Source organism: Pseudonocardia sp. WMMC193 (genome assembly GCF_021728735.1).
GTDB classification, from domain to species: Bacteria; Actinomycetota; Actinomycetes; order Mycobacteriales; family Pseudonocardiaceae; genus Pseudonocardia; species Pseudonocardia oroxyli.
Genome location: NZ_JAKKDO010000001.1, coordinates 57,672 through 115,342, shown reverse-complemented (window position 1 = coordinate 115,342; position 57,671 = coordinate 57,672). Strand labels below are relative to the sequence as shown.

51 protein-coding genes and 1 pseudogene (2 of these 52 cut by a window edge) are annotated in these 57,671 nt (G+C 68.7%); 18 read left to right on the top strand and 34 right to left on the bottom strand.

All coding sequences use genetic code 11. The annotated features are described in order from the left end of the window. Positions 1-325, bottom strand: partial view of a site-specific integrase gene (locus L3X23_RS00515; RefSeq protein ID WP_237189972.1) — the start only. The gene continues 1,754 nt to the left of window position 1, outside the view; only the first 325 of its 2,079 coding nucleotides appear in the window; it begins with the start codon at positions 323-325; its stop codon lies beyond the left edge, outside the window. Further along, positions 322-1,425, bottom strand: a complete 1,104-nt coding sequence (locus L3X23_RS00510; protein WP_237189971.1) for a tyrosine-type recombinase/integrase — start codon at positions 1,423-1,425, stop codon at positions 322-324. Before L3X23_RS00510 ends, L3X23_RS00515 begins: the two co-directional genes overlap by 4 nt. Before the next feature lie 123 nt (positions 1,426-1,548). Between L3X23_RS00510 and L3X23_RS35015 the strand changes: the two are divergent. Next, positions 1,549-1,722 (top strand): annotated as a pseudogene (locus tag L3X23_RS35015) (transglycosylase family protein); the annotation flags it as partial. Between the two features lie 592 nt (positions 1,723-2,314). On the opposite strand, the gene L3X23_RS00500 reads toward L3X23_RS35015, so the two are convergent. After that, positions 2,315-7,210, bottom strand: coding sequence for a DEAD/DEAH box helicase (locus L3X23_RS00500; RefSeq protein ID WP_237189970.1), 4,896 nt, complete (start codon positions 7,208-7,210; stop codon positions 2,315-2,317). Positions 7,211-7,462: 252 nt separating this feature from the next. On the opposite strand from L3X23_RS00500, the gene L3X23_RS00495 reads away from it, so the two are divergent. Both L3X23_RS00495 and L3X23_RS00490 read left to right on the top strand, forming a co-directional pair. After that, positions 7,463-7,903 (top strand): MmpS family transport accessory protein, encoded by a 441-nt coding sequence (locus L3X23_RS00495; protein WP_237189969.1) that lies wholly within the window; start codon positions 7,463-7,465, stop codon positions 7,901-7,903. Positions 7,904-7,950: 47 nt separating this feature from the next. Beyond that, positions 7,951-8,418 (top strand): helix-turn-helix domain-containing protein, encoded by a 468-nt coding sequence (locus tag L3X23_RS00490; RefSeq protein ID WP_237189968.1) that lies wholly within the window; start codon positions 7,951-7,953, stop codon positions 8,416-8,418. A gap of 29 nt (positions 8,419-8,447) precedes the next feature. Here L3X23_RS00490 and L3X23_RS00485 read toward each other — a convergent pair whose 3' ends face one another. The 4 genes from L3X23_RS00485 to L3X23_RS00470 form a co-directional block, all read right to left on the bottom strand. Next, positions 8,448-9,656 carry an MFS transporter gene (locus L3X23_RS00485; RefSeq protein ID WP_308116847.1) on the bottom strand — a complete coding sequence of 403 codons (1,209 nt, stop codon included), beginning with the start codon at positions 9,654-9,656 and terminating at the stop codon, positions 8,448-8,450. Positions 9,657-9,726: 70 nt separating this feature from the next. Beyond that, positions 9,727-11,073 carry a GGDEF domain-containing protein gene (locus L3X23_RS35925; protein WP_237190048.1) on the bottom strand — a complete coding sequence of 449 codons (1,347 nt, stop codon included), beginning with the start codon at positions 11,071-11,073 and terminating at the stop codon, positions 9,727-9,729. A 694-nt stretch (positions 11,074-11,767) separates the two neighbouring features. Next, positions 11,768-13,621: a prolyl oligopeptidase family serine peptidase gene (locus L3X23_RS00475; protein ID WP_237190047.1), complete on the bottom strand. Its 1,854-nt coding sequence runs from the start codon at positions 13,619-13,621 to the stop codon at positions 11,768-11,770. 214 nt (positions 13,622-13,835) lie between these two features. Further along, on the bottom strand, positions 13,836-15,482 hold the full coding sequence (locus L3X23_RS00470; protein WP_237190046.1) for a DUF6545 domain-containing protein: 1,647 nt from the start codon (positions 15,480-15,482) through the stop codon (positions 13,836-13,838). A gap of 112 nt (positions 15,483-15,594) precedes the next feature. On the opposite strand from L3X23_RS00470, the gene L3X23_RS35920 reads away from it, so the two are divergent. Beyond that, complete coding sequence (locus L3X23_RS35920; protein ID WP_237190045.1) at positions 15,595-16,956, top strand: GGDEF domain-containing protein; 1,362 nt, start codon at positions 15,595-15,597, stop codon at positions 16,954-16,956. On the opposite strand, the gene L3X23_RS00460 is transcribed toward L3X23_RS35920, so the two are convergent. Further along, complete coding sequence (locus L3X23_RS00460) at positions 16,947-17,483, bottom strand: hypothetical protein (protein ID WP_237190044.1); 537 nt, start codon at positions 17,481-17,483, stop codon at positions 16,947-16,949. The genes L3X23_RS35920 and L3X23_RS00460 overlap by 10 nt on opposite strands. Before the next feature lie 475 nt (positions 17,484-17,958). On the opposite strand from L3X23_RS00460, the gene L3X23_RS00455 reads away from it, so the two are divergent. Further along, on the top strand, positions 17,959-18,285 hold the full coding sequence (locus tag L3X23_RS00455) for a hypothetical protein (protein WP_237190043.1): 327 nt from the start codon (positions 17,959-17,961) through the stop codon (positions 18,283-18,285). Between the two features lie 49 nt (positions 18,286-18,334). Here L3X23_RS00455 and L3X23_RS00450 read toward each other — a convergent pair whose 3' ends face one another. Further along, the gene (locus tag L3X23_RS00450; RefSeq protein ID WP_237190042.1) at positions 18,335-18,928 is read right to left on the bottom strand and encodes a hypothetical protein; all 594 of its coding nucleotides are present in this window, start codon (positions 18,926-18,928) and stop codon (positions 18,335-18,337) included. A gap of 98 nt (positions 18,929-19,026) precedes the next feature. Between L3X23_RS00450 and L3X23_RS00445 the strand changes: the two genes are divergently transcribed. The 10 genes from L3X23_RS00445 (at position 19,027) to L3X23_RS00400 (ending at position 34,384) form a co-directional block, all read left to right on the top strand. Beyond that, the gene (locus L3X23_RS00445; protein ID WP_237190041.1) at positions 19,027-19,557 is read left to right on the top strand and encodes a hypothetical protein; all 531 of its coding nucleotides are present in this window, start codon (positions 19,027-19,029) and stop codon (positions 19,555-19,557) included. An 11-nt stretch (positions 19,558-19,568) separates the two neighbouring features. Next, positions 19,569-19,841 (top strand): hypothetical protein, encoded by a 273-nt coding sequence (locus L3X23_RS00440; RefSeq protein WP_237190040.1) that lies wholly within the window; start codon positions 19,569-19,571, stop codon positions 19,839-19,841. Between the two features lie 44 nt (positions 19,842-19,885). Next, the gene (locus L3X23_RS00435) at positions 19,886-20,569 is read left to right on the top strand and encodes a hypothetical protein (RefSeq protein ID WP_237190039.1); all 684 of its coding nucleotides are present in this window, start codon (positions 19,886-19,888) and stop codon (positions 20,567-20,569) included. Positions 20,570-20,666: 97 nt separating this feature from the next. Further along, positions 20,667-21,878, top strand: coding sequence for a hypothetical protein (locus L3X23_RS00430; protein WP_237190054.1), 1,212 nt, complete (start codon positions 20,667-20,669; stop codon positions 21,876-21,878). Then, entirely contained in the window at positions 21,875-23,350 is a 1,476-nt protein-coding gene (locus L3X23_RS00425; RefSeq protein WP_237190038.1) for an SCO6880 family protein, read from the top strand. Before L3X23_RS00430 ends, L3X23_RS00425 begins: the two co-directional genes overlap by 4 nt. A gap of 131 nt (positions 23,351-23,481) precedes the next feature. Next, the gene (locus L3X23_RS00420) at positions 23,482-24,882 is read left to right on the top strand and encodes a hypothetical protein (RefSeq protein WP_237190037.1); all 1,401 of its coding nucleotides are present in this window, start codon (positions 23,482-23,484) and stop codon (positions 24,880-24,882) included. Continuing rightward, a complete protein-coding gene (locus L3X23_RS00415; protein WP_237190036.1) occupies positions 24,879-26,756 on the top strand; it encodes a type IV secretory system conjugative DNA transfer family protein in 1,878 nt (625 codons plus the stop codon). The genes L3X23_RS00420 and L3X23_RS00415 overlap by 4 nt, the downstream gene beginning before the upstream one ends. Continuing rightward, positions 26,753-27,406, top strand: coding sequence for a DUF4913 domain-containing protein (locus tag L3X23_RS00410; protein ID WP_237190035.1), 654 nt, complete (start codon positions 26,753-26,755; stop codon positions 27,404-27,406). The genes L3X23_RS00415 and L3X23_RS00410 overlap by 4 nt, the downstream gene beginning before the upstream one ends. 190 nt (positions 27,407-27,596) lie before the next feature. Beyond that, complete coding sequence (locus L3X23_RS00405; RefSeq protein WP_237190034.1) at positions 27,597-27,944, top strand: hypothetical protein; 348 nt, start codon at positions 27,597-27,599, stop codon at positions 27,942-27,944. Between the two features lie 89 nt (positions 27,945-28,033). Next, entirely contained in the window at positions 28,034-34,384 is a 6,351-nt protein-coding gene (locus L3X23_RS00400) for an SNF2-related protein (RefSeq protein WP_237190033.1), read from the top strand. A gap of 69 nt (positions 34,385-34,453) precedes the next feature. Here L3X23_RS00400 and L3X23_RS00395 read toward each other — a convergent pair whose 3' ends face one another. From L3X23_RS00395 to L3X23_RS00360, 8 genes are all read right to left on the bottom strand, one after another. Beyond that, a complete protein-coding gene (locus L3X23_RS00395) occupies positions 34,454-34,978 on the bottom strand; it encodes a hypothetical protein (RefSeq protein ID WP_237190032.1) in 525 nt (174 codons plus the stop codon). A gap of 74 nt (positions 34,979-35,052) precedes the next feature. Continuing rightward, on the bottom strand, positions 35,053-35,277 hold the full coding sequence (locus L3X23_RS00390) for a hypothetical protein (protein WP_237190031.1): 225 nt from the start codon (positions 35,275-35,277) through the stop codon (positions 35,053-35,055). A 1,646-nt stretch (positions 35,278-36,923) separates the two neighbouring features. Next, positions 36,924-37,814 carry a pentapeptide repeat-containing protein gene (locus L3X23_RS00385; protein WP_237190030.1) on the bottom strand — a complete coding sequence of 297 codons (891 nt, stop codon included), beginning with the start codon at positions 37,812-37,814 and terminating at the stop codon, positions 36,924-36,926. 19 nt (positions 37,815-37,833) lie between these two features. Beyond that, the gene (locus L3X23_RS00380; RefSeq protein ID WP_237190029.1) at positions 37,834-39,102 is read right to left on the bottom strand and encodes a DnaB-like helicase N-terminal domain-containing protein; all 1,269 of its coding nucleotides are present in this window, start codon (positions 39,100-39,102) and stop codon (positions 37,834-37,836) included. Next, positions 39,099-39,344, bottom strand: a complete 246-nt coding sequence (locus L3X23_RS00375; protein WP_237190028.1) for a hypothetical protein — start codon at positions 39,342-39,344, stop codon at positions 39,099-39,101. The genes L3X23_RS00380 and L3X23_RS00375 overlap by 4 nt, the downstream gene beginning before the upstream one ends. Next, positions 39,341-41,344, bottom strand: a complete 2,004-nt coding sequence (locus L3X23_RS00370) for a hypothetical protein (RefSeq protein WP_237190027.1) — start codon at positions 41,342-41,344, stop codon at positions 39,341-39,343. Before L3X23_RS00370 ends, L3X23_RS00375 begins: the two co-directional genes overlap by 4 nt. Then, on the bottom strand, positions 41,341-42,873 hold the full coding sequence (locus tag L3X23_RS00365; RefSeq protein ID WP_237190026.1) for a relaxase/mobilization nuclease domain-containing protein: 1,533 nt from the start codon (positions 42,871-42,873) through the stop codon (positions 41,341-41,343). The genes L3X23_RS00370 and L3X23_RS00365 overlap by 4 nt, the downstream gene beginning before the upstream one ends. Then, entirely contained in the window at positions 42,870-43,307 is a 438-nt protein-coding gene (locus tag L3X23_RS00360; RefSeq protein WP_237190025.1) for a hypothetical protein, read from the bottom strand. The genes L3X23_RS00365 and L3X23_RS00360 overlap by 4 nt, the downstream gene beginning before the upstream one ends. Positions 43,308-43,559: 252 nt before the next feature. Between L3X23_RS00360 and L3X23_RS00355 the strand changes: the two genes are divergently transcribed. Beyond that, entirely contained in the window at positions 43,560-43,913 is a 354-nt protein-coding gene (locus L3X23_RS00355) for a hypothetical protein (protein ID WP_237190024.1), read from the top strand. Between the two features lie 404 nt (positions 43,914-44,317). On the opposite strand, the gene L3X23_RS00350 is transcribed toward L3X23_RS00355, so the two are convergent. The 11 genes from L3X23_RS00350 to L3X23_RS00300 all read right to left on the bottom strand — a co-directional run bounded on the left by L3X23_RS00350 (position 44,318) and on the right by L3X23_RS00300 (position 53,114). Then, positions 44,318-46,111 (bottom strand): DNA cytosine methyltransferase, encoded by a 1,794-nt coding sequence (locus L3X23_RS00350; protein WP_237190023.1) that lies wholly within the window; start codon positions 46,109-46,111, stop codon positions 44,318-44,320. Between the two features lie 175 nt (positions 46,112-46,286). Continuing rightward, positions 46,287-46,811 carry a hypothetical protein gene (locus L3X23_RS00345; protein WP_237190022.1) on the bottom strand — a complete coding sequence of 175 codons (525 nt, stop codon included), beginning with the start codon at positions 46,809-46,811 and terminating at the stop codon, positions 46,287-46,289. Between the two features lie 32 nt (positions 46,812-46,843). Next, positions 46,844-47,332, bottom strand: a complete 489-nt coding sequence (locus L3X23_RS00340; RefSeq protein ID WP_237190021.1) for a hypothetical protein — start codon at positions 47,330-47,332, stop codon at positions 46,844-46,846. 181 nt (positions 47,333-47,513) lie between these two features. Continuing rightward, positions 47,514-47,675, bottom strand: a complete 162-nt coding sequence (locus tag L3X23_RS00335; protein WP_237190020.1) for a hypothetical protein — start codon at positions 47,673-47,675, stop codon at positions 47,514-47,516. 161 nt (positions 47,676-47,836) lie between these two features. Further along, positions 47,837-48,073 (bottom strand): hypothetical protein, encoded by a 237-nt coding sequence (locus L3X23_RS00330; protein WP_237190019.1) that lies wholly within the window; start codon positions 48,071-48,073, stop codon positions 47,837-47,839. Between the two features lie 23 nt (positions 48,074-48,096). Continuing rightward, positions 48,097-48,354, bottom strand: a complete 258-nt coding sequence (locus tag L3X23_RS00325; protein ID WP_237190018.1) for a hypothetical protein — start codon at positions 48,352-48,354, stop codon at positions 48,097-48,099. Then, on the bottom strand, positions 48,351-48,809 hold the full coding sequence (locus tag L3X23_RS00320; protein ID WP_237190017.1) for an SsgA family sporulation/cell division regulator: 459 nt from the start codon (positions 48,807-48,809) through the stop codon (positions 48,351-48,353). Before L3X23_RS00320 ends, L3X23_RS00325 begins: the two co-directional genes overlap by 4 nt. Beyond that, positions 48,806-49,072: a WhiB family transcriptional regulator gene (locus L3X23_RS00315; protein WP_237190052.1), complete on the bottom strand. Its 267-nt coding sequence runs from the start codon at positions 49,070-49,072 to the stop codon at positions 48,806-48,808. Before L3X23_RS00315 ends, L3X23_RS00320 begins: the two co-directional genes overlap by 4 nt. Before the next feature lie 206 nt (positions 49,073-49,278). Then, positions 49,279-51,453: a hypothetical protein gene (locus tag L3X23_RS00310; protein WP_237190016.1), complete on the bottom strand. Its 2,175-nt coding sequence runs from the start codon at positions 51,451-51,453 to the stop codon at positions 49,279-49,281. A 127-nt stretch (positions 51,454-51,580) separates the two neighbouring features. Continuing rightward, positions 51,581-52,657, bottom strand: coding sequence for a hypothetical protein (locus tag L3X23_RS00305; protein WP_237190015.1), 1,077 nt, complete (start codon positions 52,655-52,657; stop codon positions 51,581-51,583). A 7-nt stretch (positions 52,658-52,664) separates the two neighbouring features. Further along, a complete protein-coding gene (locus tag L3X23_RS00300) occupies positions 52,665-53,114 on the bottom strand; it encodes a hypothetical protein (protein ID WP_237190014.1) in 450 nt (149 codons plus the stop codon). 334 nt (positions 53,115-53,448) lie between these two features. On the opposite strand from L3X23_RS00300, the gene L3X23_RS00295 reads away from it, so the two are divergent. Both L3X23_RS00295 and L3X23_RS00290 read left to right on the top strand, forming a co-directional pair. Continuing rightward, positions 53,449-53,760 carry a transposase gene (locus L3X23_RS00295; RefSeq protein ID WP_237190013.1) on the top strand — a complete coding sequence of 104 codons (312 nt, stop codon included), beginning with the start codon at positions 53,449-53,451 and terminating at the stop codon, positions 53,758-53,760. Then, entirely contained in the window at positions 53,757-54,692 is a 936-nt protein-coding gene (locus L3X23_RS00290; RefSeq protein ID WP_237190012.1) for an IS3 family transposase, read from the top strand. Before L3X23_RS00295 ends, L3X23_RS00290 begins: the two co-directional genes overlap by 4 nt. 27 nt (positions 54,693-54,719) lie before the next feature. On the opposite strand, the gene L3X23_RS00285 is transcribed toward L3X23_RS00290, so the two are convergent. The 6 genes from L3X23_RS00285 to L3X23_RS00260 all read right to left on the bottom strand — a co-directional run. Next, positions 54,720-54,923 (bottom strand): hypothetical protein, encoded by a 204-nt coding sequence (locus L3X23_RS00285; RefSeq protein ID WP_237190011.1) that lies wholly within the window; start codon positions 54,921-54,923, stop codon positions 54,720-54,722. Positions 54,924-54,933: 10 nt separating this feature from the next. Beyond that, positions 54,934-55,146 (bottom strand): hypothetical protein, encoded by a 213-nt coding sequence (locus L3X23_RS00280; protein WP_237190010.1) that lies wholly within the window; start codon positions 55,144-55,146, stop codon positions 54,934-54,936. 89 nt (positions 55,147-55,235) lie between these two features. Next, the gene (locus L3X23_RS00275; protein ID WP_237190009.1) at positions 55,236-55,439 is read right to left on the bottom strand and encodes a hypothetical protein; all 204 of its coding nucleotides are present in this window, start codon (positions 55,437-55,439) and stop codon (positions 55,236-55,238) included. Positions 55,440-55,573: 134 nt separating this feature from the next. Beyond that, a complete protein-coding gene (locus tag L3X23_RS00270) occupies positions 55,574-56,650 on the bottom strand; it encodes a hypothetical protein (RefSeq protein WP_237190008.1) in 1,077 nt (358 codons plus the stop codon). Further along, on the bottom strand, positions 56,647-56,946 hold the full coding sequence (locus tag L3X23_RS00265; RefSeq protein ID WP_374204803.1) for a WhiB family transcriptional regulator: 300 nt from the start codon (positions 56,944-56,946) through the stop codon (positions 56,647-56,649). Before L3X23_RS00265 ends, L3X23_RS00270 begins: the two co-directional genes overlap by 4 nt. A gap of 500 nt (positions 56,947-57,446) precedes the next feature. Continuing rightward, positions 57,447-57,671: the 3' portion of a hypothetical protein gene (locus L3X23_RS00260; RefSeq protein ID WP_237190007.1), read on the bottom strand. It continues 216 nt past the right edge of the window; only the last 225 of its 441 coding nucleotides appear in the window; its start codon lies beyond the right edge, outside the window; it ends in the stop codon at positions 57,447-57,449.

The following is a 57,671-nucleotide window of genomic DNA, read 5'->3' as shown; positions in this document are numbered from 1 at the left end:
GCCCGGTCAACGACAGATAGAACAGGTAGGGCCGCGCTCGGAAGCTCGCCGCCGCGCCTGCCGGGTCGACCAGCGTGCCCGCCGGGGCGGGGCGCGCGTGGATCGTGGGACCGACGCGTTCCGCCAGCGGGCGACGGGCCCATCGCGTCATCGACGGGTAGTGCTCGACGAACTCGGCCCTGGCCTGCAGCAGCATCGGTGTCCAGTTCTTCGACCCGCGCAGCCCGACGCGCAGGAACCGCTCGTACTCCTCGACCGAGGCGTGCGAGGGACCCGAGTAGCCGTCAGTGGTGCGCGGTGACCGCGAACGTCCTGGCGCGCTCATCGCGCCGTCTCCGGCTGCGGGCCCTGCTCCAAGGCGGTCCGGTAGTCGTCTCGGACCTGGTGGTCGGTGAGCCGGACGTAGACCTTGGTCGAGTCCGGGTGGGCGTGACCGAGGCGGCGCATCAAGGTCAGCTCCCGCATCCCGAGCTCGGTCATCCGGGTGGCGTGGGTGTGGCGCAGGCTGTGTGGGGTCAGCCAGGGCTCGCGCACTCCGGCGCGGGTCGCAGCCCGCTGGAACAGCCGGACCAGGCCGTCGTAGCTCAGTGCGTGGTCTCTGCGGGCGCCTCGGCCGCCGATCAGGAACAGCAGCGGTGTCTGGGCGTCCGGGGGGCGTTCGAGCAGCACGTAGCGGTTCAAGGCCGGGAGTGCCCGGTCCTCGAGCAGGTCCACCACCCGATCTCGGCGGGACTTCTGCCGTGCGCCCTGCGGGTGATCGTCGCGGTGGCGGACGGTGACCCGTTTCCGACCGTAGGAGATGTCCTCCAGATGCAAGCCCAGCACCTCACCCGGTCGCAGGCCGCCCTCGTGCATGAGCTCAAGCAGCGCCCGGTCGCGCAGCTTGTCCAGCTGCCCCAGCAGCGCCAGATAGGTCTCGTCCGGGATCGGGCGCGGCAGCGTGTCGACGGTGCGGACCCGCAAGATCCGGCGGACCGGGCGCTGATCGGCGCTGGTCAACAGCGGTGGCCGATGCCGGCCCAGCACGCGGGACGAGGCCTGGTCGGCCTCGCGCAGGATCGGGTTCTCCACCTGCGTGTAGCCGCCGCAGCTGATCAGGAACTCGTAGAACGACGACACCGCAGCCAGCACCCGGTTGCAGGTGCGCGCCGACAACCGACGCCCGTCCCCGCTGACCAAACCGAGCTGGCTGCGCTGCGCCCGCCCGGCCGAGGACTGAACCCGCAGCCAGCCCAGGAACTCCGTGGCCAGCATCGGGGAGAACCCACTGACCGGCTCGCCACGCTCGTCGAGGAACTGCAGCAGCTTCATCAGGTCGTAGGCGTAGGCCCGGACTGTGTTCGGCGAGTACTCCCGCACCGCCAACGACGACAGGAACGCCGACACCTCTGCCACCGGCACCTCGCAGTCGTCGACCACAGCCACCGTCGGCTCTCCTGGCCGCTCCGGTTCGCATTTCACCACTCGCATGACCGCGAACTAGATCATGAACCGTCGTCGTCTGACCTGCAGCTTCCTCGTCGTGGCGTAGGAGATGTCCAGATAAGTGGTGGCCTGCAATTTGATTCTTCGACGTGGAAAGCGTACGGAGGCGACGCCTACGCTCCTTCCGCCGCAGAAGCCTCGCGTGAGCAGCAGATCGCCATCGCCGAGAAGCTACGCGACGATCGCGGCGGCTACAGCGCTTGGCCCGCCTGCAGCAGGAAGCTCGGCCTGAGCTGATCCGCGGCCTTCGGTTGGGGCCGCTCAGGCGTACTCACGATCGGCGGCCCAGGCTCGGCAGACCTCCGCTCACGGGCCACACGCTGTTGCCCATACGACGCGCTGCTGGTAGCTGTGCCTGCGCCGGTTCGGGCTGCCGCAGCCGGGCGGCCGCCTTCGCCTCAGCCCGCTCGGCTCTAGCTCTGAGCCGAGCTGGCTCTTCTCCAGGGATCAGCTCGTGCTGAGCTGGCGTCGCGACCCGAGCGGCGCCGATGAGAGCCTCGACATCGATCTGCGCTTGCATGACTCGGCGTTCGATCCACACCCACTGAGACCTGTACCGCTCTGACTCGTCGAGGGACTCGAGACCTGCGAGAAGTGCCTGGACGTCGTGCCTCAGCTTCGCGATCTGGCGACGGCCGAGACGAGCCCTTGCCGGGTCGAGGGTAGTGATGCTGCCCTCGAGCTGGTCCAGCGTGGCCCACGCAGCCGCATGGTTGAAGGTCGGCCGTGCCGCACCCTGCCTTGCTCGCCGCTGAGGAGCGGCACGCTTCCGCCCACCCACACTGATCAATTCGCGGAGGTGAGTCATGACGTTACGTCGACGACCGACCTAGCCGTTCTGGTCGTCGAGCCCGTCCACGATCTTCATCGTTTCCACCGCTACGGTGGTGACCCGCTGGATGAGCGACACGATGGAGCGAGGGTCGTTGTGCTCGTCGCACCAATCGTTGGGATCGTTGACGATGCCCGAAGCCTTGTCGGGCTTACGCCGCTGATAGCGATCGATGATCCAGCCGAGGGCGCTTCGTGGGCCCAGATGATAACGCTCTGCCTCCGCTGGGATACCTGCAATAGTAACTACGGAGTTGTAGGTTATCGCCGAGAAGTCATCCTTCTTCTTCCACTTGAGCTTCGTCAGTCGCCACGTTTCTCTATCATTCGGATCGACGCCGGGCTTCAATTGGATGTCAAGAGGATAGGGATCGACTGACTCGTAGTTCACATGGAGATCGGCAAGTGCTCGACCCGCACGAGAGAGGGTATCGAACCGCTCGACGGACGAGGGAACAGGGATTCGTGGCAGGATTTTTCGTAGGTCTGCCCCATAGGTCAGGCGATAGCTGGGAGCGTGCAGCAGGCCGTAAATGTAGTAGAAGATGTCGTCCTTGTTGACCAGGCCGATCTCGCGCGTATACAAGCCTTGGATCTCATCAGTAATGTTGTCGACGCGGACATAGCCGTATTCGTCAACAGTCTGCGCGTCGAGGTCGAGGTCGAGCGCACCCTCATCGTGTTCTACCTTCTTGAAGGTCCAGCGGGGGAAGAACTGCGCAGTGTCCAGCATGTGCAGGTTCGGCAACAAGTCGGTCATGAATGGCGTGAAGGCGTAGTGGGATGCGGGCCCCGTCAGCACGATGCCGATATTCGCATGATGCCGGGTCGGGAACATTGAAGGCAACTGGTAGAGCATAGCATTCAAGTCACGATGGAAATACGTGACCTGTGGAGTGAACGGGCGATAGGATCCCAGAATGACTGCGTCAGGATCAAACTCATAACGTACTCCCCGAGCCAGATCCTGTCTAGCGTTCCGGTTCCAGTTGATTTTAGTGGAATCGGTGTGGACGAACTCGTCGACTGACCCCTTCCGGTCCGTAACGCCGTGCTCCTCACACCAGGTCGAGAAGTCCTCGGCTTGGCTGTTGTAGAAGTCGATGGTGCGCTGCACGTTGGATGTGAGCTCGGTCCGGGAGAAGTTGTAGCACCAAGCGTCTCTACCGGTAGCCAGTCCGAGGGAGTAGTTCGAGAACACGCGCAGGCCGCCAGTCTTGCTACCGAGCGCAGGCCAACGACCGAACTCGTCGTTTCGCTGGTTCGCCCAGTCTCCATTCGCGTTGGGAACGATGAGCTCGGGCTCCATCGACATGACGCTTAAGGCGGCCTTGAGTTCCTCAACCTTCTCTGCTGACGTAGTGAAATCACCGACTTGCTTGTAGTGAATGCGCGCTGGGCCTGGCCGGTCGGGGTCGCGGACGAGCACGACGATCGCGACAGTTGCGATCGATCCTCCTCGGTTTCTGGCGAAGGCCTCCCAGATCGGCCGTCCCTCGGCGCCGCCGGCGCGGCGATTTCCTCTCAGGTTGTAGACGTAGATGTCACTGAATTCGTCGGCGAGACTAAGCCGCATACCGTCGGCGGTGTTGGACTCCAGCCACCCCCCGTTGGTGACATAGGCAATGATGCCGCGTTCTTTTATTCGGAGACTGGCCCACTTGATGGCTCGAATATAGGAGTCGTAGAGTGTGCGCTGGCTACGTGCAGTGGATCGTTCGGCATAGGTCTCGCGAATTGCTGCATCGAGGCCAGGATACTTCTGATTCTGATTGTTGTCATTTGCCGACTCTTGACCGACCGACCACGGCGGGTTACCGACGATGACCTGAATATCCAGGGCCTTGAGGCGATCGAGGCGCTCGTTGTTCTCAGGGAAGACGTTCAGGTCCGTGCGGTCGTCTTCCTCCCAGGACTGGAATGTATCTGTGAGGACCAGGCCAGGGAACGGCTCATATGACCGCTTCTCGCCAGCAGCTCCGGCAACAGCCTCACTGAAAGTAGTTTCAATGTTGACGGCAGCAATATAGTAGGCCAGCAACATGATTTCGTTTGCGTGCAGCTCATGGCTGTACTTGCGAATCAGGTCTGCTGGCTGGATGAAGCCGGATTGCATGAGGCGCGTGAGAAACGTCCCGGTTCCCGTGAACCCGTCGAGGATGTGGACCCCTTCGTCTGTCAGCCCGTATCCAAAATGATGACGAAGAACATCTTCGGCTGAGCGGAGGATGAAGTCGACGATCTCGACGGGGGTGTAAACGATTCCCAGCGCAGCGGCCTGTCGGGCGAAACCGATGGTGAAGAACCTGTCGTACAGATCTGCGATGACCTGTTGTTTTCCTTCCAGGCTCGTGACCTCAGCTGCGCGGATCCGAACCGAGTTGTAGAAGCCTTCCAGGTGGGCGGTCTCCGCGCCGAGGCCTGCGTCCCCGAGCCGGGCGAGCATGGACTCCATGACCTGCGAGACGGGGTTGTGGGCCGCGAACTCGTGGCTGGCGAACAACGCGTCAAAGACTGGCTTGGTGATGAGGTGCTGGGCCAGCATGCTGATTGCGTCGGCCGGGGTGATGGAGTCGTTGAGGTTATCCCTCAGGCCCTGGAGGAACTGTTCGAAGCCGGTCGCGACGTTGTGATCGGCGCCGTCGAGCAAAGCGCTGATGCGGGTGATCAGGGCGGAGGCGATGTCGGCGACGTCTCGGGCCCAGTCTTCCCAATAGGTGCGGCTGCCGACTTTGTCGACGATCCGAGCGAAGATCGCCTCTTGCCATTCCGAGAGCGAGAACAGCGCCATCTGTGTAGCGAGTTGGGCCCCAGCGTCTACGGGATCTGTTGCCTGCGTGGCGTTGGTGGAATCCTGGCTTGCGAGGGTCTCGGTGGCATCGCTGGTGGCCCCGATGTGGCCTCCGAGGATGACGTCGCTTCCTTGCCCCTTCTCAGCGCCTGGCTGGGTGGCGTTCAGCGCGATGGAGTTGACCATGGCGTTGAAGCGGTCGTCATGGGCACGCAGCGCGTTGAGTACCTGCCAGACCACCTTGAACCGCCGATTGTCCGAGAGCGCCTGGGATGGAGAGACGCCCGCAGGGACTGCGACAGGAAGGATGATGTAGCCGTAGTCCTTGTCCTTGGACTTGCGCATGACCCGGCCGACGGACTGGACCACATCGACGACGCTGGAGCGCGGGTGCAGGAAGAGCACAGCGTCCAGGGCTGGGACATCGACGCCTTCTGACAGGCATCGTGCGTTGGTCAGGATCCGGCACTCGCCCTCGGGGACAGGCGCCTTGAGCCAGCGCAGCTTCTCGTTGCGTTTCAGGGCGTTGAAGGTGCCGTCGACGTGGTCGACCTCGCAGGAGAGGTCGACGTTGGTCGTGTTGACCTCGCTGCCGTCATTCTCGGACTCGGCGAGCAAGTCACGGTAGGCGTCGACGACACGGGGGAACAGCTCAGCGACCTTCTTCGAGGAAGCGATGTCCTGGGCGAAGGCAACCGCTCGACGCATCGGGAGAGCCCCGGTCGGGAAGCCGCTGCCGTCGGGGGCGCGCCCGGCCCGTTTCGCGAGCCCGTTCCAGCAACCGACGATCTTTGTAGCGTCGTCGAGACGCAGCTCCCCGCCGCTGCCGGCGAACTGAGCCTGCAGGGGCGCCGCGACCAGCTCCTCGTCGACGGTGAGGACGAGGACCTTGTAGTCGGTGAGCAGGCCTCGCTCGACCGCCTCGCCGAAGGACAGCCGGTGGAACTCCGGGCCGTAGACGGCCTCATCGTCCATTGAGGCAAGCTCCGCGGAGACCTCGTCTGCCTTGGCCTTCACGTTCTCGTCGAAGATCCGCGGAGTGGCGGTCATGTAGAGCCGGCGGGTGGCACGCAGGAAGTCGGCGTCGTGGACGCGGACGAAGTTGGACTCGTCCGCCCCGGCCACAGTGACCCCGGTCGTGCGGTGGGCCTCGTCGCAGATGACCAGGTCGAACGGGTCCACGCCCTGCTTCTGCGCGCCGGACACGACGGGCAGGGACTGGTAGGTCGTGAACACCACGGTGAGACCCTTGGCCCGCTTGCGGTGCGCCATCTCCTGGGTGAGTCGCTCCGGGCTGGTGGTGACCGGGATGGCGACGTCGTGGGTGTCGATGTCCTCGGCGGCGCGGGAGACCTTGGTGTCGGAGCAGACAGCGAAGGCGCGCAGGTCGAGCTGGGTTTGAGCAGTCCACTCGCGCAGGGTCTGCGAGAGCAGTGAGATGGATGGGACCGCGAACAGGATCCGCGCGGAGCCGCCGTTCTCGGCGGCGGCGCGTTCGGCGATCTTCAGCGCGGTGAAGGTCTTCCCGGTGCCGCACGCCATGATCAGCTTGCCGCGGTCGTGGCCGGCTGCGAAGCCGGCGAAGACCCTGTCGATGGCCTGCTTCTGGTGCTCGCGGGGCTCGTGCCGTCGGGCCTCGGACAGCTCGATCGTCAGGCCTTCCGCGGGCCAGGCGATGTCCCAGTCGACGGGGGAGTCGGCGATCTCGGCGAGTCCGATGCGCTGTACCGGCAGGGTCTGGTCCTCGAGGGCGTCCTCGGCGTTCTTCCCCCACTTGTCGGTGGTGGAGATGATGATGCGGTTGGTGAACGGCTTCTTCCCGGACGCGGTGAAGAACGAGTCGATGTCGCTCTTGGCCAGCGTTGTGGTCGGCTCGTAGAACTTGCACTGCACTGCCGTGTACTCGCCCGTGTCTCGGGCCCGGGCGACGAGGTCGATCCCGGTGTCTGCCTTGCCGTCGCGCCCAGGCCAGTCGATCCAGCGCGACACCTCGTCGTACTGCTGGGAGAGCAGCGGGTCGAGCTGGAAGTAGCGCACCATGAGCTGCTCGAACTTGGTGCCGCGCTCGGAGTTCGTCGGCTCCTGCCGCAGCGCCTCGATCACCTCGTGGATCGACCCCATACTCGTGCTCGCCCCCTTCTACCAGGCTCGCCCCGACGCGGGCCTGCCCCAGCGGGAGCCTACGGCGGGGACTGAGCGGGGATGATCTGGCTGCTGCATACAGAGATTGTTGCGTCGGGCGTCAGGGCTACAACGGCGCGCGGCGGCGAGCTCCCAGGCGAACTGGAGCCTCCCAAATGCCGGATCGGGTGGATTACCAGATCAGATGTCCCAAGCCGTCTGATAATCACCACCGTGAACCAGCGCCTCGTGAATGTGGCCGGGTGGACTGTCGGGGCGATCTGCGTGCTCGTGGTGTTGATTTGGCTGGTCATCCCGGCACTCACAGCACCGAAGATGACCTCCGGTGGCACGCCCATCGCCGAGACGTCAGCCAACTCGGTCACCTATGAAGTGACCGGGCCGAGCACCGCAGTCGAGGTCAGCACCCGCGAGCGCAGCGACGACCTGGGGGTGTTCGACTATCCCGATGTCTCGCTGCCATGGCGAAAGACGGTCATGCTGCCTGCCCCCACCGAGGACGGCACCTCTCTCGTCCAGGTGAACGCGACACGGCACTGGCTCGAGGACGAGATCAGATGTCGGGTCATCGCCGACGGCGAGGTCATCTCTGAGGACACAGCTGGCGGCTCCAACTACAGCGTCATGTGCCGCGTCGCGGTGAAACAGAGATGACGCCGGCATCCATCCAGGAGCAGAGGACTCGCAGGGTCGTTCCGGGGGTGGCGAAGCCGATCAGGAGGGCGCAGAAGATGTTGGACGGCAACGCTCCGCATCAGCGGACGTTGAGCGCGAAGATCAGCCATCTGTTCGAGATGGTCCGTGCGGAGGACGGGCGCAAGCTCACCGTCAAGCAGGCTGTCGCGCTGATCCGCGAGGCCGGCGCCGAGGTGTCTGAGAGCCACCTCTCGGAGCTGCGCCGCGGGGTCAAGGACAACCCGACGATCCGCGTTCTGGAAGCCCTGGCGGGCGTCTTCCAGGTCCCGGTCGCGTACCTCCTCCGGGACGAGCCCGACGTTGTCGCTCTGGTCGACTCAAGGCTGGAGCTGCGGGAAGCCATGCGGCAGGCCAAGGTCTCGCACATCTCCCACGCCCCGGACGCGGGCATGAGCCCGGACCAGCAGATCGAGCTCAACAGGTTCTTGACACGGCTCATCCGCGAGGAGGTGGTGAAGCAAGCACGCGAATGATCGGCGCCCGCGATAGTCCCTGACCTGCCTCATCGGGAGTCGTCCTCGGTCGCCTCGCGACGAAGTGCGCGGCCCCCGCGGCTCATCGCGACCACGAGCAGCCCGAGGACGGTTCCTGCCCCGACGACGGACACGGCGACCGTGGGCGAGAGCTCCTCGGCGACCAGGCCGCCGACGAGAACCCCGACGCCCTGTGCAGCGACCAGTCCTGATGCCGCGAGCCCGGTCGCGCGGCCGCGAACCGCGGCAGGAGCAGCGCGTACGAAGCTCGCCTGGGCCTGCACCAGACTCGCGGCGAAGAACCCTCCGGTCACCACCCACAGCGGGATCGCAACCCAGATGTTCGGGGCGAGGGCGGTGAAGATCAGAGGGATTCCTGCGACGACAGCACAGGGGACGATGGCACGCTCCCGGCGCTCAGGAGAGATCCAGCGGGTGGAGGCGAAGGCTCCGAGAACGCTGCCTGCAGGGATTGAGGCCATGAGCAGCCCGAGCGCGAGCGGCCCGGCGTCGTACATGCTGGCGATGGGGACTGCGAGCCCTTCGGGAGCGATGTAGCAAGCGCCCAGCCAGATGACAATGACTAGCGTCCGAAGTGCACGATCACCGAACACGACGTGCAGGCCTTCACGGATCTTCGTGGTCCAGCCCTCCCCCGCATCCTCCTGCTCGCTCACAGGCGCGGGCCGGGGCCTGACCAGTGCCCAGAGGAGTCCCGCGGACACCGCGAAGGTCAGGGCGTTGACCAACAGCGCGACGCGCGCATCGATGAGGGCAAGGAGCGCTCCGCCCCCGACGAAGCCGACGATCTGGGCGGTCTGATTGGTGATCTGCCGGACGGCGAACCCGCGCTCGAGGAGGTCTCCCGGCAGGACCTCGGGCAGCAGGGCGCCCTGCGCGGAGGTGTGCGGGGTGGCGAGCAGGACGGTGACGACGATCAGGGCGCCGAGCGCGACAAGGGGAATCCCCGGGATGGCCATCGGGACGATCAGAAGGACGCGCAGGAGGTCGCTGGCGATCATCACCCGCCGCCGGGGGTAGCGATCGGCGACCCAGCCCAGCAGGACTCCCCCGAGAAGAGCCGGGAAGAAGGTGAGTGCGTAGACGAGTGCTGACCACGCCGCGGAACCGGTGCGCTCGTAGACGATGACGGAGAACGCGATGCGGGCGAGCTGATCACCGACGATCGACACGAGCTCGGCAGACCACAACCCGGTGAACTCGCGGACTCTGAACACCGCCGTGAGCCGTCGGCCCTCTGTCGTCTGTCGTCGTGCCAAGGCGTCCCCCGATGTGCCTCGTTGCTGGTCAGATGGCCTCGTCGGTGAAGTGCTGGCTGCCCCTCCCCTTCTTCCGTGCTCGGTCCAGAGCGACCTCGGCCGCCTCGAGGACTGCGGTGGCCGTTCGTCCGTTTCGGGGGGCCTCGGCGACGCCGATGGTCACGGTGAGCGCCACAGTAAGAGGCCCGTCGGGCGTGTGCAGAAGTACTGGTCGGCGGGCGACGGCGCTCTGGATCCGCATCGCCAACGAACGGCCGTCCGTGTCGGGCACGACGAGAGCGAACATCGACTCTCCGAACCAGCCGACTGCGTCGCGCCTGGTTGTGACATCGAGGATCGCCTCGGCGACCACCCTGAGCGCGTCCGTGTTGAGCTCGCGCCCGTAGGTCTTCTCGATCTCAGTGCCCTGGTCCAGCTCGACGACCAGGGCAGCGGACACGCCGGTGTGCTGGTTGGTTCGCGACAGCAGGTGCTTGGCCTGCTTGTACCAGGCAGCGGCGTTGTGCAGGCCGACGCGTTCGTCGATGCCTGCCTGGGCGGCGAGCTGCCAGTCCAGGATGGCCCACTGCAGGAGCAGTGTGGCGGGTAGCGCCACAACGAGCCCCAGCAGGCCGAACAGCGTCACCACGACCGCGAAGAAGGTCCCGACGACGAGAGTCGCCAGCTCGACAGCCACTTCGCTGCCCCGCCCGACGACCGCCCGCACTGTCGCCTCCGGCGTCGCGAGCACGATCACGGCGACGATGAGCGAGGAGTTCACCAGCGTGTAGAGCACCGCGCTGGCGGGCAGGAGCATCAGCCCCCAGCCCGCAACAAGGCTCGGCGGGCTCGTCAGCCGAAGCAAGAGCCCGACCGCCTGGACGGAGAGCAGCACGGTCGAGGTGCTGTAGAGCTGGCGGTAGATCGGGGTGCGGCTTGGCCGCAGCACGCGAGCATGGACATAGGCGTAGGTGGCCAGGACGACACCGCAGGCGATCGCTGTGGGCAAGATGAGGGCGCTGGAGAACGTCCACACCGAGGTGAGGTCGATGTGCCTGACCGGCGTGACTTTGCGGCGGGTGCGCTCGCCCCAGCGCGCGATCTCCGTATGGACGATCCCTCCGACGACGAGCATGAGGGCGGTGAGCCCGTCCGCCCATGTCGGCGGCGGGCCGACCATCGCGTTGGCGATCAGGCCGAGGACCGCGACGAGCTCCGCGGTGACGATGAGGGCGAGCGCCCGGGGGGGCATCCTCCAGAGCGCCCAGGCGGACGGGGAGCCCGTTCGGTCTCGCCTGGCAGCGGCTGCCACCCCTTCACCCTCCAGCTTCCCGTGAAGCCTTCGGCAGCTTCCGCACGCCAACGGTAGCGGCACAGGTTCGAAACGCTGTGCCACAGGAACGTCACACGTTCGAGGTCATCGGCCGTCTCCTTGGGTGAATCCCTGTCGTTTACCGAGCGACACGGGGCCGATGCGCTGGCGCCCCGTCCGCGATCGGGGAGGCTGAATGCTCGACGAACGCATCGCAGAAACCGACCGAATCAACGCGCCCGAGTCACCCGTTCGTGCGTGTCACTCCATTTGTCACGAGTAACTCATTGCAGAACGTGACCGTTCATCTGGCGCTCGACGTTAGGCCGTTCGGCCCAAGATTCTTCCCGAGTTGGTCTATGTGCCAGGACGGGGTCGAGGCGTGAAGCTATGTGCAGCATCCAGCAACGAGCCGCCGGAGACGCGCCTACACACCCGCTGACTAGGGCAGATGCTGCGACAGCCCGGGTCGCGGCGGCAGCCGCCGACACGATGGCGATCGCTCAGCAACGAAGGGAGTAAACGATGCGCAACTGGACCTGGCCGTAGGTAATCGACATCCATCGCCCGAATCCCCCGCTGCTCTCCGGCGGACGATCTGAGTTTGGAGGCCATCGTGCGCAACTGGACCTGGTAATCCCCGCTCCTGTCATTTCCTGACAAACCCGAACAGGAGATCCGCGATGCGCAACTGGACCTGGTGACCACCCCCCACGCCCAGCCACACCCCGACCACCCCGAGCAGGAGACCCGCGATGCGCAACTGGACCTGGTGAGCTCAGCCCCCGGAGAGCACGTGCGACTGCGCGAACGCGATGCCCGCCGCGGTGAACTTCTCGACGGTCTCGTTGACGGTCGGGCCGTGCCCGGCGTCGTCCCTGCAGACGTGGGGCCGCTGGCCCCTCGCCTCGAGCACCCGCAGGTAGTTGTCGATCTGTCTGATCGGGCACCGCGGGTCGTTAGCACCCGCGAGGACGAGGACGGGAGCCTCGACCTGCTGGCTGTAGGTGATCGGAGACGAGTCCGCGTAGCGCTGCGGTAGGTCCTCCGGGGACCCCCCGAACAGCGCGCGGTCCATGGCCTTGAACGGCGGGGCCTCGTCCTCGTAGGCCGTGACGTAGTCGGCGATCGGAACACCGGCGATACCGGCGGCCCAGCGCTCAGGCTGTGTCCCGACGGCGAGCAGCGAGAGGTAGCCGCCCCAGGAGAAGCCGACGACGAGTGAACGCGGCCGGTCTGAGATCCCCTGCGCGTCACACCAGTCCTGCACCGCGGCGAGGTCCTCGAGTTCAGTGAGCCCAGGCCTGCCGATGATGGCGTCCCGCCAAGCCTGGCCGTAGCCGCTAGACCCGCGGTAGTTGAGGTTCACGACGACGAATCCCGCGTCGATCCAGGCCGCGCGCATCGCGTCGTACCTGTCCTCGTCGGCCATGTGCGGGCCACCGTGGAGATAGAAGACGGTCGGCTGTGGGCCGTCGGCGAGGTTCTCGGGCCGCGAGATGAAGGTGTGGATCCTCCCGCCCGGGCCGTCGATCCAGACATCCTCGACCGGCACGGACGACGGGCCGACCGCGTCGCCGGCGTCGAGCAGGCGCTCGTCGTCCTGGCCGTCGCAACGTCGGATGGCGGAAGGGTGGGCGGCGGAGGACCAGCCGTACTCCACGCTGCCGTCGGGACGGGCCTGGGCTGCGGAGATGCACCCGGGTGTTGTCGGCAGCTTCTCGAGGTCGCCCGAGGCGAGCTCGTACCGGTGCAGCTGCCCTCGACCGGCGTGGTTCTGGACGATCAGCAGCGCCCGACCGTCCGGATACCAGCTTCCGCTGAGCTCACCAGGGAGTTCGATCTCCAGCGGTGTCTGGGTTCCCGTGCCGACGTCCCAGAGGAGAAGCTCAGGCCTGCCGTTGCGCTCGTGCTGCACGAGCAGTCGCTGGTCGCCCGCGGTGGGTGCCCAGCCGAGTGGGTTCAGCGGCTTGCCCTCATCGCGCTGCTCGGCGACAGAGGTTCCGTCCGGGCTCAGCACCCGGATTCCGGGATTGCGGGAGTCGCCGTGCTCGGCGTGCCGGAAGGCGACGAGGGTCTCGTCACGGGACAGGCAGTCGAGCATGCCGTCCTCGTGCGCGTAGATCCGTCGAGCGTCCTCGCCCGGCTTGCCAGCCCAGATGCCGAAGCCGTCGTCGTCGTTGATGATGCCGACCACCGCGGTCGTCAGACCGACGCAGATGCCGGAGGGATACCCGTCGGGGATCCCTGCGAGCGCGGGCTCCGCGGCGCCCTCGCCAGCGCTGAAGGACTCCCGCATCCAGTGACCGAACTCGTCGCCGTCGGTGTCTGCGAACCACCACACGTGCTCGCCGTCGGCGCTGATCGCAGCCTCGACGGTGCCTTTGGGCCGGTCGGTCACCTGGCGGTGCTCTGCGCGGCTGCGGTCCCACACGTAGACCTCGTAGGTCCCGCTGCCGTTGCTGGCATAGACGCTGCGGCTCGGGTCATCGAGCGCTGACGCGGGCAGGGTCATACGCGCCGACCGGATCCGGGCCCGCCAGCCGCGTTCCAGGGCCGGGTCATCGAACAGGGCGGCGGGGACCGCGAGGTCGATGCCGGGCTTGTGCTCCTCGGGGGCGCGGTCGCTCATGCTGCTCTCTTCAGGTCGCTGGCGGTCCGTGGGCTCGCGGAGTGGGGTCGGCCGGGTCTGTTGGGGTGTGGCCGCATCTCCCGAGGTGTGCACCGCGCGGCGGCACGGCCACTGCTCGCTCCAGAATGCGAGTCGAGATCAATGATCGCTGGGCTGGTCACCGTGAAGCGCTCCTCTGAAGGTGTGAGTCGCTGTGAGATGCAGACGGGTCGGGTCATGCCGGGGCCTTCTCGGGTTCGGGCGGACGAGCGGCGTGCTCGTCGAGGAAGCTGCGGATCAGCCTGCGACGTCGCAGTGCTCTCGCCACTGACTCCAGGAACTTCGCTTCTTCGGCGAGGTCGCCGAGGGTCGTGTCGCGGGCGTCTTCGACGATGACGAGCTGCTCGGTGGCTGCCCCTGGCCGCGCTGCTCGCTCGAACGCGCAGGCGAGCCAGCATGCCTCTGCCGTTGCTTCCACCTGGTGCTTCCTGCCGGGCCGGCTGTGGCACCGGGTCGCGAAGTCGACGGCGTGATCGACTACGTGATCGTCGATCACGCCGAGCAGGGTCCAGGAGGCGTCTCTGAGCATGATCACACGCTGGTAGAGGCGCGCTTGGAGCTGTGCCGGCCGGAGTCGCCGCGCGTCCTGCCAGCGGTTCTGTTCGACTCCTTGCCGCCACTGAGGTGCGGCCTCCCCGAGGAACGCTGCCAGTGGGCGTAGCCGCCGGTAGCTCACGTAGGACCTGGCCAGCCGCCGCAGCGGGCGCGAGACATCGACCGCTGCCCTCGCTGCGACGCCCGTCGCGGCGATGACCGGACCGCTGACGATGATGAGCGACACCGCGGTGAGGTTCGCCCTCTGTGTCGAGTCCGTCAGCCCACCGCCCAAAAGGAGGGCTGCCTGAAGGAGTCCACCGACGCCTGCGGTCAAGAGGCCGAAGGCGATGAGGATCGCAGCGAGGCGATCCGTTCGGCGCCTGATGTAGCCGAGGAACGGCATCGTGTTCGCGGCCAGCATCGCAGCGCTGAGGCCGACCGCAACCGTCGTGACCACGACGAGGGCTGCCACCTCGGTCTGCGCCAGAGTCTCTGGGCGGGGCTCCTCGACGGACGGCGCCTCGCCGATCACGATCTGGCACAGAGCGATCAGCAGTCCTGCAGCGGTAGGGGGCACTCCCACGATCCATGACATCGGGGCGGCACGCCTCGCGAGTGCGAACAGCAAGGTGCCGGCGAGGCCGGCGAACAGGAACGGCAGCAACGTCGCGGCGTACGGGAGCCCGTGCGTGCTTCGGCCGATCAGGTCTGCCATCGCGGGGAGCGAGCAGAGTCCCGCGAGGACGATCGATGCAAGGAGCGGGAGAACGACGGGGCGAGCCCCGCGTTTGAGCAGCACGTCGATGGTTCGGTCGGCGTTGAGCTGGACGTCCGAGGTCGTCGCCCACCGCGGCGGCGGAGGCTCCCGCCAGGAGCCCAGGAGCACGGCCGCCATGGCGTCCGCCTCCTGCTCCTGCGCGTCCGTCCCGCCGGCGTTGCCGGGCCGGTTGTGGCCGAGGATCTGGTGGGCGAGCTCGTGCAGTTTGTTGTGGCTCTGGTGAAGCGAGGAGTGCGAGTCGATGTAGTAGACGGCGTACTTGTCCGGCCGCAGGACCGAGAGCCCACAGATGCTGCTCCGTGCGCCCGCAGGTTGCTGGATGGGCGTCATGTGGATGCGGCGCCCCTCGTGGCGCTCGAGTCGGGCGATGAACGTGTCGAGGTCGAAGGGTCCCGATGTGAGGAGGTCCTTCTCGGTCAGGACCTGGACGCAGTGCTGCAGCGCCTCGGACCACGCCGGCAGTGCCTCCCCCTGTTCACCCGCTGCATGTGCCACCGTTCGGCCCATCTCAGGATCCCCCGAACTTCCGAATACGCGGAAAGCTACAGTGGATCTTCCGGTGATCTTGAGCACCTGCCGTCGGGGGAGTGTGTCGCGAGTTGTGCGAGCTGAGGCCGCGGTGAGCGGCGAACAGGATCGATCGCCTCGTGAGCGGGGTTCCTGGCGCAGGCCGACGACCTGGCCGCTGTGGCAGCAGAGCGCGCCGGTCCTGTGTCTGGTTTTGCTGATCATCAGCGCGGCGTTCACCCTGACCGCCCTGCTGTGGACCGACCTGCACGTGTCGAGCCGGGAGCTGCTCCTCGCCGGTCTGCTCGTCGCGCTCGGGGTGGTTCACACCGAGGTGGTCGCGGACATCGAGGCCAACCGGCGTGAGGCGACCAACACCCTGCGTCCTGCAGGTGACATCGGGTACTTCGACATCACCTCGGCCTGGACGGTCTCCGCTGCGCTGTTGCTTCCAGGCGCTCTGAGCTCCACCGCCACCTTCGTCATGCTCACTCATCACTGGACGAGGGCGCTGCGCCCGGCGGGGAACCTCGCCTACCGCGGCCTCTACTCGCGGGCCACCTCGATGCTGGCCTGCCTCGGAACGGCCGCCGTGCTGCAAACGGGCGGAGTTCAACTCGCCGAGGGGGTGTCCGATCTCCCGAGACTGGGTGTCGTCCTTGGGGCGCTGGCCGTGTACTGGCTGATCAATACGGGGCTGGTGGTCCTGGTGATCCCGTTGTCCCGACCGGAACTCACACTCAGGGATGCGATCGGGACGGGAGCGGAGAACGTTCTGGAACTCGGCACCATCGGACTGGGCGGGATCCTCGCGACGACCCTGGCCGGGTCCTCTCCCTGGATGGCGGTGATGCTCCTGCCCCTGGTCCTGCTGCTTCACCGCTTCTACGCGGTCCAGCAGATCGAGCAGAGCACCGACGGCGACCGCGGGCTCCTCAACAGCGCAGCATGGCACCGGCGTGCCCGCCGGGAGCTCCGCGAGTGTGCACGCCGCCGACAGCCTGCTGCCCTGCTCCTCATCGACCTCGTGGGATTCCGCGCGTTCGCGACCTCTCGTGGTCGCCGTGCGGCCGACGAGGCGCTGAGCAGCATCAGCCTGGGCTTGCTCGAAGTCGCAGGGCCTGATGACCTGCTGGGACGGTTCGGTCGTCACGACTTCGCCGTGTTGGTCCCCTCGGCGGCCGAGCAGGATCTCGAGCAACTCGCCCGGAAGTTCATCGGAGCGGTGGAGGCGGTTGAGGTCGAGCATGCTGACGGTGGCCCCTCCCCCGACTCGTTCTCCGCTGCTGTGGGGTGCGCCGAGTTCCCCGTCAGCGGCCTGACGACGAAGGATCTGGTGTCCTCGGCTAACCAGGCGCTGACTCGTGCGCGTACCGGCGGCGCCGGCGGCTTCGAGGTACACGCCCCTCGGGGGTCCGACGCCGAGGTCTCCTTGCATGACTTCCTGGCCTCTCGAAAGAAGCGCTACGGCTGACCCTTGTCGAGGTGGTTCCGGTCGTCGTCGAGGCCCTCCAGCGTCCTGGAGTGCTCGATGATGCCGAGGACCGCCTTGAGCGACTCGGGCGAGAGCCCGCGGGCCCGGAAGGCGATGCTCTCGACGCCGCTGGCCCGCATCGCCTCCTGGATCACGGACTCCATGTCGGGCCGGCTCAGCCGCTCCCGGAGATCCGCGATGTTCGCGCTGTCCTCCGCTGACACCTCGTCCTGATCCAGCGTCAGGTAGGACGCGATCGCGCTCGCATCGCCGGGATGTGCCTCATCTCGGGAGAGGAGCTCGAAGGCCCGGGCGATGGCGGAGGCGGTCTCGATGGACGGCCTCGGTCGCTCTCCGGACCTCAACAGACGAAGGTGCTGCCGCTTGATCAAGGAACGCCCGTAGACCTCCTCCGCGGCTCGCGAGACCTGCTCGTTGCTCCACTCGCGGGTCTCCAGGTGCGCCCCGCCGTGTGTCTGTGGGAAGGCACGGAAGACCCGGTTCAGCCGATCTGCGAAAGCTGCCACCACTCGTGTCTCCCCTTCATCACCCCATCGGGGCTACAAGTGTTTCCCTCGTGGGCAACGCCGGTCGCGCCCTGAAGTTGCGATCAGAGTACGACACGAACCACCGAGAGCAACAGTTGATTCCCTAGCATTCACCCCGCTCGACCAGTCGATGGCCACGCTCTCCCGTGTCGACCATCCCGATACATGGCTTTTCATAGTGCTGGAGCGGTAACCGCGAGGCTCGCTCGGGCAGCGTGTGAGCCACAAGACGAACCCTGATCTTGCAACAGTTGGTTCCACTCGCTAGCGTCCTGACGCATACAGTTGATTCCCACAGCGTCAGTCGACGAGACGAGGTCGCCACATGACGGAGCTGGCGACAGTCGCGGCTCAGCCGCCCGAGCGGGCCGGCGCAGTCATGGCAGCACGCCGTGTCGGCTCGACGAGCCGACTCTCCACACTCGGTCGCACATCGCCACCCCCCGGAGGAGACGTGACCTCGATCCCCGTTCAGGCCACCTCGCCAGACGAACTGCTGGGCGCCCTGCGTGGTACTCCGTTCCACGAGTGGGCCACCCTGCGCCGGCTGGCATCGGATGCCGCGACAGCACAGTTCGACACCGCGGCATCCCGAGTGCGCCAGGAGTGGAGTGCCGACGAGCTGCGCTCGCAGCTACGGCAGGCACTGACCGCTGCCGCGGCCGCGTGCGTGCAGGCGATGGCGGATCTTGACGCACCCCCCGCCGTCGGCCACCTACTGGGAGCCGAGGAGGCCCTGCGGGCCGCAGCTCAGCTTCGCACCGATCCTCTGACGCTCTGACTCATCGGCGTGGAATGGCAGCCAATCGTATAGATGGAGAACGCTCCAATCAGTACAATCGCTTACTGACTCGCCACAGCCCATCGTCTCCCCTCTCCAAGGAGAGCGTCGCCCCGAGGGTCTCGTCCGGCGTCGGTGGCGCCTGACGATCCGCGCAGATCGTGGTGACGCGACCGCTCACCTGAACGTTGACCACCGTCTCGGTTCGGGGGGCCTCGTCAGGGATCACACCGCCCGCGTCCTCGACCGTGGTGACGCATCCGCGCTCCTGGAACTCCGTCCAGCGCGCCCCGCTCGACCCTTCTCGAGCCTGCTCGTATGAGTCAGCGAGTTGACCGGTGACGACTGGCATCACACGGTCGATCCAGGCACTGGCTGCAGCATCCTGCGCAGTCACTGTGCGGTAAGCGTGCAGCCAAGAGGTCGCGCTGAGGATCGGATCCGGACTTGCGACCGCGGGCCAGGCCACAGCGACCTGGGGGCCGCCAGGTGATGCCGCCGGTTCGACGACGGGCGCCGTGCGCGACTCCTGGCCGATGAAGTACGCACCGACCACCACGGCCGCGCCGATCGCCACCGCGGCGATACCGCCGACCCAGCGGCGTCCGCGTGCCCTCTCGCGGTAGTTCTCGCTGTAGTTCACGCGACGCAACTCCATGTCGACTCAGAGGTAGTCTCGACGGCCACAACTGTATAGTCTCATGGCGACCTGATCTGTACTAGAGCGGTGGGTGAGACTCGATGGCTGCAGAGACTGATCGGCCACGCATCGCCGGGGCGGCGGGAGGCGTGGGCACGACGACGATCGCGTCGGCGCTGCACGGCGAGGACTCGCGGATCTACCGCGGCGGCGCTCCCGTCGAGATTCTGGTGTGTCGCTCCACGATGCACTCCATCGGAAACGCCCAGCGTGCCTTGGCCGCGGTGTCACACGACCAACCGCCCCCGGTTCTAGCCGTTGTCGAGGACATCCCCGGGTCATTGTCATCGCACGTCAAGACGCGGCTGCGGATGACTGAGGGCGTGGTGACAGCGATCGTCACCGTTCCGTTCGTGGCCGACTGGCGAAGCCTCGACGACCCACTGACCGTTGCCACAGAACTCCTCCGGCCCGGCACGGACATCCCCCGCTCTTGGCGGGGGTTCGTAGGCGCGATGCGCCACCTTGTCGACGAAGTTGCGCCTCTGCTGTCGGCGATGCGACCGCCCGCCCCGGGCCGCGTCCCGATCCACCCCACACCTGTCCCGGCCGGCCGGCCGGACCGCTACTAGGAGATCTCGTCATGCTGCACGCGTTCCTCGCCGCCGCCATCCCGAACCCGGGGCCGGAGGCGCCACCAGGACTCGGCGACCTCACCAACACCATCCTGGCGTGGATTAAGTGGGGATGTCTGGTCTCGGGTGTCGCAGGGCTGATGATCTGCGGCGGCATGATGATCTTGGGCCGGCGAAACCGCAACCAGCTGGCGATCGAAGGTGTGTCGAGCACGGTCTGGGTGTTCGGCGGTCTGGCGTTGGTCGCCACCGCCGCCGGGCTGGTCTCCGTCGTCGTCTGACATGCCGCCCGGCCCAACCCCCTCTCCCCGGGAGCCTCCAGCCGATGAGCTTCATCATGAACGAGGGCGCGGACACGCGCCGCCGCCCGTCCCGCCGACGTCGCGGCCTGATTCTCTCGCTCGCAGTCGTCGTCGTACTCGTCATCGCATCGATCGCCTTTCTCCTCGGGCGGAGCGACGACCTCGGCGAACACGCTCCCCCGACCGGGCAGGCCCCCACGACGGATAGCGACATCACCTGGCAGCGGGTCAGCGGCCAGCCGGTGCCTGTCTCGGCCCTGCACGGCCCGTCTCGCCAAGAGTCGTCCGGTGCCGCGATGGGTTTCACCCACGACGCCCTCGGCGCCGCCCTCGCCGCGATCAACATCAGCACGCGGCTGTCGTCCTCGGCGGGACCTGCCGTATACGAAGCGACGGCACGCATGCAGACGCTCGGGGACGTCGAGGGGACGATCGCCGCCGCACGGGCGGAGGTCAGCTCCGAGAACGCCGCCAACACCGCAGCGACCCGGTTCGCCTACCGGCTGTCCGGAGATCCCACCGGGGACGTCGTGGTCGTCTCGATCGCTGCGGAGACTCCCCAGACCAGCGCGATGCGGGGCTACGCGCAGATGGAGCGAACGATGCAGTGGGTTGATGGCGACTGGCGGATGCAGGTTCCGCTGAGTCGTCCCCAGTTCGTGACCGTGATCGACGGCTTCGCACCCCTGGGAGGCCCCGATGCCTGACTGCGGAACCTTTGACATCACCTGCAAGGCCCAGGCCGCGGCCGCCTCCGCGTTCGACGACATCGCGAACAGCGCAGCCGAGGCCGCGGGGCGGCTCGTGGGCGACGCGATGACCTGGTGGGTGCAGACCGCATCGGTCGACCCGGACAACAGCACCGTCCGCAACCTGCAGCAGTACCTCACCCCCGTCATCATCGCCATGCTGACCGGCTCCATCTTCGTCCAGGCCATCCGGATGATGTTGTCGCGCAGGAAGGATCCGGCAATCAACGTCGGTCTAGGCCTGTTCCGCTACGCGGTGGTCAGCCTGCTCGGGTTGGCGGTGATGTCGGCTGCGATCAAGGCCGGCGACGAGTTCTCACAGTGGTTGGTCGAGAGCTCGATGGGCGGGTTCGCCGAGCGGATCGGCGGCGCGTTGACCCCCGGGGCAGTCCAGAACTCCTTCCTGCTGCTGATCACCGCAGGCCTGTTGGCCTTTCTCGCACTGATCCAGTGGGTCCTGGGCTTCATCCGACAGGCCGGGCTGATGGTGCTCGCCGTGCTGCTCCCGGTCGCTGCTTCCGGCTCGATCAACGACTCGACGAAGGTGTGGCTCAACCGCATGCTGCCGTGGGCCATCTCGCTCGTCCTCTACAAGCCCATGGCCGCCGTCATCTACGCCATCGGGTTCCAACTGCTTGGCAACGGCCAGGACTTCACAACGATCATGACCGGGATCATGGTCATCGTCCTGGCCATTGTGGCCATGCCCGCGATGATGCGCTTCTTCTCCTGGACCCAGGTCAGCGCGTCCGGAGGTGGTGGGGTCGGGTCCGCCCTGGCCGCCGGCGCCAGTGGGGCTGCGTCGATGGCCGCGCTCCGTTCGGCGCGAGGGATGGAGATGACCGGGCCGGGTTCGGCACCGTCTGGCGCCGGTCAACCAGGAGGGTCCTCGCGGGCGCTGACCGCAGGTCCCGGAAGCGCGGATTCAGCGTCGGGGAGCGGATCCGCAGGCGGGGGCGGCGGGGGCGGGAGCTCCGCCGGAGCCGGGGCCGCGGGCAGCGGGGCGGCAGGTGCCTCCCCCGGTGGAGCAACCGCTTCAGCCGCGGGGGCCACAGGCGGCGGGGCCGCCGGAGGAGGAGCCGCGGCAAGCGGCGGTGGCGGCGGGGGCGCCGGAGGAGGAGCCGCGGCAAGCGGCGGTGGCGGCGTAGCCGCCGCGGCGGGACCCGCTGGAGCAGCGGCCGCCGCCGGTGCCGCCGTCGCCCGAGGAGCCCAGCAGGCCGGGCAGACCGCTGCCGACGGCTTCACACAGGGTGGTGAGCAGCGATGAGCCTTGAGGCGGCGCCACGCACGTACGGCAACTGGCGTCGCGCCCGAGGGTTCGGGATCGGGCGTCTGGGGCCGGGCCAGAGCCTGACCCTGTTCGTCGCGGTCATGGTGCCGATCATGCTCGCCTACGTCTCGGCCCAGGTCGCGCTCATCGCAGCGCTGATCTCGGCGTTGATCCTGGTCGCCGTACTGGTGAAGGTGGGCGGCCAGTCGTTGTCGGACGTCGTGATCCGACGTATCCGGTTCAGCAGATCCCGCTCCGCGGGGTGGCACGAGCTCTCCGGAGGGATGCTGACCGACCACCCTCGCCGACATGACCTCCCCGGGCCCATGGCCCCGCTCGTGCCGCTCTCGACCGACGACGGTCGAGGCGGGAAGCAGGGCCTGCTGTGGGATCGACGCACCGGATGGCTGACCGCAGTCGTCCGTGTCAGTCCGGTCGGGTTGGACCTGGCCGACCGCGCGCAGGCAGACGCCTGGGTCGCGTCCTGGGGCGCGTTCCTGGCCGACCTCGGGTACCAGCGCATGGTCCGCCATATCGCGGTCACCGTCGACACCGCGCCGTCGGGCGGCACCACCCTGCGCGACTACGTCTCGTCACGACTCGATCCCTCTGCACCGCAGGCAGCGCATGACGTGATGGCGGAGCTGGTCGACGCGACGCCCGCGACCAGCGCCGATGTCGACACCCGAGTCGCGATCACCTTCGACCCCTCTCGCGCGACGCCGCGGCCACAGGACTTGATGGAGGCCGTCGCCGAGGTCACTCGCTGGCTCCCCGGGCTCGAGGCGAGCCTCAGCATGGCGGGAGTCGCCGTCCTCGGCCGCGCAACCGCGGCGTGGCTGACCGGACGCTTGCGGATCGCCTACGACCCGGCCAGCCGGGGCGACGTCACGCGACTTCCTTCGGGCGACTCCGAGCTGCTGATCTGGGGAGAGGCCGGCCCGATCCGGGCGAACGAGGCATGGGATCACTGGCGCCACGACTCCGGGATCTCGGTCGCCTGGGCGCTGAGCGAGGCGCCCCGACAGGCAGTCGTCGACCGCGTACTGACCCCGCTACTCGCCCCTGGCCCCTTCCCTCGCCGCGTCACGATGCTTTACGAGCCCTACTCGGCCGGCGCGGCCGCCGACGAGGTCGAGCGCGAGATCACCAACACCCAGGTCCGCCGGGCCTGGGCGAAGCGCACCAAACGGGACGAGACCCAACGGGAGCGCGACGACTTCGCTCGGGCGCTACAGAGCGCCCGTGAGGAGGCCGAGGGCGCCGGGGTGGGCCGCTTCTGCCTCTACGTGTCGACGACGGTCGCTCGAGAAGAGTTGGTCCCGGCGGCGACCGCCGACGTCGAACAGCGCGCGGGTCAGTCGAAGCTGCGGCTCCGTCGTCTGCGCGGCGCGCAGATGGCCGGCTTCGCCGCCGCGCTCGGGTTCGGCCTCGATCCCGTCGAACTGGCACGAAGGGCACGCCGATGACCGCCACGGTCGATCCGACTTCGGCCTCGCCCAACGGTGTGGCTCCGCCAGGGTCGGTGGCCGGTGCGCGCCTGCGCCCGGCCGCCGCCCCGAGTGCTGATGACCCCGGCACCCACTACCGCTCTCGCCCCGTGCCGCGCAGCTGGGGCTGGACGACCCCGGGCGGCGGGCGCGCGGCGAACGTCGAAGGCGGCGTCCTCTATCAGGGAACCACCCAGCAGGTGTGCGGGCTGTTCCCGTTCGCGGTCAGCTCGGGCGCGGCCACACCGGGCGTGCCGATCGGGCGCCACATGCACACCGCCGAGCCGATCGGGCTCGATCCGTCCGAGTGGCTGCGTGAGGGGCTGGTCTCCAACACCGGCATGTGGATCCAGGGGCAGCCCGGCATCGGGAAGTCCACAATCGTCAAGAGGCTCATGGTGGGGCTGGTGAGCTTCGGCTTCAGCGCGGTCGTCCCTGGAGATGTCAAGGGCGAGTACACCGCACTGGTCGATCACCTCGGCGGGCGCGTCTGGCGGATCGGGCGCGGCCTCCACTCTCTGAATCCCCTCGATGCGGGCCCGCTACGGAGCGCCCTCGCGCAGAGCTCCGGCCAAGAACGGGCCCGGCTGGAGGAGACCATCCGGGCCCGACGGTTGTCCCTGCTGGAGGCCCTCGTCGTCATCGTCCGTCGCTCCGAGATCGCGGTGACCGAGCGGAGACTGCTCGACGTCGCTCTTGACCTGGCCGTCTCGGCGGACCCCACCGGCGAGCCCACGATCCCCGACGTCGTACGTGTGCTCACCAATCCGCCCGCAGAGCTGCTGAGCATCGCCGCGTGCGAGACGGAGACCATGTTCCGTCGCGACGCCCGCGACCTGCTCAACACCCTCGGTCTGCTCTGTGCGGGGGCGATCCGCGGCATCTTCGACCGCCGGTCCTCCGTCGAGGCCGACATCGACACTCCGGCCCTGTCCCTCGACATCTCCGCGCTCGACGATGACGACGACGAGGTCGTCGCGGCCGCGATGCTGTCCTCCTGGGCCTGGGCCGCCGCGGTGATCGACGGCTCGGCAGCGCTCGGGCGCCGGCGGAACATCTTCCGCGTTCAGGACGAGCTGTGGCGGGCGCTGCGAGTCGCTCCGGGGCTGGTGGAACGCTCCGACCGGGTCACTCGCCTCGGCCGGCACCGCGGAGAGATCTCCGCGCAGGTCACCCACTCGCTCGACGACCTCGAGGCTCTCCCGACGGAGGCCGACCGGGCCAAGGCGAGAGGCATGGCCTCCCGAAACGGCGTCATGGTTCTCGGTGGGATGGCCGACAAGGAGCTCGACGGGATCCGACGCATCGCACCGTTGACCGCTCAGGAGAGCGGCATGGTGCGCTCGTGGGCGGCGCCGCCGACGTGGGTCTCGGGCACCGCCCATCCCGGCCGCGGCAAGTACCTGATCAAGTCGGGTGAGCGGATGGGGCTGCCGGTGGCGATGAGCCTGGTACCGACCGAACGGCAGCTCTACGACACCGACCAGGCCTGGCGCCGGGCCACGCCGTGAACGCCCGCTCCCCGTTCCTGCTCCGCGAGATCGCCGCCCCGCTCGTGCTGCTCGCCGTGCTCGGGACCGGCCTGCTGGTCAGCGTCGTCCTCTGGCTGGCCGGCCAGGCCGCCGCAGGCTACGGGTTCGTCCCTCCCGCCTTCGGCTCGGCGACCGTGACCGCGCTCCTACAGGCGTCTGGGGGCGGCACCCTGGACCCGCTGATCGGCGCTGACGGCTCGCGGTGGATCTTCTGGGGCGCTCTCGGTCTGTTGTGTCTGCCGGTGCTGTCCGTCGTAGTACTGCTCGGGCTCTGGGCCGCCCGCCGCGCCGCCACGGACGGAAGCCCCAGCAGGTCGTTGGCTCGCCGCCGCGACTACCGCGACATGTACGGCGGTGGAGCGCGTCGACGTGCTGTCCAGTTGCGCCCGTCCCTGTCCGACACCTCGGTGACGGAGAGGGATCTGGGCCTGCGCCTGGGCAGGCTCGGTTCCGAGCAGCTCTATGCCTCGGAGGAGGACGTGCTCCTCGAGATCGCGGGCCCACGGTCGAACAAGACCTCGGCCGTCGTCGTCCCGGCAGTGCTGTCGGCGCCCGGCCCGGTCATCACGACGAGCAACAAGGTCGACGTCTACACCCTGACGATCGGGCTGCGCGCGGAGCTGGGACGGGTGTTCGTCCTCGACCCGCAGCGCATCGCGGGCGTGGCCCAGACCTGGTGGTGGAACCCGCTCGCCGGGATCCGTGACATGGCAGACGCACAGTTCCTGGTCACGCACTTCTCCCAGACCGTGGGAGCCGGGCATGAACGCGCCGATCCGTACTTCACCAAGGGCGCTGAGCGGCTGCTCGGCCAGCTGATCGTGGCGGCGGCCGCGAGCGGGCCCGCCTACAGCCTGCGCGACGTCAGGCAGTGGCTCGCCACGCGTAGCGAGGAACCCGTCGCCCTGCTCCGGGCCGCCGGGATGACCGACATAGCCACGGGTCTGCAGGGAACCATCGAGGCACCCTCCGACCAGCGCGGCGGCCTGTACGAAACGGCCCTGACCGCGATCAGCTGCCTGGAGTCCGAGGCGGTCGCCCGCTACGTCACGCCCCCCGCGACCTGGATCGAGGCGCCTCACGTCAACCGGGTCGAGGAGCTCGACCCGTGGCGCTTCGTCGTCGGTTACGAGCAGGACGACTACGGACACCCGATTCCTCGCGACACGCTCTACCTCCTCACCCGGGAGGGCGCGGGCACCGGTGCCCCGGTCGTCGCAGCGCTGGTGGATCACCTTCTGCGAACGACCGCGGCCGCGGCCACCGCGCGGGGCGGGCGGGTGGACCCGCCGGTACGCGCAGTGCTCGACGAGGCGGCGAACATCTGCCCGATCCGCAACCTGCCTGACCTCTACAGCTACTTCGGCAGCATGTCCATCCAGGTCACCAGCTTCCTGCAGTCCTACCAGCAAGGGGTGGCGATCTGGGGACGCTCCGGGATGGACAAGCTGTGGTCGGCGGCCACCATCAAGCTCATTGGGGCCGGCGTACACGACCCGGAGTTCTGCGAGCACGTGTCTCGGCTCATCGGAGACCACGACGTCCCCACCTACTCCGATCAGCGAGGCAAGGGCGGGTCCTCCTCGACCCTGTCCACCCGGCGCGACCGCATCCTGTCCGCCGCCGACGTCGCCGCCCTGCCCAAGACGAAGGCCGTCCTGATCTCCTCCGGCCGCAAGCCGGGCTTGATCGACCTCATGCCCTGGTACGCCGAGCGAGACGCCGACACGATCTCCGGGTTCGCCGCCGAGGCCAGCGCGCAGGTCCGGGAGGCGGCGATCGCCTCCCTGGGGCGCGACAACCCTCTCTCCCGGATCCTGGCTCAGCAGGACGCCCTTCGAGCGCCGCGATGAGCGCGCACCCCGACGAGGAGCCGACGGGACGACGTGACCCGGAGCTGGTCGCGTTGGTCGCGCGCCAACGTGGTGACCACGCTGCGCTGGCTGAACGGGTCAGCGACCTCGAGGACCGCGTCGAGGAGTTCGCCAGCGCCCTCGACGACGTCGAGGAGCACTTCAGCCTCGTCCCCGGCCCGATCCCCGACGACCGCACCGACGGGGCAGGGGATGGCGACCTGCCCGCGCCGCCGGACGCTGCGGCCCCGGACAGTGACGTCGAGATCGGCCTGGACATGCGTCGTCTGGTCACCTGGGTCCGCGACAACGTCGCGTTGTTGTTGGAGCGCAAGGTCCCTCAGACCGGGGGCTACCCGTACTGGTGTCGCAAGTGGTGGCTGCATCCCGAGGCGATCGCGCGGTTCGAGGCGGCACGACGGTCCTGGGCGGAAGCGGTGATCGCCGGAGACGGCAACGCGATGGTCGTCTACTTCGAACACCTCGACCACCAGCTCGGCGTGCTGTGCAGCGAGAACGGTCCCTTCTGCGGTTGCAAGGGCGGCATGCACAGCACGGGCAGTGGGGCGACCCCGCTCGGACACGACGAGCCCCACGAGTCGTACTTCCTCGACTACGAGGCGATCGAGGCCGGGCACAGCCCGGCGTAATCCCACGACACAGACACGCGGCGGCCTACGCTGCGGGATGAGGGGCAGCAGGTGCCTGGACGACGGCGGCGACCAGCTCCGGCGGAGGACCAGCTCGCGTTGGACTTCCTCTTCGGAGGCACCGCGTCCGAGACTGCGGATCCGGCTCCGACCGCGTCGGGCTCCGATGGCACCGAACCACGAGACCGGAGTGACCAGGATGAACGAGTACGGCGCGCAGGCGATGACGCATTGGCGGCGGTGGCTGCCGAGCCGGTACGCCCAGATCGCGAGCCCGGAGACCTTCTTCGCGGAGCTGGGCCTGGAGGTGGCCGACCAGATCACCGACTTGAGCACGGAGCTGGCGGGGGACGACCCGGCGCGGGAGACGTACCTGGAGAAGGTCGGTCGTCTGAACGCGGCTCGGCAACGGGCTCGGGAGATGGTCCTCGCCGAGCAGGTCCTGCTCCCGCCGGAGCCGGAGGCGGCCGAGGTGCTCGCGGAGAGCTCCCCGGTGGACCCGTGGACGCCCCTGATCGAGGACTCCGCCCCCCGGTAGCCGTCCCACTCCACACGACGGAGTCCTCGTGGTCGCCGCGGCTCTCGTCCGATGACCCGCGTCTGGTCAGCACGGGTGAGTTCGGCGCGTTGTCCCAGCGCGAGCTGAACGACCTGATCCAGCAGCGGGTCAAGGTCGTCTACGCACGGTGGGAACGGGGTGAGGGCGACCCGGAGCTCCAGGCGGCCAAGGCCGAGGTCGAGCGGCTCAACGTCGTCAGCGGCAACCGCCGAGATCCCGGTGCGACCGGTGACCGCGGCGTCGACCTGGCGAACTTGGCGTTGGCCGCGCAGTACCGAGCCCACGACGACTTCCGTGGTGTCCTGGCTCCGCATCTGGCCGAGGTGGCGCTGCAAGGCATTGAGGACGGACTCGCAGGTTGGCAGCGCGATCCCGTCCTCCCCGGCCCTTGGACCGCCGCCATGCAGGCCAGCCAGCTGCTCAGGGACTCGGCGACTCGCGAGCAACGCTTCGACAGCCACGTCGAGCAGGTCGTGGCCCGGCTGACTCCCGACGAACGACGTCACCGGGCAGCCGAGCTGGAGGCCCTCGCGGACGCGCTCGACGTCCTCGGGCTGAGCTCGGTGAAGTGCGGACACACCTATTCCAGACCGGACGGGCGGGTCGGGCGCAGCGGCGGGCATCCACTGGGCAGGAACCTCCGCGACCTGGCCGCCACACTCACCCTGAGCGCGCCGCAGCCCGCGGCGCCGGCGGGCAGCGTGGGAACCGCTTCGGCTCTAGCCGCCGAGAACGCTCGCGGCCCGGAGGAACCGCGGGTTCCCGCCGATCAGCCGGCTCGGGCTCGGACCCTGGTGCGCGCGTTGGAGGACTACGCGGCGCGTTACGGACATCCCGGAGCGCCTGGGGGCGGCGGTCCTGAGGCCGCCGCCCGCTACGTCATCGAAGGTCACGTCCGGGACGCCACCCGCGAGGAGTGGGACTGGGCCTACCGCTACCTGCGGGAGCACCCGCAGCTGCTCGACGGCACGGTCAAGACGGACGAGCAGCTCGCTGACGAACGTGCTCAGGAAGCCGAGGTCGCCGCCGAGCTCGCCGCCGAGGCGCGAGTCGCGTTCGACGGCGGTGACCGACAGCGGGCCCTCGACCTCATCGCTCAGGCCGAGGAGCTGGATCCGCAGAACTCGCCACGCTGGGACCGGATCAGAGGCGTCATCAGTGCTCAGGCACCGACGGAGCCTCGTACCGGCCCGAGAGTCTCCGACCCTGACCGTCGGTCTCCCAGCGAGCCTTCGGAGCGCCAGGCTGCTGAGCTGCCTGAGGCAGAGGTCCACCGGCCGTCGGCCGTGACGCCACCAGCTCGGTTCCGGCCTGTCGGCACTGAGCCGCTGGTGCCTTCCGGCTCCGTCGCTCGCACCCGGGCGAACATCGCTGCGCTGCGGACCCTCCGCACGCTGCGCACGGACGAGCGACCGGCCACCGAGGCAGAACAGCGGATCATCGCCGCCTGGTCGGGCTGGGGTGCGGTGCCCGAGGTGTTCGACTCCGCGCGCTCTGAGTTCGCCTGGGCCCGCGAGGAGTTGGCCTCGCTGCTCAGCGAAGCCGAGTGGAAGTCGGCGGCCCGCAGCACGCTCAACGCGCACTACACCGATCCCGGTCTGGTGGCGCCGATCTGGCGTGCCCTCCAGGAGCTCGGGTTCACCGAGGGCCGGGTACTGGAGCCCGGCTGTGGCTCGGGCAACTTCATCGCCGCTGCGCCGGACGGGGCCCGGATGGTCGGGGTCGAGGTGGAGGCCGCGACTGCGCAGGTCGCCGCGGCCCTCTACCCGGACGCGCAGATCCTCAGCGAGTCCTTCGCCGACACCACGGCCCCCGAGGGCGCCTTCGACCTCACCGTCGGCAACGTGCCGTTCGCAAAGTCCGTCCTGACCGACCGGCAGTACAACCGTGGCGGACACTCCATCCACAACCACTTCTTGATCAAGAGCTTGCATCTGACCGCCCCGGGTGGGCTCGTCGCCGTCATCACCTCGCGCTACACCCTCGACGCGGCCAACCCTGCAGCTCGTCGTGAGATGGCCGAGCTCGCCGACCTGGTCGGCGCAATCCGACTCCCGCGAGCAGCGCACCAACGTGCCGCGGGGACCCCGGTCGTGACCGACCTCCTCGTTCTCCGGCGACGCGAGCCCGACGCCGAGCCGGTCCCTGACGACTGGGAGCTGACGCAGCTCGTCGACGTCGACGGGCAGGAAATCCGGATCAGCTCCTACTTCGCCGAGCACCCCGAGATGATCTGCGGGACCTTGGCGGTCGGGCGTGGCCAGTTCAGCGATGCCGAACCTACGGTGATCAGCGAGCGTCCGGCCGCCGAGCTGCTCCGCGAGAAGCTGGAGCTGCTGGTCGCCCGCGCCCACGTCGCAGGACTGGCCCACTCCCCCACCGTGGCCGTCTCGGCGTCATCTCGTGCCGCCCTCGTGGCGCGGTCCGCCGAACTTCCCGCAGGCCACCTGATGATCGAGGGCGACGAATTCGTCCAGATCAACCAGGGGGCAGCCGAGCCGTTCGCGGTGCCACGCACCCAACGCCCCGAGCTCCGCGAGCTGCTCGGCCTGCGCGACACCGTCGTCGCGCTCCTCGAGGCCGAGGCCGCCTCCCTGGAGCCCACCGCGGAGATCGACCAGCTCCGCGCGCAGCTCAAGGACCGCTACGACGGCTACAGCGAGCGGTTCGGCCCCCTCAACCGTTTCACCTGGCGCCGCACCGGGCGGACCCACCCGGAGACAGGCGAGGAGATCCTGGCGCGGATCCAGGCCAAGCAGGGCGGCTTCCGCAGCGACCCGGACTCCGTGCTGGTCTACGCGCTCGAGAACTTCGACTCCACATCCCAGCAGGCCACCAAGGCCGACATCTTCACGCAGCGCGTCGTCGCCCCGCGGACACCGCGCCTCGGTGCGGATTCCCCCGAGGACGCGCTGGCGATCTGCATGGATACCCACGGACGCGCCGACCTCGACGAGATCGCGCGACTCCTGGGGGTAGGACCGGACGAGGCACGCGCACGTCTCGCCCGCCTCGTCTTCGACGACCCGGCCGCACCGGGCACGCTCATCCCGGCCGCCGAGTACCTCTCCGGTCAGGTCAGGGACAAGCTGGCGCTCGCCCGCGCGGCCGCCACCGAAGCCACCGAAGCCACCGACGACCGGTTCGCGGCCAACATCGCCGCCCTCGAGGAGGTCGTGCCCCCGGACATCGCGCCGGAGGACATCGTCGCTCGGTTCGGCGCGTCCTGGATCGACGGCCGCTACGTCGAGCAGTTCCTCCGCGAGACGCTGGAGGACCCGAGTCTGACCGTCGAACACCCCTACGGCTCCCAGTGGCTGGTCAAGGGGCGCGACTTCGGGATCAACGCCACCAGCACCTGGGGCACGGAGGACCTCTCCGCCCCACAGATCGCGTCCGCGTTGCTCAAGCAGCAGCCGATCACGGTGCACGACGAGTTCGAGTACACCTCCCCCGAGGGCTCAACGAGCATCCGCCGCAAGCTCAACGTCTCCAAAACCGTCGCAGCGCAGGCCAAGGCCGACCAGCTCACCGAGCGCTTCAGCGACTGGGTATGGGAGGACCCACAGCGGGCCGTCACCCTCGCGCGGGTCTACAACGACCGCTTCAACTCCCTAGTGCTGCGCAGCTACGACGAGGTCGAGCTCTCGCTGCCCGGTCTGGCACTGACCTTCGAGCCCAACCCCCACCAGGTCGCCGCCGTCGCGCGCATGATCTCCGAGCCCGCGGTGGGGCTCTACCACGAGGTCGGCGCAGGCAAGACCGCCGAGATGGCCATGGGGGTCATGGAGCTCCGGCGCCTGAAGATGATCCGCAAGCCGGCCATCGTCATCCCCAACCACATGTTGGAGCAGTGGGCGCGGGAGTTCCAACAGCTCTACCCCCAGGCCAAGGTCCTGGCCGCATCCAGCGCCGATCTGACCCGCGACCGGCGGCGCGCGTTCGTCGCCCGCATCGCCACCGGCGACTGGGACGCGGTCATCCTGACCCGCTCGGCGTTCGAGCGGATCCCGATGACGGCCGAGGCCCAAGGCGCCTACCTCGACAACGAGCTGGCCGAGCTGCGGGCCGCCCTGGAACGGGAGAAGGCCGAGGGGATCCGCAGCCTGTCGACCAAGCGCATGGAGGCCCGGCTGCTCAGCGCCGAGGAGCGGATCAAGGAGAAACTCGCCCGGGACTACGACCCCGCGGTCACCTTCGAGCGCTCCGGAATCGACTACGTCGTCGTCGACGAGGCCCACGACTACAAGAACCTGCGGACGGTCTCCAACATCCCGGGCGCCGCCATCGAGGGCTCGAACCGGGCGACCGACCTGGACATGAAGCTGCACTACCTGAGAAACCGCCACGGACTCCGCGTCGGGACACTCGCCACGGCCACGCCGATCGCCAACAGCATCACCGAGGCCCACGTGATGCAGCGCTACCTGCGGCCGGACCTTCTCGACGCCGCCGGCGTGCGCGACTTCGACACCTGGGCGGCCACGTTCGGCCAGTCGACCACCGACGTCGAGCTGTCCCCAGACGGTGGGAGCTTCCGACTCAAGCAACGCTTCGCCCGGTTCCACAACGTCCCCGAGCTGCTCCGCATGTGGTGGGTCAGCGGCGATGTGAAGACCGCCGAGGACCTCAAGCTGCCCCGGCCCGAGCTGTTGCCTCGCCCGGAGGACGGCCAGCGGGCGCCGAGAACGTTCGTCATCCCGCCCTCACCGCAGCTGCAGGACTACATCGTCGAGCTCGCCGCCCGGGCCGAAAAGGTCCAGCAGCGTGCCGTCGAGCCGGACCAGGACAACATGCTGCTGATCTCCAGCAACGGCCGCGCGGCCGCGCTGGACATGCGGCTCGTCGGCCAACAGGCCCCTCCCGGCGAGTCGAAGATCGACGTCGCCGCCGACGAGATCGCCAGGATCTGGCAGGAGAACCGCGACAACGTCTACTACGAGAAGAAGTCGACGCGCGAGCAACCCGTCCGCGGTGCGCTCCAGCTCGTGTTCTGCGATCTGTCCACGCCGCACCCCGAGCGCTGGAACGTCTACGAGGCGCTGAGAGAGCTGCTGGTCGAGCGAGGCCTCCCCGCACAGCAGATCCGGTTCATCCACGAGGCCCGCAACGACCGTGAGAAGGGCGAGCTGTTCGAGGCCTGCCGGTCAGGGAGGGTCTCGGTGCTTGTCGGCAGCACCGCCAAGATGGGCGTGGGCACCAACGTGCAGGACCGGGCGATCGCCTTGCACCACCTCGACTGTCCCTGGCGACCGGCCGACCTCGCGCAGCGAGACGGCCGGGCCCTGCGCCGCGGCAACCAGCACTCGGAGATCGGTCTGTACCGCTACGTCGTCGAGGGCTCGTTCGACGCCTACTCCTGGCAGACCGTGGGCAGGAAGGCGACCTTCATCGCCCAGGTCATGCGGGGGCGGCTCGACCAGCGCGAGATCGAGGACATCGGCGACTCGGCCCTGTCCTACAACGAGGTCAAGGCGCTCGCGGCGGGCAACCCGCTGCTGCTCGACAAGGCCAAGGCCGACGCCGACCTGGCGCGCCTGGAGCGTCTGGAGCGCTCCCACGTGCAGGCCCGCAGCAGGCTGCGCTACTCCATCGAGCAGAACCAGCGCGCGATCGGCCGCCTCGAGGGGAACATCTCCAGCATCGAGGCCGCCATCGCTCGTCGGCGCGAGACCCGCGGCGACAGGTTCGTCATGACGGTGGACGGCCGCACGTACGACTCCCGCTCCGACGCAGGTCAGGCCGTGATGAACCGGCTGCTCCTCAGCCTGAACCGGCCGGGCGGGAACATCACCATCAACGGCGTCGCGGAGCTCGGAGGCCTGACCTTCGACGCGACGATCCTGCGGTCGGAGCTGAAGAAGGGCTACGAGCTGAGCATCGCCGGGGTGATCCGCGCGCGCACCGAGGGCTCGCTCCGGGAGCTGCAAGACGCCAAGCCCGCCTCCCTCGCGGTGCGGATGGAGAACCGACTTCACGACCTCGACCGCGTGCTGGACGACGAGAAGAGCGGCCTGACCGACGCCCGGCACGAGATCGAGCGGGCCACCGCGCAGCTGGAGCAGCCGTTCCCGCAGGCCGAGGACCTCGCCGCGGCCCGCCGGAGGGTCACCGAGATCGAGGCCCAGCTCAACGCCTTGGCAGCCCCCGCCCCGGTTGAACCCGATCCGGCCGTCCCGGGTTCCGGGGCGGCTCCCTCCCCGGAACCCGTGGAGGTCGGGGCGCCCGCGAGCTCCGACGGGCTCGTTGTCCATCCCGCGGCGACCGCGGCGGCCGCCCTGACCCCGCCGTGCCCGCACCCCCGTCAGGATGGCGGTGACCACGGCACTGGCAGCGCTCCTCCGAGCCCCCGTGGAGAACCGACCCTGCGCAGGGGTACGCGGCCGGTCGCCACGGAGCCTCCTCGCTCAGGTCGGTGAGGCGAGAACGCCATGTGGCCACCGCACAGCCCGGGAGGACTGCACGGTGGCCACCTGGCGATCAGGTTCCTACACCGCCTCCGCCTCGAGCGGGTGCAGCTCACCGCGGGGGCCGTGCCAGCGCCGGTGCAGACTCCAGTCCAGCACGAGCGCGCCGCAGACACCGCACGCACGCGGTACCGCTGCATTCTCCCGACGCACCGGCGGCGAGGCGGACGTCGTGGATGAAGTGGGGCATCCTGCCACCGCCGACCACGCCTCCTTCACCGGTCCGACCACCCCGTTGCCGGGCACCTCGAAGGCACCGATGAGCACGGCCTCCACGAGCTTCCAGCGTGGGAGCCCCGCCCTGTTCACATCGAAGGCGCGCTCCACGGTCGCCTCCGAGTCGCCGAAGGACTCCGGCGCGCGCCCCACGCGGTACTGCTTGATCTTGAGCGCGACGCTCTTGACCGTCGGGGCGCCCGCGGCGACCCGGAAGTCGCGCAGGAGGAGCCGGAACTGCCTCTCCGCGTCGCGACGGGTGACGTCTCCTCGGTGCACCACCTCGACGAGGACCTTCGCCTCGCTCAACAGCCGGGTGAACTCGGACATCCTGCCTCCCCAGGTCTGCCCGGTCCAGGGGCTCCCAGGTGATGCGGAGCCCCTGGACCGGGGCAGGGTGTCGGTCAGGCCGTGACCGGCGACGGGGACAGGAACTGGGGCGACGTCCCGCCGCCGCGGCCACCGCGGCCGAAGAGCCGCAGGGCGACCTCGCAGGTCACGACCGCGACGGCGGTCGCGATGGCGATCGTCGAGTGGGTGTCGATCCCCACCTGCGGGAGCACGGTCGCGATGACCGTCTCCTCGACCAGGATGCCGCCGAAGACGGCGGTCTTCCACGGGTTCGTCATGGCTCTTTCTCCTTTGCTGTCGACGCTTCCGACCAGACGCGCGAAACGCGCCTTCGACGAGTTGTCGCGGGCCTGGCAGCCCACTCGTCGCAGCAAAGAAGTACACCGGGAACTCGCACCGGAACAAGAAGGAGATGCTGAAGGAAAACGAGGGGAAAGTGCGGCCTCTGCGCGGGAACTTTTCGCCTGCACTGGACGTTAGAAATGTCCGGACCGATAGTCGATCACCGCACACAATTTAGGGCAGCGCTCCGGATTCGGACCACTGCCCTGCGGTGACGCTTACTGCAAGACGATTGCGAGAGGGAGGGGTGGTCAATTTGCGACCACGCCCTCCCCCGCGATGCCTTCGTGCCAGCGAAGGCATCTCCCCTGTCGATTGGCCGGAAGCGTCGGACAACAAACTTGGGGAAGCTCAGATAGATGGACACATGTCAATGCGTTGGTGTTGGTGACGAGTCAGCAAGGACCGGGTCGACCCAGCCCGTCCAGCAGCTCTCGCGGTTGGTGGACGTCCAGCTACAGGTCGAGACCCCCTCGGCGCCACCCCGGAACGGCTGATTGCCGCCAAGCCTCGTCTTCGGCCCCTCGCCCTGTGGAGTGAGTTCGCCGATGCTCTGGCGGCCTCACCAGAGTCGCCTACCGCGGTCAACTTCTCAGAGCTGGCCGCCACCACGTTCCTAGGCACCAGCCTGCAAGAGGCTGCACGGTCGCTCTGGGACGGAGAAGTCGTCAAATCCTGGCCACGGCGGCCGGCCCTCGTCTCGCGAGCACGTCTTTGCCCTGGTTGCCTGCCGGCATGACTTGGCATGGACCATCCACCAACGACGCCGCGACGCACTGCCGCTGGTTCATCAAGCGCCTTCACCTCTGCGGCTACTGGCTCTAGCAGGACCATCTTCCAGACCGCTAGTAGCGATCGGTGGCTCGAAGCAGGAGGTCGTGGCTGCGGCCCGACCGTGCGCCCGAGCCCGGCGACCATCACGGCCCGACCGGTCAAGTCCGGTAGCTCCCCGCTCTGGGCCAGATCGATGATAGCCCCGGGAGAAGGCTCCAACAGAGCCCCGAGGTGGCTGAAGTCGAACGGACGGGTAGCCGCGAGACCCGAAGTCACGATCGAGGTAGCGCGAGTGAGCTCCGAGCATCGAGCTGTGGGGATCGAGCAAGTGCAGTCCACACATGCCACCTCCACTCTCTCTAGGCACGGCGCCTCGCAGGGGTCTATAGATGACGCTCTAACGACACGACCTGCGAACACCGACACTACGACGCAATCCGAAAGAGCCAGACTAATAAGGCCAGCCAGCGTGCAACGACCCAGGTAACGGAGGTAGAGACAACTGAGGTGCCGAGCCAGAGCAGGTGGGGCCGAATCAGTGACCATGATTGACACACGGGCCTGCCGCCTCGATCGCCTTCTTGACCATCGAAACCGACTCATGCTCACCTCCTCACAGTCTCTGCCACTTCGCTCATCGCTGGTAGCAAAGATACGGCTCTAGGACGGCTGGCCGCAATGCCGCTCTGCAACTTGCACCGGCAGCCAGTTTGAGCTGGGCCGTGACCAGAAGCAAGAAGATGAGGGCCAGATGCCCCCGCCTTGAGGGACCATCTGACCTCAAGCTTCCAACGTCATGACCGGATCGTCATCGTTGACAGCCAAGGGCGTGAAGGACTGCAACTGCTGTGGTGGGGGTCGCTGGTGTGCGGATGAACCGTGTGTCCTCGAGGTCGACCCCTGCAGGAAACCCCACGTGGTCCAGCCGCGCGGCCGTGAACCTGGCGCGGGCGAAGCTGGTTTTTCCCCGGAAGGCAGCAGGACCAGATCTTGGGTCGCTCAGTGCGACGGAGTCGAAAAAGATCGTGTCAGCGAAGCTGGCTGGGCCGCAGAAGGTTGCACCAGAGAGCACCGTCCCACCGTGCAGAGCACAGCCATCCGCGGAGAAGGCTCCCTTGAAGGTCGCGAGGGCCATGTCCGTCCGGTGCTCGACGATCATGTCGTCACAGTGCATGTCGCCATAGAGAGTCGCGCCGCTGAGCAGGACGGAGTCTCGCGCCCGGAGTGCGGTCATCCGGGTGTCTCCCCGGAGTTGGGCGCGGCGGGCGGAGATCCGGCGAACCACGGCGCCGCTGAGGTCCAGGTCGGTGAGCTCGGCGCCGTCGAGATCGAGGTCGAGCTCTCCCCAGTACGCATCGCCGTGTGCCGGGGAGGCGTGCGCGGACAGGGTTCTCTGCACAGCTCGTCGGACAGTCTCGTCGCCGGACGGTGCGCAGCGCAGGTAGCCGGTGAGGGTCTCGACGACGGCGGCCCGGTGCCAGGGAGTCGCCTGCGCGTGCTGCTCCAGCGCGGTTAGCGCAGGAAGGCGCGAGGAGATCTCGGCTGCATGCAGTTGCCGGGCCTGCATGATGAGGACGTCATCAGCGGTCGTGGCCGGTTGGCCCGCCGCCATCCCGCGGCGGCCGTGCTGGCGGCCGGCTGCCCATGCCAGCCCGATCACCACGAGAGCGACGGCCAGGCAGATGACTGCGATGGTCATGGCAGCAAGCTCCCTTCTGTCAGCGCCGGCGTTGATGCTCGGAACGGGTTGTCTGTTGCTGCTTGCCTCGGGGCGGGTCTTGCTCACGCCTGGCCGCCTTGTGCTCCGTTCCGGTGGCCGCGCGGGGCGCCGGAGGGTGGAACGCTGAGGCGGCGGTGGTGGCTGAGTGTCCACCGAGTCGTCGGGCAGCGACCTCGGCACCGGCGACCGCTGCGCGAGCGCCTCGGAGCAGCTCCGGCCCCGTCCTGCGGCGGTCCCCGGCGAGGTCGACGAGTTCGCGCCCAGCACGTTTCGAGACCGCGGCCAACGCAGCGCGCAGGACGACGTCAGCAGCTCGATAGCCGGAGGCCACATCCGTTCGGCGTGTGATACGGGCCAGCTCAGAAGGCTGGTAGGTGGCCCGTCCCTCCGGTCCTAGACGCTCGCTCTCCAACGCGACCAGGACGTAGTCCACCGGCTCACCCCGCTGTGCGAGGTCGGCCACGACCTGCCAGGTCCCAGCTGCCTCCTTGGAGGTGAAGTCCTCGGGGAGGAGCCTGCCGGCGACATGGTCGCGCAGCTCCGCCGAGACCAGACAGGAACCGATCAGGTTCTGCTCGGCCTGCGCGATCACGCGTGGGGTGAGGCGCTCCCGGGCGATGCCAGCATCGGCCCCTTGATAGCTTCCCTTCCCGGTTACCGAAGTCGGGCTGAGATCCTCGAGGATGCGTGATCCGCTTGCTGAGCTGATCCTGGTGGCCAGCTCGTCGAGCCTGGCCAAGGAGGCGCGAAGCAGGGGGGCGACCGTGTCCGCCGCGGCATCCGCGTCCCGCTCGACCGCATGCCGGGTCTGCTGCTGGATCCTGCTCCCGGCGGCGATGACGCGGCGGCGAACCGAAGCCTCGAGGACCGCGCGCCCGTAGCGGACATGCTCGCTACGTTCTCGCGGCGTTCCGTGCTCGCTCATCACCGAGGCCTCCGGTGTTGACGGCGTCGAGGAGAGCAGGGTGTGCAGGGCTGGGGCAGCGAGAGCCCCGTTCCTCGCCTCGCCGACCGGGACGTCGTGATAGGTCCCGAGCGCGAGCTCCGCGTGCACGGCGAGTACGTCGGTGGGACGGCCATCGCGCCGGAGCCCGGTGAGGGTCTCGTAGATCGCTCGGTGGGCCCAATGCGCGAAGTCGTCGGGTTGCAGCCACGCCGACACGTCGTCGGTGCGATTGGGGTCCCAAAGCAGAGCACCGATGAGCGCGCCCGCGGCGAGGTCGCTAGCGCTCGGTGCGTCCGGGTCCTCCGCGTGCGTGACGCTCATCGGCCACGTAGGTCGGCTGCCAGGTCGGCGGCTCGACGACGTCGGTGCATCACCTCGAACTCGCTCGCCACCTTCTCGACCGCAGGTCTGAACGGGGCATCGGGGTCTGCTTCCGAAGGCACGTGCCACCAGATTTCGCGGTAGCGGGCCGGGACGGGGAAGTGGTCGTCGAGCAGAGCCGCGGCGGCACCGTCGTCGATCAGCTGGCGCATCGTCGGTTGTGCGATCTCGTGCTCGCTCATCGCGTCCGCCCCCGCTCCTGAGCCTTGCCCGGCTGTTGCTGACGCACGGGACGGTGAGCGGCCGATGCCGGGCGCTTCACTGCGGGCTGCCCGGCTTGGGACAGATCGCTTGCCGGCGGGGTGTAGGTGACCTCGGCTCGGGTTGCGGCTGCGGCTTCTGCACCCCGTTCGGAAGCCGCGATGGCTCGTTCTCCGGCTGCGAGGTTGTCCTCGATGAGCGCGGCGCCGTCGTGCTCGCGCTCCTCGGGTTGGCCGGGTTGTCCGGCAGACGGTTCCCGGTGAGCAGCGGCTAGACGCTCATGTTCCTCGGCGCGCCCTGTCGCTGCCTCGGCCGCGGCCCGGTGTCCAGCCGCCTCGGTGCTCCTCGCGCGTTGCTCGGGTGACGGGTGCCTTCCTACTGCGACGACGTCCAGGCCCACCCGGTCGACGGGGCTGCGCGGGTCGAGCTCCTCGGCCGGCGGAAGCTCGCTGCTCTGCTGGGGCGTTGCCTGCTCGACGACATCAGTCGGCGACGCGGTCGCCGGGTCCCCGGTCCGCTGCTCTCCCCTGGGTCCGTCCGTGCGAGACGTACTCGTGTCCTTCTCTCGCGCTGCGGATGCCCGATGCGATCGGACCTTCGTAGTGAGCAGCGTCGTGGCGTACGCCGCGGGGTTGCGCGCCGCGGCCACCCGTCCCTCCGGGAGCTGCTCGATCAAGGAGCCGACGGGGATCTGGTCGCCTCGCCACGCCTCGAGCCGCTTCGCCAGGCCAGGCCAGGCGGATCCAGAGATGATCCGGTCCGCAGCAGCGTGCCCGAGATGTGCACGCAGGAACTCGGCCTGTGCGTTGCGATCCGACCCGGTGCGCGGTGGCTTGCCGTCCCCGATACGTCGATCCAGGACGGCCTTGAGGTACTGAGCCGGTTTGTCCGCCGCGCTGATGCGGTCGATCGGAAGCCCCGCGAGCAGCTCCGCTACCGGTCGTCCCTTCTCGTGCTGTTCGAACAGGCGTTGCCGGAGTCCGTCATAGCCCTGACCACGGCGCAGCCGCTCGAGTAGCTCGCCTGGCAAGGCCTCGGCGAGGAACGGGCCGACAGTCTGCTCTTGCTCGACGATGTCCGCCGAGGGCGATGCGCTGTCTCGGGAGACACCGGGGGAGCGTGGTCGAGCGGCGAACTGTTCGCTGTCCAGGTTGATCACCTGGAGCCCCGGCATCATCTCCTCGATGAAGAACTCTGCGAGCGCCGCAGGGTTACGCACCTCGTTCTCCATCAGACGCGTGTGGTCGACCCTGCGGAGTACGTCGGCCATGGCGAAACCGCGTTCCTCCATCTCGTGCAGTCGCCACGCCAGTGCCCCGAACGCGGGATTCCAGCGCTCGCCCCGGTTTCGTTGGTCAGTCGTCGGTCCGATCACGCGCTCGGCGAGCTCGCGGGGCCACAGCTGTCGCACTGTCGCGGCGGTGCGGGCGAGTCGTTGAGGTTCGGTCTCCCGGACCTCGGTGCTCGCGGCGCGGGCACGTGCCGCCGTGTGCTCGGCGAAGCCGTTCAGCCGCTCGATCTTCTGCGGGCCCTCCTGCAACAGCTGCTCGCCCAGCTTGGTCGCAGTCGACTCGTCAGCGCATCGCACCTGTGTGCTGCAGGTGTCGGTCCCGCCGTTCGAGCGACCGTGCGCGACCAGGCCCCATCCATTCTCGTCGGGGAGCCGGCCGAGGGTCACGGTCACCGACCAGTCGTCGGCGTCGACGACCCTGGTGACCACGTCGTCCGCCGCTTCATCGCTGCGGCGGGTGTCGAAGAGTTCGCGCTCGTGAGGGGTCATCGAACGCACGGGGGGCTCGGCGGCGCGGAGTACTCGTTCGTGCTGTCGAGCAGAGTCCTCGGCGTCGGACCATGCCATGCGACCGGTCGCTTCTCGGCGCTGCCGCAGGAGAGACCCCAGCGACAAGACGGCCTGGGTCCATGCCTGGGTCTGCTCGCGTCCCCAGGTCAGGGTCGGAGCCTCGTGTGCCAGTTCCGTCATCGCCTTCTCCCCCTGGAGCCGTTGACGTCCTCGACCGGTGTCTTGTCCTGCGTGCGGGGACCGACCGACTCGACGCTTCCCGGCCGGCGTCCGGCGCCCCGTGGGCCCTGCTGAGGATGGGTCCCTGCCGCGCCACCAGGTCGCGCTGCCCGCGGCTGACGTAGGAGATGCGCGCTGCGGCGGGCCGCCCCAGCCTGCGCGACACATCGCTCCTGTTCGCGGAAGGCGGCAATCTCCGCGGCGAGCGAGGCGAGGGCAAGAACAAGCTGCCCGACTCCGCTGTCACCGCTCCTTCCTGTCACCGCGCGGACTGCGACCAGGCGCCACGCGGCCGAGCGCAGCTGCGATGCAACCGGGGCCCACCGGTTGGGCTGTCCCTGACCCGGTGTACGCGCAGCACGGTCGAAGACGTCGGCTGCCGACCACGGGACCGGAGCCACTCCGCGGCCGCGTTCGGCGACCGCGCAGACCGCGGAGAGCATGTCTCCTGCTGCGTGGGCGACCGACGGGACCGCATCCCTGCCTCCGGCAGCGATGGTTGCCGTGGCGTGCTCGACGGCGCTGATCGCCTCGGTGACGGCGGCATCGCGCTCCGCTCGACCGACCTGGGAGCGTTCCCCCGCTGCCGGCGCGATCGTGGCCTGCGGCGTCGCGGACGCCCATCGCCTCAGCAGCTGGGGAAGCGCGAGATCCCGCGCCAGGCGGCGCCCCGAGTACCACACGGGCAGTCCCTCGAGGGTCTCGTCACCGGGGGCCGCAACGGCGTAACCGACCAGCTGTCCCGGAGGCAGTTCCTTCGGACGGACCACGGCGCCCAGATCGGCGAGTCGCCGAAAGAAGTCCTCCGGGTCCTGTGCCTGCACCGCAGCCACACGCGCCGCGCGGCGGAGCCACTCCCGACTCGTCTCCGAATCGCCGCGGCGGGCGGCCTTCTCCATCTCCGCCCGGGTAGCCGGCGCCGCCGTCGTGCGGTCGATCGCCGCGGTTCGGGTGAGTCCCAGGCGCTCCTCGGCGTCCCGGCACACCTCGCGGGCCCGCAGGAAGTCGTTACGCGGATGAACTTTCCGTCCGTTGTCCTGGCGTACCAGCATCGCGGCGATGTGGACGTGATCGTCCGCGTGCCGGATCGCCACCCATCGACAGGCGCCAAGATCACCGGCGGTGGCGATACCGGTGCGTTCCATCAGTTCTTCGACGACCTCGACCCACTCCTCGTCGGTGAGCGGACGGTCGTCGGCGCTGTTGCGCAGGGAGCAGTGCCAGACGGGCCCGCGCGGGACCCGACGTCCTTCCTCGCGCACGGGCTCGGTCTGCGGAATGCCTGCGGCGAGAGCGGGATCCGCGAGCTCGTCGGAGAGGTCGGAGACATCGAACTCCCCGGACGGGAGCAGCGACGGTTGATGCATCGCCGGGGCGCCGTCCCAGGAGGCGATCACGTGCTGGTTGGTGTGCTCGTTGAACCGACCGGGGCCCATCAGGTAGCGGACGAGGCCGCCGACGCGCCAGCCGCGTGAGATCTTGGCGATCACGAGCGCGTCCGCAACCGCTCGCGCCGGGCGTCCTTCGCCAGCTCGTCGACTTCGCCGACTGTCCGCTCGATCCGCTCGACGACTCGCCCGACGAGGTCCTGCACTCGGCCGGTCGCCTCGTGTAGCTCTCCGTCCGCGTTCGCATGTCGCGCGACGTCGTTGAGGTTCCCGCCAACGTTGCGCAGGACCCGTCGGTGCTCCATGAGCTCGGCCCGGAGCTGCATGAGCGACTGCATGGTCGGCCCCCATTGCGACGCAGGGCCCGGGACCGTCTCGGCCGCGCGAACTCCCACCTCACCCAGCCAGGCGCCGGGAGCCATGTCCGACCGGACGGAGGCGGTCGTGACCAGAGCCATCTCCAGATCGCTGAACTGGACGGAGACCTTGTGCGGTCGGCCGCCCTCGGCGCGTGCACGGCGACTCGGCCCGGTCATCGCGTCCCTCCCAGCTGATGGTCAGCGGCCGCCCTCGGCGGCCGATGATCGTCAGCGTCGCACGCCGCAGGCGGGCCTGTCGCGTTTTCCCCGGGAAAACGCATATCTTGCTCAGCCACCCACGGCAGCCGCCCGTGGATGCGGCTCCGTGACTGGTCGGGCCTAAAATGCGGCCGCGGGGCTCATCGTCTGACTCGCCGGCGCGCCTCTCACCCTGTTCCGCTTCATGATCAGCGCGCTACCGTGCCGGTCATGACGAGATCGGGAACGCGCCGAAAAGAAGCCGCTGATGTGGCTCGGCGCCTGCTACAGGACAAGGTCGATCAGGTCGCGCAGCTCGCCGAGCTGGGGACGAAGGTCGACGATGCGGAGGCCGCTGTAGAGGCGGCAACCGCCGCGCTCGCGCTGGCTCGCCAGGACTATGCGGTCCAGTATCGGGCGGCGATTGCGGCTGGATGGACCGACGACCAGCTCGCTGAGGCGGGCTGTTCGGCTGATCGGGGTGGAGCGCCGACGAAGCGCGCGCGCAGTCGACGTCGTCAGCCGGAGCCTGCCGAGACCCCTGTGGCGGACTCGGAGATTCAGGAGCTACCTGCGGCGGGCTAGCTCCCAGCGCACCGCCGAGGTGCTCGCTGTGGCGGTGACAGCGAGGGCCTGGCGCGGTGGTCCCCTTGGACATCGGCTGCATGAGCGGGGCGCCGTTGTGGCGCAACGCAGACGGCCCGGGCACCTTGGTGAAGGTGCCCGGGCCGTGGTCGTCGCGGTTTCAGTTCGCCTCGTTGGCCCTGTCTTCTCGGGCGGAGGCTGGCGGGCATTTGGGGAGATCGTCGGCTGGCTCGTGCCCGTTCGCCTCGGGTAATGCGCCCTCGCGGGCGTTGCGGGCAAGCGCGGAGATCCGTCGGCGGGCGGATGCCTGGCGGGTCGTCAAGGCGCGGCTGTTCATAGCGCGGTCCCTCGTTCAGATCCGATGGAGACTGGGATGGGAGACCAGCGGCGGTCTCCCGTCCGCGTCAGAGAGCTGTGGGCCGGTCGATGAGGTCCTCGGTGACCGCCTCGACCACGCAGGCTGCGAGATCTCGTGAGACGGGCGGGGTGACGGCGTTGCCGCACATCCGGACCTTGTTCCCGTTGTTCGTGCCGAGCAGGACGAAGCCCGCAGCGAAGGCCATGCCGAGCTTCACCTCGTCCGGGGTGAGCATGCGGAACCGGCAATCCTCGACGTCGACCTGGCTCTCAAGGACGGCGTCCCCCTCGACGGCGGTCTGGGTCGGCATGGGGGCGCTGCTGCTGCGCATCCCGCCGGTGTCGTAGGCGTAGAGGACATCCGGGCTCCAGCTCAGCAGCGACTGGTGCCCGGCGGTGGTGAGCGTCCTGGCGGGCTCGTCGAGAGGTGTGCACATCTCGGCTCCGCCGGTGTTGTTGCGCATGAGCAGGCCGTCGTGCCGCTCCCCCATGGCGCTCTCGCGCGGCGTCACCGCTTTCCCCGCGGCCCGCTCGTTGGTTCGGAGCGGGAGCAGCACGAGGCCCTCGGTCTCGCGCGTGGTGCGCGTGCGCATCGGCTCGCTCGTCGGGCGTGCGTCGGTGTTCCACGTGCCGCCGGAGGGAACGAGTAACCCTCGCTCGCGTGGGGTTCCCCCATCTCCGGTCCCGGTGCAGTGCCTGCGGGAGGAGAGCATCGCCCGCAGTGCGGCGTGCTGCTCGTGCTCGGCGAGTTCGCTGAGTCCGAGGGATGTGGCGGCCATCATGGGCGGCTGCGCGATGGCCTTGGACGCCGTCGCGTGGACGGTTCGGAGCGGCTCGTCGATCGGCCAGGTCCGGACCCCCGGCCGTCGTTCGAACGTGTTTCCCGCCGCCTCGAGCACGATGCTGCGAGGGACGTAGCGGCGCAGCCCGGCCTCGATCCGGGCGAGGGTCTTGGGCTTTAAGGGGCGGTCGCGATCGCCGATCCGCTTGCCGGGGTTCTGCATGTCGATCGCGGCGAGGGCGGGTAGGACGTAGGGCTGCACGGTGGCGTTGCGGCAGCTGATGCGGGGGCAGCGGTAGATGTACTGGCGCCCGTAGCTGCCCTGCAGGTTGCTCGGCTTGTTCGGATTCGGCGCGGCCCGCATCGCGGTGACGGTCTCACCGCAGGTCGGACACCAGGCCTTGGGGCGGGTCCATCGTTCGAAGTCCGGCCGCCGGTACCGCTCCTGCCAGAACGCTACGTAGACACGGTCGCGCAGCTGAGGGGCGGGCGCGCCCAGCTGGTGCGCGAAGGCACTGTTGAGCGTCAGGACCTGGTGCAGGTAGCCGAGGGCCCGCATCCGCGAGACCCACTTCCCGAAGTGGACCCACTTCAGCAGTGGGGGGACGTTCTCCACGATGACCGTCTTGTAGCGGTGGTACTCGGCGAAGCGGGGAACGTCGTGCATCAGCGCTCGGGACCGCTCGCGCGCCTCGTTCGCCAGCGGTGCCTCGTCTTCGGCGTCGTCGCCGAGCGCGAGGTCGAACAGGGTCGGGTCCGTCTCCTGGCCTGCGAAGTCCTGCTTCTCTCCGCGCGCCTGGCTCCAGAACGTGCACGAGGGTGAGGCCCAGAGTCCGTCGGTGGTCGGGTAGCGGCGAGGGTCGATCTCGGCGATGTCGGCGACGTCGTGGTCGACGTGAGGCATGTTGTGGTTGTGCGTCTCGATGGCCAGGTCCCAGTGATTGCAGGCCATGCGGACGGTGTTGCCCGGCACACTCTCGATGCCGGACGAGGAGCCTCCTGCTCCACAGAACAGGTCGGTCCAGGTGAACAGATCGGACCGGCGGACGACCTTGGGCATCAGGCCAGCCCCCTTCCCAGGTGGTTCGGCTGCGGCGCCCGAGCGAGGTTTGCCGTCCTCGCCCTGACACTTACTATTTTACAGCGTTAGGCCACGCGGATCAAGCTCCCTTAGGGTTCTTGACCTGGGGTTATAGACGTATATGCCGCCACGCGGACGGCGAATACTGGACGGTCTACGGAGCGATGAGGCGCAGCACCGTCAGGGCAGGGATCGGCACGAGTTCGCCCTCGTTGTCGGCGAGTTGACCCCCGAATGTCGTCACCTTGTCGATGACCGGGCGCACTACTCCGGACTCGCCGAGGAGCCAGGCGACGACGGGCACGGTGTCTGTTCCGCCGGGAAGGTCGAGCTCGGCTTGCCAGCCGTGCTCTGCCTGCAGGGCGGAGTGCAGCTTGTCGGTACGGACCAGCTTGATGAATCCGTCGATCTCTGAAGCGCGCTTCTGACGCCCCTCGCGGGCATCGACGACGAGCGGTTCGCCGTCTCGTGTCCAGTCCTCCACCGGCAAGGAGTAGACGGTCGGCTGCTCTGCGCCGGAGTGCTCCAGGTCCGGGCTGTAGACCACACGCCAGACAGCCGGTGCGCCGTCGTAGGGATACAGGAAGTGCGCTTCCCAGCCGGTCGGTGTCCATTGGTGGCGAGGGCTGAGCACGCCATGCTCTCTGAGGTCTTGGATGATCTCGTTGACGGCGCTCACGCTCGTTCCTCCAGGATTGTCCATCTATGGGCTCACTCGGTGAGCGTGGTCGGTCGACGTCGGCCACCTCGGCCAGGCCGGGTTCGGAGGTCGGCGAACTCCCAGAGCGTGCTGCGTCGCCAGCGTCGTCGCAGCCGTCCAGAGGGAAGCGACTCGGTGTCGTCGGCCGCCGGGAAGTAGCCGTCGTTGCGTGCGAGATATCCACGGATCGTCGAGTCGTTGGCGTAGCCGAGCAGCTTCGTGGCCGCAGGGACGTCGAGCAGCTCCTCGGCGTCCCCGCTGCGATCGACGGTGCTGAGTCCGAGTTGCTTTCGCGCTGCCCACTGCTCGTGCCATTCGATGACGTCCTGTTCGCGGAAGAGCAGCGAGCGGCCGACACGGGTCCCCTCGGGATGGCCGTTGCTGGCGCGTTGCGCGTAGAGGTTGGCCTGTGCCTGCTCGGACATGCCGGTGAGACGGCGGACCTCGGCACGGTTGACGTAGGGCTCGCCGTCGATGATCTCGCGTCGCGCTGCCGACACGGTTGACACCGTAGACACGCCCCTTCGGTCGCGAGCAGACGACTATGGTTCTGCGGTCGGTTCGACCTCATGGGCTCCAGGTGGGCCCGGCCGCGGTCGAGCCGGCGGGCCGGTGGTTGTTTGCCGACGTCTCAGCTTTGCTGAGGTGGGCCTTGCGGGGCTCGACCACCGGCCACCCCGGTCAGGCCTTCTCGTCCTTGCTGGCACGGAACGCAGCGCGCTCGGCGGCCCGTTTCTCCGTGTAGGCGGCTTGTTGAGCAGCCTCCTGCTCGGCTACGCGAGCCAGCTCCTCGTCGGTCATTTCCCAGTGGCTGATGTTGGACAGTTCGCGGTCGGACCGCATGTCTGGTGCTCCTGTCGATCGGAGGCATTGCCGTTAGCTGTGTTCGCAGGCGCCCAGGACCTCGCCGCAGTTCGGGCACAGTTCGTCGTCGAGCTCGAGTTCCAGGTCGTCGTCCATCTCTTCCCACCTCCGTCGTCCGGCTTCGTTGTGGATCTCGCGGTTTAGGGGACGAAGGCGTTGGCGGGTATGACGGCTGCGATGTGTCCCGGGACCGCCTCGACGATCTCGTTGCTCATGCGGAAGGCCCAGAGCGTGGCAGCGAGTCGGTCTCGCTGCTCGGCTGGGGCGGTCACGGTCGTCGCCTGGTCGTCGCTGGTGACGGATCGCCCTGGAACTCCCTGAGTCATGCTGGCCGCGACCTGCGTGCGGATTGCGGCGGGCACGGTCTGAGTGGTCATGCGCGTCTCCTCGACTTCGTCGGTCAGCTGAGGCGCTCGGCGCGCCGCCGGTGGCGGGCGTGGCGCGCGATGAGCGAGGCGGTGGTGACGGTGCCGCCGAGCGCTGCGGCGCAGAGCGACAGGCTGTCGACGGCCGGCAGGGTGATCGCGCACAGACCTATCGCAGAGAGCAGGACGAGCGCGCCGGCACGGATCCCGGTTGCCGACTGGTCTGCGAGGGTGCACAGTCCGGCGCCGACAGCGAGTCCGGCGAGGAAGCTGAGGATCTCCGCGGGGTTCACGAGTCGGTCCCGGCGAGGCTGTCGTGGATCAGCGCGTCGAGGTCGGCCTGGACGAGCTCGGATTCGCTGCCGAGCGGAACCAGCTCCTCCGTGGCGGCGAGGAACGAGATCAGCTCGTGGGTGCTGATGCTGAACTCGGCGAACTGCGCGGTCGTCGCGGTGCGGGGGCTCAGGGTCAGGATCGTGACGTCCCCGCCGGAGACCGCGTGCGTCGAGACGTGGACGTCACCGTCGCCGCTGTCGTCGTGCGCTCCTGCGATGAGCAGGTCTCGGGCGACGGTCCAGCTGATGCCGGCGGCGAGGAAGTGCAGCTCGACCGCGTAGGGGGCAGCTGTGCAGTAACTCAGCCCGATGGTCATCGGCGTGCTGTCCACTCCCCCGTTCTTGACCCTGCTGTTCGCCGCCTGGAGCTGGTGATGGCTGGCGAGCAGGGTTTCCTCGTGGCGGCCGTTCATCGCCCCTCCCGCCGGCTCTTGCGCAGGCGGCGACGCTCTCGCTCGGACAGGCCACCCCAGATCCCGAACCGCTCGTCTCTGGTCATGGCGTACTCCAGGCACTCCGCCCGGACCTCGCAGCCGGTGCAGATGCGCTTGGCCTCGCGGGTCGATCCGCCTTTCTCCGGGAAGAAGGCCTCAGGGTCGGTCTGCGCGCACAGGCCGCGATCGCGCCAGTCCTCCTCACCGCCCTCCTCTGCGAGGTCGATGCCCTGAAGGTCCAGCTCGGTCGCGGTCTCGTTGACGATGCGCTGCGCCGGGATGCGGCTGCGCTCGCGGTGGTCGATTGCGTGGAACACTCGTGTCTCCGATCTGAGGGTCGGAGCGGCCCGGGCGGGATCTGTGAGAGGTGAGCGCCCGGGCCGCGTGATGTCTGAGCCGTGTCGCTTAACTGGTACTGTACCAGGTACCGATTCCATTAGCCATGGCTTCACCCGGTCTGTTCGTCGGTGGGCTGCCACTGACCGTGGGCGACCTTGCGGACGAGCCCTACCTCGGCGAGGGCGTTGAGTGCCTTCACGACGTTGGGGGGCTTCTGCTCGATCACCGCGGCGATGTCTCCGGTGCGGCGATGGCCGTCGATGAGCGCGGCGTAGACGAGCTGCTGCCTGCGCGGTAGGGCTTCGAGGTCGGCTGTCACGACGGCTACGGGTTCAGGACTCAGGGGGTGCAGCGCGATCACGTTGTCGGCGGTCAGCGCGGCCGGGATCACGAGTCCGGGTCGACTCATCGGGGCCTGCGGTTCGGCGGGGGTGAGCTGCTGTGGAGCGCTGCCCAGGGTGGATCGCCAGGTCTGGAGGCGTCGCTGCTGTTCGGCGAAGACGGCGGCGGGGTCGCGCGGGATCTCGGGCCGGAAGCGTGCTGTGGCGAGGTCGGTGTCCCGATCGAGCGGCAGGTCGGGCAGGTCGTTGGCCCAACGACCGAGATCGGGCGCCCAGGCGACCCGGCCCATGGAGAGGCGTCCCCCTGCGGTGGCGAAGCAGTAGCCGCCGCCGGTGGGCAGGGTGCTGGGTGCGACCGAGAGTCCCCCGACCACTGCGGCCTCGCTGCGGTTCTGGTTGCGGAAGGCGAGGAGGTTGATCGCGGCCAGGTAGCCCCGCAGCGCGGTGGAGTTTCCGTAGTCGGGGGCGAGCAGCGACTGGGTGCCGACCAGGACGACGACGCCGTACTTGCGCCCGATGCGCACGACCCGCTCAAGGCGGGGGACGAACTGCCGTTCGATCAGCCAGGGGTCGCTCGTGAGGCGGTGCAGCTCGTCCAGGATCCACTGCAGCCCTGGCACCGCTTCGCTGGGCTTGAGCTTGCGAATGGGCTGCTGGGTCTGGGGATCCGTGATCGGGACGGGCGTGCCGTCCGGGCCGTCGGTGAGGGTGGACTTGAGCAGGCTGCGGATCTCGAGTGCCTCTTCGACAGCCTCCAGCTGCCGCAGCACTCCCTGTGGCCCGGCCTCGGTCCAGTCGGAGATGTCGTTGAGGACGGGGCTGGAGCCGCCCTCGGGGTCTCCGTCGCCGAACCACACGTTCCAGACGCCGCTGTGCTTGAGTCCGAGACCGACGGCTTCCAGACAGGCGGACTTGCCCGATCCCGGCTCACCGGTGACCAGGCCGTTGCGGCACCCCACCTCGTCGTAGGCGACGTACTGCATCTCGCCCTCTCCGTCGGCGAAGGGCCCGAGGGGGATTCGGCCGTCCTCGTAGCGGGGGCCGGTGTAGGCGATTCCTCCGGAGAGCAGGTCCTTGACGATCACCGTCATGGTGCACCAGCTCTCGTTCTGGTCCGAGGGCTCGAGGAGCAGGTTGTTGGCGGCCACGCCCAGGCCTCCCGCGATCTTGGAGCGGCGCGCGAAGACCTCGTTGAAGTCCGCAGTGCCGGGTCGGGTCTGGATGGTCCAGCGGATGGCGCGGGGAAGGTCGAGGCGCTCGGTGAGCATCGCCCCCGGCAGCAGCTGGCCCTTGCCCGAGACGTTCTCGGCCCAGCGGCGGGCGAGACGATCGCCGAGGTCCTGCTCCTCCTCGTCGTCCTGCGGTGTCGGGAGGGTCTCCGCTCCGGGGGTCGGGATCTCGTGCTGGCGCATCCATCCGGCCCAGCCGAGCGCTGCGCCTCCGGCGAGAAGGGCGGTCATGGGCCAGTTTGCGGGGCCGATCGCGGAGGCGGCGGTGACCCAGGCGGTGGTACCTCCGACCACACACCAGGAACGTCCGCGCCAGTTGTCGGGGATTCGCGCACGGAACGCCGCTCGCAGGGCTGTGGCCGTGGTGGCGCTGAGCAGGCCGATTCCGGCGACGGTGAGGCCTTCACCCCCGGATCCGGCTGCGAGGTGCGCGAGCTCGGCGAGTCCCCATCCCGCATAGCCGGTGGCCGCGGTGGCCGCGGCGGCGAGGTAGGGGGTGCGGCGTGCGCGGCGGGCTCGGTCGGCCTGGTCGCGCTGGCGTTCGAGGGCCGCGGCGCGGGGGCTGAGCTTACGCATCAACGGTGCGGCGGGCCGCACGGCCAGTTCGGTCGAGGGAGCCCGTTCGGACGCTCGGGTGATCTGCTTCGCCAGCTCGACGACGAGCGCGTTGCTGTCCACCTCGGCGGAGGTGCCGGTGCGGTCAGTGCGGGTCATCGTGCGTCCTTCCGTGCATGGCCATAGTCGAGTCGTTCAGTGGTGCCCTCGCTCCGCCGTGACGCGGGCGCCCAGCTGATCTGGGGGCGAGGGCTGTCGTGGCCCGTTTAGCCGGCCGGGGTATGGATCAGCCGCGTGCGCCGAGGTAGGTGTCGGCCTGCACGGTTCCGGACAGGGTGTCGTCGCTGAGGACCTGGTCCTGGGTCCCGATGTGGCGGGCGAAGTGAGCCGAGGCCTCCTGGGCGGAGGCGACGAACTGGCCCATGGCCTCGAACATGCGCTGGAAGTGCTCGATCGGCGCGCCGCTGACTCCTCGGCTGCTCAGGTTGGTCAGCGACAGTTCGATCTGGGTCTGCGCGTTCTGCCCGAAGGTGGCCATCTCCTGCGCGAAGCGGTGGGCTGCGGTGGGGTCGAGGGTCTCGCCGGAGGTCATGGTGCCGGTGGGGGTGGTCATCGGGAGTGCCTTTCGAATCGGGTGGACCGACGCCATTCCGGTGTCGGGGGTGGCGCGGAGTTCTTGCGTGTCGTCGGGATCGGTCTCGTGCTCGGGGTCGGGGGGCTCTGGTGCCTTCTTGTCGGCGGGGTCTGGTCCGGGCTGAGGTTGTTCGGGCTCGACGGGTTCGGGGCTGTCCGGCCGGGCGTCGGGGCTCGTCGTCTCGTGGGTGTTCGTCGGTGGGGTGGCGGTGGGAGGGGTGCTCGGGGGCGGGTCCTCGACGACCTCGGCATCGACGATGTCGTCGGGGTCCGGCGGGCCGGGATCGTCGGTGACTCGCGTGTCGGCCCACTGCGGGCCCGACTGAGGGTCCTGTTGTCGTCCGGACCAGCGCTGTCGCAGCCACCGTGCGGCTCGTTGGCGGCCGAGGTCGCCGTCGGCGTAGCGGTCGTGTCGTCGGCGTCGCCGGTCCGTGGCGTAGCCCCAGGAGTCCGACCACCACTCCCCCAAGGCCTGCCTAGCGGGCCCGGGGGGCTTCGGGGATCGGGGCCGGGCGATGCGGTCGGCGATTCGTCGGCCCAGCGCTTCTCCCACGGTCGGGCCGGAGCGTCGGGCGGCCTTGGCCATCGAGCGTTCGTGTGCTCGGGAGGCGCGCTCCCGGCGCTCCTTGATCCGGGGCGGTTCGGTCCCGCGGGCGGTCGCCATCAGTTCGGTACCGGCGTAGCGGGTGAGGCCCCAGATCAGCAGCGCTGTGAGGATGACCGGTTCCATGGGCAGCTCACCCCACGCTCAGCTGGGTCAGCGCGGCTCCGGCCTCGCCCATGGCGCCAGAGAGGAAGCTGATGAGGGAGGAGATGATCGGGACTCCTCCGGCCACTGCGATCGTCGGCAACGCGAGCGCCAGCCACGGGTGGTAGCGCTTGGGCGTGGCGGTGCGCTTCCAGAGCCCCTTCACCACGACCTCGAGCGTCGCGACGATGCAGATCGCGGAGACCAGGGCGGCCGCCGAGAACCCGACCAGCCGTGAGGTGGCGCTCGCCGCGGTGCTGGTCACGGTGCCGACGCCGCCTGCGATCGCGGCACCGGCCAGGCCTCCGATGCCGGTCCCAGCGAGCAGGAACAGCAGCGTGGTGAACTTCGGGGCGTTCTTGTGAAGGTAGAGCCAGAGGCCGATGATCAGGGCGAGTCCTGCGATCGAGCCGATGCCAGCGAGTGCTCCTGCGGTCATGATGATCTCCTCAGAGGATCCAGCAGAGGGGCGGCCACGCGGACCAGGTGGCCCAGGTGGGGACGAACATGTTCACGACGGGGATGAGGTCGAGAGCGCTTCCGACGGTCAGGGCGACGGGTATGACGGTCCAGACGCGACCGGCCGTTCGGGCCGACCAGGCCAGCAGGCTGCCTAGCACCAGCAGGGGCGCCTGAACGATCCATGCGTGCGCGGCTGCGAGGTTGCGGAGCCCGCCGTGCGTGGTGTTGGACCAGTTGCCTCGTCGGGCTGAGGTTCCCCCGCTTGCTCGGAGATCGACGATCATGGCCGAAGGGCCGTGTAAGGAGTCTCCGTGGCAGCACCGAAGAAGTACCCCGACGAGCTGCGTGAGCGCGCTGTCCGTCTCTACCGGGAGTCCGACCCCAAGCCGGTGATCCGGCGGCTGGCCGAGCAGTTGGGCGTGCACCACGAAGCGCTGCGGAACTGGATCCGCCAGGCCGAGGCCGACCACGGCGAACGCCACGACCGCCCGACCACCGCCGAGTCCGAGGAACTGCGCCGGCTGCGCAAGGAGAACACCGAACTGCGCCGCGCGAATGAGATCCTCAAGGCGGCGAGCGCTTTTTTCGCCCAGGAGATGGACCCGACAAGGAAGAGGTGGTGAAAGCCGTCGAGGCGCTGAAGGGCCGGTTCGGGATCGCCCCGATCCTGAAAGTCCTCGGTGTCGCCGCGTCGACCTACTACGGCTGGCTCGCCCAACAACGCGACCCGTCGCAGCGGCGCCGCGCCGACACCGAGCTACTCGAACAGATCCGCGAGATCCACGACCGCTCCGGCGCCACCTACGGCGCTCCGCGAGTACACGCGACCCTGCGCCGCCGCGGACGCCACGTCTCCCGCAAGCGAGTCGAGCGGCTGATGCGCGAGCACGGGCTGCAGGGCGCGTTCCTACGCAAACGCTGGCGTGTCGCCTCGACCAGGCAGAACCCGCACCACACCCCGGCTCCCGACCTGGTCAACCGCGACTTCACCGCCGCAGCGCCAGACCGGCTGTGGGTCGCCGACGCCACCCGGATCCCGTGCGGGGAGGGCGTGTTCTGGCTGGCCGCGGTCCGCGACGCCTTCTCCAACCGCATCGTGGGCTGGCGCTGCTCGGACCGCTGCGACACCGACCTCATCCTCGGCGCGCTCGAGTACGCGGTCTGGACCCGCAACGTCGCCAGCGGACAGATAGTCCACCACTCGGATCGCGGCTCGAACTATACGTCTCTAAGATTCGGGCAGCGCCTGGAAGACCACGGGATTCTCGCGTCGATGGGTTCGGTCGGCGATTCCTACGATAACGCGCTCATGGAGAACTTCTTCTCCACACTCAAGACCGAGCTCGTCTACCGGAAATCGTGGCGGACCCGCGAGGAGGCAGAGAACGAGCTGTTCGCCTACATCGACGGTTGGTACAACACCGAACGCATCCAGGCCCGCCTCGGATGGCTCTCACCGGATGAGTACGAGGCCACCTGGCACGCCCAGGAGGGCGTCCTGGACGATCAACCCGCATCACCCGCCAACGGGGCCGACCCGGCCCCGGTCAGCTAATCAGCACTCCGAGCCGGCGGGGGAACCTCAGGCAATGGCGATCAGGTCGGCGAGCGAGGGAGGCTGCTCGTTGACGAAGCGCAGCTCGTCGAGCGCGCGGGTGATGCGGGCGCGCCACGGGGGTCGGTTGGTGGGCCACAGGGAACGAGGCGCCGCGCCCGGGGGCTTCGGCGGCGCCGGGGCGAGTTCACGCGACTCGCCCGCGGCGGGTGCCTGGCTGTCGACGCTCATCGTCGGCTCCTCATCGTCGGCTCCTCGTCGTCGGGTGGAGCCGTTCGCGGGCCTGCAGAGTCAGCAGCGCGTCACCGGCGTCGATCATCTGTCTGGTGACGGTCTGCAGGATCTCCTCGGCCTGGTCGGGCTCGGGGTGGCGGCGGGCAGCGGCCCCTCGCAGGTAATCGCTGGCCGCAGTCAGGCGCTCGACGTCGCTCGTCGCCGCGGCGAAGCGGGTCATCAGTCGCGCCCTTCGTGTCATGGGCCGCGCCTTCCGCAGCGTCGTGGGCAGCTCCGCTCCTACGTTGTTGGTGCGCCGACGGCCGGCCATCACACGCACCGCAGCTCGTAGAGCACCGCCTGGTCGCAGGCGACCTCGACGCGGTAGCCGTCCTCGATGGCGTGGTCGACGGCCATGTCAACCGCGTGAGGCCAGATCGTGCGCGGCTCGTCAGCCTGTGCGTCGATCTCGCGGATCGGCTCCAGTCGCTGGCCGTCGTCGGTGATCAGAGTGAGTGCGAGCTTCTCGGTCATCTGGTGCTCCTGGTGGTGCGGGGTGCTCGCCTCCGGCCGTTGGGAGGGGTCCTTAGGCCGGAGGCGAGCAGGGCGCGTGTCCCGCTCCGCGGGCCGTGGGGCCCGCACAGGCAAGCGGAGCGGAGACACGCTGGTCAGGAAGTCGTCGGAGGCAAGGAGCGGGAGACGGCGTCGAAGGCGTCGCCCGTGAGCTGCGCTCGTCCCTTTCCGATTCCGAAGGCTTTGCGGATGGCTTCGGTGCTGGGCCGTCCGATGTCGTTGACCGGGATCCGCCCGGCGGCGATCTCTCGCTTGCTGCGTTCGTAGAGCACCACCACATCGGTGGTGACCTCATCGAGCCGGGTCGGGGAGAGCTCGTCGTGCAGGTCGGCGAAGACGTCGGAGAAGAGGCGGTTCAGGACGTGCCAGCCGACGACTGCCCCTGCGATGAGCACCGAGGGGATGGTGTTGGCGAGCAGGTCACCGGCGCTCCAGCCAAAGCGCAGGCCCCAGGGAACGACCATGAGCAGCAGCGAGGCGATCAGGAAGCCGACGTCGAACAGGACGAACGACCGTCGGACCTTCTGCCCGTGCTCGACCGCGGTGGCCTGGGCGAACAGGCTGACGATGAGGAGGACGGATGCCAGGGGCTCGACCAGGTAGGCCAGGGCGGTGCCATCCGGTCCGACGAGGCCGTCGTGGACCCGGTCGGAGTTCCAGACGACACCGGCGAACAGAACAAAGGCGGGGCCGAGCCGCAGCGCGACGTAGCGGCGATAGACCGCGGCAAGGCGCCTGTTGGGGTTCAGGAGCCGTTCTCGGCTGCGCCGAGCCCGCCCCGCCCATTCCTCGTCGGACCGGTTGCGCTGCGCCACCCGCGCGACGTTCTTCCCGGCCTTCAGCTTCTCGCCGCGCTCCAGCGCTCGCAGCTTCTCGGTGACCTTCCGGTCCGCTGCCCGCTCTCGGGAGGACAACGCCTGCTGAAGCGCCTGGTCGTCCTGCAGCGCGACGAGCCCTCTTGCTCGGCGCACCTCCTGCTCGAGGTGCCGGACATCGTCGTTACCGCGATCGGCTCGCAGCGGCCTGCGTCGTGTCGCCGCTCGCTCGTCCTGCTCCTCGTAGGGCGACTCGAGGGTCGTGGGCTCGGATGTGTCCGGGGAAAGAGCGATCGCGATCGTCTCCGAAGCGAGCTCGTCGGGGGTGAAACGGTGCCCGTTGGTCGGCGCGCTCATCGCCGGCTCCCCCGCCGACGACCGTGCGAGGCTCCACGGCGCCGAAGGGCACGGCGCTCCTGCTCCGTGGTCGCCCCCCAGATCCCGTGGTCCTGGCCCGTCTCCAACGCCAGGGCGAGGCAGCGGTCCAGTGCCGGGCAACGCTGGCAGTGGGCCTTGGCTTCAGCGATCTGCAGTAGTGCCGGGCCGCTCGTCCCGACAGGAAAGAACAGTTCGGGGTCGTCCGTGCACGGCGTCTCCGCTCGCGGCCGATCGGCTATCGCGAGCACCACCGATACGGGGGCTACGGTCGTCATGGGCGTCTGGCTTCCTCGTGGATGGGTGAGTCAGGTGTCCGCCGGGCCTCAGCGGTTGCCGCCGCTGGGGCCCTCTTCGCATCAGTCTAGTCTAGATCCGACTAATGTCTAGTCGCAATCCGACTACTTCCGGAGTGTCACCTGCTCCGTCCCTGGGCCGGCGGCGACGTTCCGCTGCGTCGCAGCCACTTCGGCCGACGCAGTCCAGGACTGCGCCCCCACACATCCCTCCGGTGCGCCGCAATCAGCAATGGCGCGGAGCTCCCTGCCCTACGAGGGCTCGACGCGCACTCGGGCGGGAGGTCGTCGCTGCATCTGGCTGGTGGTCGCGGAACGAGACGCGAGGAGCAGAGGGCCGATTGTGAGTTCTCGCCAACCGATGGTGCGGCCGTTGGCGCTGGGCCACGCCACGGGGGGTATGACGTGGCCCAGCACCAACGACACTACGGTCCGGGGATAGGGCCTGACCAGGGACGGAGCCCGCTCTCAGGTACCGCCCTTCAGGTGTCGTGCCCGAGATGGCCGGAGGCGGAGTGAGTCTGGCCGAGCGCCTCGGCCACGGGCCCCAACACGACCCGAGCGGCGTCGAGGCCGCCCTGCACCTCGCGGGCGGTCTGTGCCGGGTCTCGCCCGTCCCGTCGATCGTCATAGAGAGTCGGGTCGTCGACGAGGGCGCCGGCGTGACGCGCCGCCTGGTCGAGCACCTGGTCGAGCCGTCCGATCGC

Bases quoted from the DNA above. Each gene is read 5' to 3' on its own strand.
- L3X23_RS00410 (WP_237190035.1), top strand. From the start codon at position 26,753: ATGAGCGCGCACCCCGACGAGGAGCCGACGGGACGACGTGACCCGGAG.
- L3X23_RS00310 (WP_237190016.1), bottom strand. From the start codon at position 51,453: ATGACCCGCACTGACCGCACCGGCACCTCCGCCGAGGTGGACAGCAAC.
- L3X23_RS00280 (WP_237190010.1), bottom strand. From the start codon at position 55,146: ATGACCCGCTTCGCCGCGGCGACGAGCGACGTCGAGCGCCTGACTGCG.
- L3X23_RS00350 (WP_237190023.1), bottom strand. From the start codon at position 46,111: ATGCCCAAGGTCGTCCGCCGGTCCGATCTGTTCACCTGGACCGACCTG.
- L3X23_RS00370 (WP_237190027.1), bottom strand. From the start codon at position 41,344: ATGACGGAACTGGCACACGAGGCTCCGACCCTGACCTGGGGACGCGAG.
- L3X23_RS00435 (WP_237190039.1), top strand. From the start codon at position 19,886: ATGAGCTTCATCATGAACGAGGGCGCGGACACGCGCCGCCGCCCGTCC.
- L3X23_RS00285 (WP_237190011.1), bottom strand. From the start codon at position 54,923: ATGAGCGTCGACAGCCAGGCACCCGCCGCGGGCGAGTCGCGTGAACTC.
- L3X23_RS00300 (WP_237190014.1), bottom strand. From the start codon at position 53,114: ATGACCGCAGGAGCACTCGCTGGCATCGGCTCGATCGCAGGACTCGCC.
- L3X23_RS00355 (WP_237190024.1), top strand. From the start codon at position 43,560: ATGACGAGATCGGGAACGCGCCGAAAAGAAGCCGCTGATGTGGCTCGG.
- L3X23_RS00270 (WP_237190008.1), bottom strand. From the start codon at position 56,650: ATGAGCGCGCCGACCAACGGGCACCGTTTCACCCCCGACGAGCTCGCT.
- L3X23_RS00360 (WP_237190025.1), bottom strand. From the start codon at position 43,307: ATGACCGGGCCGAGTCGCCGTGCACGCGCCGAGGGCGGCCGACCGCAC.
- L3X23_RS00330 (WP_237190019.1), bottom strand. From the start codon at position 48,073: ATGACCACTCAGACCGTGCCCGCCGCAATCCGCACGCAGGTCGCGGCC.
- L3X23_RS00395 (WP_237190032.1), bottom strand. From the start codon at position 34,978: ATGTCCGAGTTCACCCGGCTGTTGAGCGAGGCGAAGGTCCTCGTCGAG.
- L3X23_RS00470 (WP_237190046.1), bottom strand. From the start codon at position 15,482: ATGGGCCGAACGGTGGCACATGCAGCGGGTGAACAGGGGGAGGCACTG.
- L3X23_RS00375 (WP_237190028.1), bottom strand. From the start codon at position 39,344: ATGAGCGAGCACGAGATCGCACAACCGACGATGCGCCAGCTGATCGAC.
- L3X23_RS00425 (WP_237190038.1), top strand. From the start codon at position 21,875: ATGAGCCTTGAGGCGGCGCCACGCACGTACGGCAACTGGCGTCGCGCC.
- L3X23_RS00335 (WP_237190020.1), bottom strand. From the start codon at position 47,675: ATGCGGTCCGACCGCGAACTGTCCAACATCAGCCACTGGGAAATGACC.
- L3X23_RS00445 (WP_237190041.1), top strand. From the start codon at position 19,027: ATGGCTGCAGAGACTGATCGGCCACGCATCGCCGGGGCGGCGGGAGGC.
- L3X23_RS00390 (WP_237190031.1), bottom strand. From the start codon at position 35,277: ATGACGAACCCGTGGAAGACCGCCGTCTTCGGCGGCATCCTGGTCGAG.
- L3X23_RS00440 (WP_237190040.1), top strand. From the start codon at position 19,569: ATGCTGCACGCGTTCCTCGCCGCCGCCATCCCGAACCCGGGGCCGGAG.
- L3X23_RS00305 (WP_237190015.1), bottom strand. From the start codon at position 52,657: ATGGAACCGGTCATCCTCACAGCGCTGCTGATCTGGGGCCTCACCCGC.
- L3X23_RS00320 (WP_237190017.1), bottom strand. From the start codon at position 48,809: ATGAACGGCCGCCACGAGGAAACCCTGCTCGCCAGCCATCACCAGCTC.
- L3X23_RS00265 (WP_374204803.1), bottom strand. From the start codon at position 56,946: ATGACGACCGTAGCCCCCGTATCGGTGGTGCTCGCGATAGCCGATCGG.
- L3X23_RS00475 (WP_237190047.1), bottom strand. From the start codon at position 13,621: ATGAGCGACCGCGCCCCCGAGGAGCACAAGCCCGGCATCGACCTCGCG.
- L3X23_RS00380 (WP_237190029.1), bottom strand. From the start codon at position 39,102: ATGAGCGTCACGCACGCGGAGGACCCGGACGCACCGAGCGCTAGCGAC.
- L3X23_RS00275 (WP_237190009.1), bottom strand. From the start codon at position 55,439: ATGACCGAGAAGCTCGCACTCACTCTGATCACCGACGACGGCCAGCGA.
- L3X23_RS00385 (WP_237190030.1), bottom strand. From the start codon at position 37,814: ATGACCATCGCAGTCATCTGCCTGGCCGTCGCTCTCGTGGTGATCGGG.